52 protein-coding genes and 1 pseudogene (1 of these 53 only partly in view) are annotated in these 56,487 nt (G+C 59.1%); 20 read left to right on the top strand and 33 right to left on the bottom strand.

What is annotated here, in order from left to right; all coding sequences use genetic code 11:
* Positions 1–297 precede the first annotated feature (297 nt).
* Positions 298–1,359: a DNA polymerase IV gene (gene dinB / locus F8N12_RS15805; RefSeq protein WP_150581268.1), complete on the top strand. Its 1,062-nt coding sequence runs from the start codon at positions 298–300 to the stop codon at positions 1,357–1,359.
* Positions 1,360–1,453: 94 nt separating this feature from the next.
* Here dinB and F8N12_RS15810 read toward each other — a convergent pair whose 3' ends face one another.
* The 4 genes from F8N12_RS15810 to F8N12_RS15825 form a co-directional block, all read right to left on the bottom strand.
* Complete coding sequence (locus tag F8N12_RS15810) at positions 1,454–2,407, bottom strand: hypothetical protein (protein ID WP_150581269.1); 954 nt, start codon at positions 2,405–2,407, stop codon at positions 1,454–1,456.
* A 17-nt stretch (positions 2,408–2,424) separates the two neighbouring features.
* A complete protein-coding gene (locus tag F8N12_RS15815) occupies positions 2,425–4,140 on the bottom strand; it encodes a proline--tRNA ligase (RefSeq protein WP_150581270.1) in 1,716 nt (571 codons plus the stop codon).
* A gap of 139 nt (positions 4,141–4,279) precedes the next feature.
* Positions 4,280–5,839: an AmpG family muropeptide MFS transporter gene (locus F8N12_RS15820; protein ID WP_150581271.1), complete on the bottom strand. Its 1,560-nt coding sequence runs from the start codon at positions 5,837–5,839 to the stop codon at positions 4,280–4,282.
* Positions 5,840–5,882: 43 nt separating this feature from the next.
* On the bottom strand, positions 5,883–6,260 hold the full coding sequence (locus F8N12_RS15825; RefSeq protein WP_412072151.1) for an MGMT family protein: 378 nt from the start codon (positions 6,258–6,260) through the stop codon (positions 5,883–5,885).
* Positions 6,261–6,395: 135 nt separating this feature from the next.
* Between F8N12_RS15825 and F8N12_RS15830 the strand changes: the two genes are divergently transcribed.
* The gene (locus F8N12_RS15830) at positions 6,396–7,403 is read left to right on the top strand and encodes a DUF481 domain-containing protein (RefSeq protein ID WP_150581273.1); all 1,008 of its coding nucleotides are present in this window, start codon (positions 6,396–6,398) and stop codon (positions 7,401–7,403) included.
* 178 nt (positions 7,404–7,581) lie between these two features.
* Here the strand turns inward: F8N12_RS15830 and F8N12_RS15835 are convergent, their stop codons facing one another.
* A complete protein-coding gene (locus tag F8N12_RS15835; protein WP_002554837.1) occupies positions 7,582–7,791 on the bottom strand; it encodes a cold-shock protein in 210 nt (69 codons plus the stop codon).
* 354 nt (positions 7,792–8,145) lie between these two features.
* Here F8N12_RS15835 and dcd point away from each other — a divergent pair, with 354 nt between their 5' ends.
* Together dcd and F8N12_RS15845 are read left to right on the top strand one after the other, a co-directional pair.
* Entirely contained in the window at positions 8,146–8,712 is a 567-nt protein-coding gene (dcd, locus tag F8N12_RS15840) for a dCTP deaminase (RefSeq protein ID WP_028622498.1), read from the top strand.
* Between the two features lie 106 nt (positions 8,713–8,818).
* Positions 8,819–9,028: a hypothetical protein gene (locus F8N12_RS15845; RefSeq protein ID WP_150581274.1), complete on the top strand. Its 210-nt coding sequence runs from the start codon at positions 8,819–8,821 to the stop codon at positions 9,026–9,028.
* 141 nt (positions 9,029–9,169) lie between these two features.
* Here F8N12_RS15845 and pdeM read toward each other — a convergent pair whose 3' ends face one another.
* From pdeM to F8N12_RS27905, 12 genes are all read right to left on the bottom strand, one after another.
* Positions 9,170–9,826, bottom strand: a complete 657-nt coding sequence (gene pdeM, locus F8N12_RS15850) for a ligase-associated DNA damage response endonuclease PdeM (RefSeq protein ID WP_150581275.1) — start codon at positions 9,824–9,826, stop codon at positions 9,170–9,172.
* Entirely contained in the window at positions 9,826–12,312 is a 2,487-nt protein-coding gene (locus F8N12_RS15855) for a ligase-associated DNA damage response DEXH box helicase (RefSeq protein WP_150581276.1), read from the bottom strand. Before F8N12_RS15855 ends, pdeM begins: the two co-directional genes overlap by 1 nt.
* A 107-nt stretch (positions 12,313–12,419) precedes the next feature.
* Positions 12,420–13,184, bottom strand: a complete 765-nt coding sequence (locus tag F8N12_RS15860) for an ABC transporter ATP-binding protein (protein ID WP_150581277.1) — start codon at positions 13,182–13,184, stop codon at positions 12,420–12,422.
* Positions 13,185–13,197: 13 nt separating this feature from the next.
* Complete coding sequence (locus F8N12_RS15865; RefSeq protein WP_150581278.1) at positions 13,198–14,316, bottom strand: succinylglutamate desuccinylase/aspartoacylase family protein; 1,119 nt, start codon at positions 14,314–14,316, stop codon at positions 13,198–13,200.
* 24 nt (positions 14,317–14,340) lie between these two features.
* Positions 14,341–15,051, bottom strand: a complete 711-nt coding sequence (locus tag F8N12_RS15870) for an ABC transporter permease (RefSeq protein ID WP_150581279.1) — start codon at positions 15,049–15,051, stop codon at positions 14,341–14,343.
* Positions 15,048–15,776, bottom strand: a complete 729-nt coding sequence (locus F8N12_RS15875) for an ABC transporter permease (RefSeq protein ID WP_150581280.1) — start codon at positions 15,774–15,776, stop codon at positions 15,048–15,050. Before F8N12_RS15875 ends, F8N12_RS15870 begins: the two co-directional genes overlap by 4 nt.
* Before the next feature lie 57 nt (positions 15,777–15,833).
* Positions 15,834–16,616 (bottom strand): transporter substrate-binding domain-containing protein, encoded by a 783-nt coding sequence (locus tag F8N12_RS15880; RefSeq protein WP_150581281.1) that lies wholly within the window; start codon positions 16,614–16,616, stop codon positions 15,834–15,836.
* A gap of 702 nt (positions 16,617–17,318) precedes the next feature.
* Complete coding sequence (locus F8N12_RS15885) at positions 17,319–19,007, bottom strand: ATP-dependent DNA ligase (RefSeq protein ID WP_150581282.1); 1,689 nt, start codon at positions 19,005–19,007, stop codon at positions 17,319–17,321.
* The gene (locus F8N12_RS15890; RefSeq protein ID WP_150581283.1) at positions 19,004–20,032 is read right to left on the bottom strand and encodes a ligase-associated DNA damage response exonuclease; all 1,029 of its coding nucleotides are present in this window, start codon (positions 20,030–20,032) and stop codon (positions 19,004–19,006) included. Before F8N12_RS15890 ends, F8N12_RS15885 begins: the two co-directional genes overlap by 4 nt.
* Before the next feature lie 187 nt (positions 20,033–20,219).
* Entirely contained in the window at positions 20,220–22,670 is a 2,451-nt protein-coding gene (locus tag F8N12_RS15895; RefSeq protein WP_150581284.1) for a penicillin acylase family protein, read from the bottom strand.
* Between the two features lie 492 nt (positions 22,671–23,162).
* Positions 23,163–23,807, bottom strand: a complete 645-nt coding sequence (locus F8N12_RS15900) for a glutathione S-transferase N-terminal domain-containing protein (protein WP_150581285.1) — start codon at positions 23,805–23,807, stop codon at positions 23,163–23,165.
* 26 nt (positions 23,808–23,833) lie between these two features.
* Positions 23,834–24,097 (bottom strand): hypothetical protein, encoded by a 264-nt coding sequence (locus F8N12_RS27905; protein ID WP_224787712.1) that lies wholly within the window; start codon positions 24,095–24,097, stop codon positions 23,834–23,836.
* On the opposite strand from F8N12_RS27905, the gene F8N12_RS15905 reads away from it, so the two are divergent.
* Complete coding sequence (locus tag F8N12_RS15905; protein WP_263596519.1) at positions 23,996–24,511, top strand: cysteine hydrolase family protein; 516 nt, start codon at positions 23,996–23,998, stop codon at positions 24,509–24,511. The genes F8N12_RS27905 and F8N12_RS15905 overlap by 102 nt on opposite strands.
* 169 nt (positions 24,512–24,680) lie before the next feature.
* Here the strand turns inward: F8N12_RS15905 and F8N12_RS15910 are convergent, their stop codons facing one another.
* The 4 genes from F8N12_RS15910 to F8N12_RS15925 all read right to left on the bottom strand — a co-directional run bounded on the left by F8N12_RS15910 (position 24,681) and on the right by F8N12_RS15925 (position 26,491).
* Entirely contained in the window at positions 24,681–24,896 is a 216-nt protein-coding gene (locus tag F8N12_RS15910; RefSeq protein ID WP_150581287.1) for an SEC-C metal-binding domain-containing protein, read from the bottom strand.
* Positions 24,893–25,387 carry an LEA type 2 family protein gene (locus tag F8N12_RS15915; protein ID WP_150581288.1) on the bottom strand — a complete coding sequence of 165 codons (495 nt, stop codon included), beginning with the start codon at positions 25,385–25,387 and terminating at the stop codon, positions 24,893–24,895. The genes F8N12_RS15910 and F8N12_RS15915 overlap by 4 nt, the downstream gene beginning before the upstream one ends.
* Before the next feature lie 125 nt (positions 25,388–25,512).
* Positions 25,513–25,989 (bottom strand): YchJ family protein, encoded by a 477-nt coding sequence (locus F8N12_RS15920; RefSeq protein WP_150581289.1) that lies wholly within the window; start codon positions 25,987–25,989, stop codon positions 25,513–25,515.
* Between the two features lie 4 nt (positions 25,990–25,993).
* Positions 25,994–26,491, bottom strand: a complete 498-nt coding sequence (locus F8N12_RS15925) for a DUF6231 family protein (protein ID WP_150581290.1) — start codon at positions 26,489–26,491, stop codon at positions 25,994–25,996.
* A 189-nt stretch (positions 26,492–26,680) separates the two neighbouring features.
* Between F8N12_RS15925 and F8N12_RS15930 the strand changes: the two genes are divergently transcribed.
* The 4 genes from F8N12_RS15930 (at position 26,681) to F8N12_RS15945 (ending at position 29,366) form a co-directional block, all read left to right on the top strand.
* Positions 26,681–27,376, top strand: a complete 696-nt coding sequence (locus tag F8N12_RS15930; protein ID WP_150581291.1) for an OmpA family protein — start codon at positions 26,681–26,683, stop codon at positions 27,374–27,376.
* A gap of 90 nt (positions 27,377–27,466) precedes the next feature.
* Positions 27,467–28,189 (top strand): OmpA family protein, encoded by a 723-nt coding sequence (locus F8N12_RS15935; protein WP_150581292.1) that lies wholly within the window; start codon positions 27,467–27,469, stop codon positions 28,187–28,189.
* A gap of 147 nt (positions 28,190–28,336) precedes the next feature.
* Positions 28,337–28,615, top strand: a complete 279-nt coding sequence (locus tag F8N12_RS15940; RefSeq protein ID WP_150581293.1) for a DUF1145 domain-containing protein — start codon at positions 28,337–28,339, stop codon at positions 28,613–28,615.
* Positions 28,608–29,366: a collagen-like protein gene (locus F8N12_RS15945; protein WP_150581294.1), complete on the top strand. Its 759-nt coding sequence runs from the start codon at positions 28,608–28,610 to the stop codon at positions 29,364–29,366. Before F8N12_RS15940 ends, F8N12_RS15945 begins: the two co-directional genes overlap by 8 nt.
* A gap of 210 nt (positions 29,367–29,576) precedes the next feature.
* Here F8N12_RS15945 and F8N12_RS15950 read toward each other — a convergent pair whose 3' ends face one another.
* Positions 29,577–30,041: a CopD family protein gene (locus tag F8N12_RS15950; protein ID WP_150581295.1), complete on the bottom strand. Its 465-nt coding sequence runs from the start codon at positions 30,039–30,041 to the stop codon at positions 29,577–29,579.
* A 99-nt stretch (positions 30,042–30,140) separates the two neighbouring features.
* Here F8N12_RS15950 and dinG point away from each other — a divergent pair, with 99 nt between their 5' ends.
* The 5 genes from dinG to pdxH all read left to right on the top strand — a co-directional run bounded on the left by dinG (position 30,141) and on the right by pdxH (position 38,096).
* Positions 30,141–32,285, top strand: a complete 2,145-nt coding sequence (dinG, locus tag F8N12_RS15955; RefSeq protein ID WP_150581296.1) for an ATP-dependent DNA helicase DinG — start codon at positions 30,141–30,143, stop codon at positions 32,283–32,285.
* 96 nt (positions 32,286–32,381) lie between these two features.
* Positions 32,382–34,823: a beta-galactosidase gene (locus tag F8N12_RS15960; RefSeq protein WP_224787710.1), complete on the top strand. Its 2,442-nt coding sequence runs from the start codon at positions 32,382–32,384 to the stop codon at positions 34,821–34,823.
* A gap of 229 nt (positions 34,824–35,052) precedes the next feature.
* Positions 35,053–36,198, top strand: a complete 1,146-nt coding sequence (locus F8N12_RS15965) for a serine hydrolase domain-containing protein (RefSeq protein WP_150581297.1) — start codon at positions 35,053–35,055, stop codon at positions 36,196–36,198.
* A gap of 116 nt (positions 36,199–36,314) precedes the next feature.
* Complete coding sequence (locus tag F8N12_RS15970) at positions 36,315–37,424, top strand: OmpA family protein (protein ID WP_150581298.1); 1,110 nt, start codon at positions 36,315–36,317, stop codon at positions 37,422–37,424.
* Between the two features lie 24 nt (positions 37,425–37,448).
* On the top strand, positions 37,449–38,096 hold the full coding sequence (pdxH, locus tag F8N12_RS15975) for a pyridoxamine 5'-phosphate oxidase (protein ID WP_150581299.1): 648 nt from the start codon (positions 37,449–37,451) through the stop codon (positions 38,094–38,096).
* A gap of 5 nt (positions 38,097–38,101) precedes the next feature.
* Here pdxH and F8N12_RS15980 read toward each other — a convergent pair whose 3' ends face one another.
* The gene (locus F8N12_RS15980; RefSeq protein ID WP_150581300.1) at positions 38,102–38,338 is read right to left on the bottom strand and encodes a hypothetical protein; all 237 of its coding nucleotides are present in this window, start codon (positions 38,336–38,338) and stop codon (positions 38,102–38,104) included.
* A gap of 167 nt (positions 38,339–38,505) precedes the next feature.
* Between F8N12_RS15980 and F8N12_RS15985 the strand changes: the two genes are divergently transcribed.
* Positions 38,506–38,970 carry a glycine zipper 2TM domain-containing protein gene (locus F8N12_RS15985; RefSeq protein ID WP_150581301.1) on the top strand — a complete coding sequence of 155 codons (465 nt, stop codon included), beginning with the start codon at positions 38,506–38,508 and terminating at the stop codon, positions 38,968–38,970.
* 98 nt (positions 38,971–39,068) lie between these two features.
* Here the strand turns inward: F8N12_RS15985 and nhaA are convergent, their stop codons facing one another.
* A complete protein-coding gene (gene nhaA / locus F8N12_RS15990; RefSeq protein WP_150581302.1) occupies positions 39,069–40,256 on the bottom strand; it encodes a Na+/H+ antiporter NhaA in 1,188 nt (395 codons plus the stop codon).
* Positions 40,257–40,492: 236 nt separating this feature from the next.
* Here nhaA and F8N12_RS15995 point away from each other — a divergent pair, with 236 nt between their 5' ends.
* A complete protein-coding gene (locus F8N12_RS15995) occupies positions 40,493–41,587 on the top strand; it encodes a PLP-dependent cysteine synthase family protein (RefSeq protein WP_150581303.1) in 1,095 nt (364 codons plus the stop codon).
* A gap of 124 nt (positions 41,588–41,711) precedes the next feature.
* Here F8N12_RS15995 and F8N12_RS16000 read toward each other — a convergent pair whose 3' ends face one another.
* The 3 genes from F8N12_RS16000 to F8N12_RS16010 form a co-directional block, all read right to left on the bottom strand.
* Positions 41,712–43,325, bottom strand: a complete 1,614-nt coding sequence (locus F8N12_RS16000; RefSeq protein ID WP_150581304.1) for an NAD(P)/FAD-dependent oxidoreductase — start codon at positions 43,323–43,325, stop codon at positions 41,712–41,714.
* Positions 43,326–43,420: 95 nt separating this feature from the next.
* Complete coding sequence (locus F8N12_RS16005; protein ID WP_150581305.1) at positions 43,421–44,086, bottom strand: COG3650 family protein; 666 nt, start codon at positions 44,084–44,086, stop codon at positions 43,421–43,423.
* A gap of 183 nt (positions 44,087–44,269) precedes the next feature.
* Positions 44,270–44,869, bottom strand: coding sequence for a short chain dehydrogenase (locus F8N12_RS16010; RefSeq protein ID WP_150581306.1), 600 nt, complete (start codon positions 44,867–44,869; stop codon positions 44,270–44,272).
* 105 nt (positions 44,870–44,974) lie between these two features.
* On the opposite strand from F8N12_RS16010, the gene F8N12_RS16015 reads away from it, so the two are divergent.
* Positions 44,975–45,883: a LysR family transcriptional regulator gene (locus F8N12_RS16015; protein WP_150581307.1), complete on the top strand. Its 909-nt coding sequence runs from the start codon at positions 44,975–44,977 to the stop codon at positions 45,881–45,883.
* A gap of 193 nt (positions 45,884–46,076) precedes the next feature.
* Here F8N12_RS16015 and F8N12_RS16025 read toward each other — a convergent pair whose 3' ends face one another.
* The 5 genes from F8N12_RS16025 to F8N12_RS16045 form a co-directional block, all read right to left on the bottom strand.
* Positions 46,077–46,778, bottom strand: coding sequence for an ABC transporter ATP-binding protein (locus F8N12_RS16025; RefSeq protein WP_150581309.1), 702 nt, complete (start codon positions 46,776–46,778; stop codon positions 46,077–46,079).
* Positions 46,779–47,546 (bottom strand): high-affinity branched-chain amino acid ABC transporter ATP-binding protein LivG, encoded by a 768-nt coding sequence (gene livG / locus F8N12_RS16030; protein ID WP_150581310.1) that lies wholly within the window; start codon positions 47,544–47,546, stop codon positions 46,779–46,781.
* Complete coding sequence (locus F8N12_RS16035; RefSeq protein ID WP_150581311.1) at positions 47,543–48,799, bottom strand: high-affinity branched-chain amino acid ABC transporter permease LivM; 1,257 nt, start codon at positions 48,797–48,799, stop codon at positions 47,543–47,545. Before F8N12_RS16035 ends, livG begins: the two co-directional genes overlap by 4 nt.
* A complete protein-coding gene (gene livH / locus F8N12_RS16040) occupies positions 48,796–49,719 on the bottom strand; it encodes a high-affinity branched-chain amino acid ABC transporter permease LivH (protein WP_150581312.1) in 924 nt (307 codons plus the stop codon). The genes F8N12_RS16035 and livH overlap by 4 nt, the downstream gene beginning before the upstream one ends.
* 232 nt (positions 49,720–49,951) lie before the next feature.
* A complete protein-coding gene (locus F8N12_RS16045) occupies positions 49,952–51,079 on the bottom strand; it encodes a branched-chain amino acid ABC transporter substrate-binding protein (protein ID WP_150581313.1) in 1,128 nt (375 codons plus the stop codon).
* A 351-nt stretch (positions 51,080–51,430) separates the two neighbouring features.
* Between F8N12_RS16045 and F8N12_RS16050 the strand changes: the two genes are divergently transcribed.
* Both F8N12_RS16050 and F8N12_RS16055 read left to right on the top strand, forming a co-directional pair.
* A complete protein-coding gene (locus F8N12_RS16050; protein WP_150581314.1) occupies positions 51,431–51,736 on the top strand; it encodes a DUF2288 domain-containing protein in 306 nt (101 codons plus the stop codon).
* Positions 51,737–52,212: 476 nt separating this feature from the next.
* Positions 52,213–53,103 (top strand): annotated as a pseudogene (locus tag F8N12_RS16055) (NAD(P)-dependent oxidoreductase); the annotation flags it as partial.
* Here the strand turns inward: F8N12_RS16055 and F8N12_RS16060 are convergent.
* Positions 52,997–55,276, bottom strand: coding sequence for a putative bifunctional diguanylate cyclase/phosphodiesterase (locus tag F8N12_RS16060; RefSeq protein ID WP_191623174.1), 2,280 nt, complete (start codon positions 55,274–55,276; stop codon positions 52,997–52,999). The pseudogene F8N12_RS16055 and the gene F8N12_RS16060 sit on opposite strands and share 107 nt — an antisense overlap.
* A 288-nt stretch (positions 55,277–55,564) precedes the next feature.
* On the opposite strand from F8N12_RS16060, the gene F8N12_RS16065 reads away from it, so the two are divergent.
* On the top strand, positions 55,565–56,487 hold the 5' portion of the coding sequence (locus F8N12_RS16065) for a spinster family MFS transporter (RefSeq protein WP_150581316.1). It continues 427 nt past the right edge of the window; 923 of the gene's 1,350 nt are visible here — the first part of the coding sequence; the start codon lies at positions 55,565–55,567; its stop codon lies beyond the right edge, outside the window.

The following is a 56,487-nucleotide window of genomic DNA, read 5'->3' on the forward strand; positions in this document are numbered from 1 at the left end:
GTGTGTCGGCATTCTACAGAGGATCGCCAGCGTGTCAACCTTCGATACAGATAAAACTGTTCAGGTTCAATCGCTTAGCAGGACACAAGGCTCGGCGACCCGGCTGAAAGCCACGTATGGCAAGGGCTCCAGCTCTATTAGCCAGTGAGTGTCGATTGAGAAAATAAATTCATCGGTTACTCTTCCTACACAGTACAAAGAAGATTCGCGGTACTGGTGCTATATACAGTTGTCAGTGAGATACTGCGCGTCCTACGCACTTTGACTTCGTTTCTGCCTGATGAACGCCGCTTTTATATGACACAGCGAAAAATCATCCACGTCGACTGCGACTGCTTTTATGCGGCCATCGAAATGCGTGACGATCCTCAACTGGCCGGAAAACCGCTGGCGGTAGGTGGCTCGGCAGACCGCCGAGGGGTTATCGCTACCTGTAACTATGAAGCTCGGGCTTATGGCGTGCGCTCCGCGATGTCGTCGGGGCATGCCCTGAAGCTGTGCCCGGACCTGACCATCGTCAAGCCGCGCATGGACGCTTATAGAGAAGCGTCAAAGGAAATCCACACGATCTTCCGCGATTACACCGAGTTGATTGAGCCGCTCTCCCTCGATGAAGCATACCTCGATGTTTCCGACAGCGCGCATTTCGGCGGCAGCGCCACGCGCATCGCTCAGGAAATTCGAAGACGCGTGTCCAACCAGTTGCACATCACCGTTTCAGCCGGCGTCGCGCCGAACAAGTTTCTCGCCAAGATCGCCAGCGACTGGAAGAAGCCTAACGGCCTGTTCGTCATCACGCCCGATCAGGTCGAAGATTTCGTCAGCGCGCTGCCGGTCAGCAAGCTGCACGGCGTCGGCAAAGTCACAGCGGACAAATTGAACAGGCTCGGTATCGTCGACTGCTCGCATCTGCGTGATTGGAACAAGCTGGCGCTGGTGCGGGAATTCGGCAGTTTTGGCGAAAGACTGTGGAGCCTGGCCCGCGGGATTGATGACCGGCTGGTGCACAACGACAGTCGTCGGCAGTCGATCAGCGTCGAAAACACTTACGACGTCGATTTGCCGGATCTGGTCAGTTGCCTGGATAAATTGCCGGAGTTGCTGCAAACACTGGCGGGGCGCATGGCGCGTATTGACAGCAGCTACCGGCCGGGCAAGCCGTTCGTCAAAGTGAAGTTTCACGACTTTACCCAGACCACGCTGGAGCAGGCTGGGGCAGGGCGGGATTTAGGCAGTTACCAGTTGCTGTTGACTCAGGCGTTCAATCGCGGCGGGAAACCGGTGAGGTTGCTCGGGGTCGGGGTGAGGCTGGAGGATTTGCGCGGTGGGTTTGAGCAGATGGAGTTGTTTGAGCGGTGACAGCCAGAAACTAAAGATCGCAGCCTGCGGCAGCTCCTACGGGGAAACGCATTCCGATGTAGGAGCTGCCGCAGGCTGCGATCTTTTACAAATATTAATTCGGTCCCGGATCCGCGACCAGTCGTCCAGCATCCTTGGTTAGCGACTTCAGAAACTCGGTCTGCAACTCAGGATCATTGCGAGTCAGCTCGATCAGGCTCTGCTCCAGCTCACTGGCTTCTTCCTCCAGACCCAGCTCCGACAGGCGTTTGACCCGGTGCACCCACTGGCTCACTTCGTCATCTTCGAGGTCGTCGTAAATCAGCCCGTGCGCCTCCACCAACTTGCCACGCAGCGTGCTGCTCAGCGCCAGAGTCGAGTCGGAATGCACATCGTCTTGGCTGTCGGTAACGCTGATCTGCAGTTTGCCCAGATGGTTGAGATCATGTTCGGCAAACGGGCTGTCCAGCAGGTTGATTCGCAGAACACCATTCTTGTCCGTGGTCAGCTCGAACGTCTCTTTGCCGGCCTTGACTTCAACCGGACGCTCGCTCCACGGCAGGCTCGAGTATTCGGTGCGCTTTTCGAGCTGCATTTCGTCGATGCCGGCCAGGTTCTGTTGCGCGCGGCCGTTGGACTGCGCGTTCATGAACGGGTTGAGCCCGGCAAATCCGTAACTGAACCAATCGCGGGTCACGCTATCCGGAAGGTTGCCGAGTGCGAACACGTTGACCACGTTCGCGCCGACGCCGCCCACCACCGCCACTGCCCCCAGGGGGATCTCGTAGACTTCGCGCCAGGGCTGGTACGGGGTGTATCGATCGTAGTGGCGAGTGACTTCGAACTCGGTGACCTCGAACGTTTTCTGCTCGTGGATTTTGACCCGACGTTGCGGCAGCTCAAGCACCTTGGGCTCGCCGACATCAATCTGCAGGCTGTGGTCGAGCAGTTTGCGCTCGACGCGTGCCTCGTGCTCGCTGCGTTGCGACATCTGATTGGCGCAGCCGCTGACCAGCAGGGTGCCGCATAACGCGGCACCACCGAGGCCTAAGGTGTTTCGCTTGAACATGACGTCTCTATCTGGTGTCAGCGGCGGATACGGGCCTGGAGGAAGGACAGCACGTCGGCAACCGGTAGCGCTTGCGCTTCAGGTTCGGTACGGCTCTTGTATTCCAGGTTGCCTTCGGCGAGGCCGCGGTCACTGACGACTATCCGGTGAGGGATGCCGATCAGTTCCATGTCGGCAAACTTGATGCCCGGGCTGGTTTTCTTGTCGCGATCGTCCAGCAGCACTTCGAAGCCGGCGGCTGTCAGTTCTGCGTAAAGCTTGTCGGTGGCTTCGCGAACCTGTTCGGTTTCGTAGCGCAGCGGCACCAATGCGACCTGGAACGGCGCCAGGGTGTCGCTCCAGATGATCCCGTTGGCGTCGTTGTTCTGCTCGATGGCAGCGGCCACCACGCGGGAAACGCCGATGCCGTAGCAACCCATTTGCAGGGTGACCGGCTTGCCGTTCTCGCCCAGCACTTCGCATTTCATCGCTTTGCTGTACTTGTTGCCCAGCTGGAATACATGACCGACTTCGATGCCGCGTTTGATTTCCAGCGTGCCTTTGCCGTCCGGGCTCGGATCGCCGGCCACAACGTTACGCAGGTCGGCAACGGCAGGCACTGGCAGGTCGCGCTCCCAGTTGACGCCAAAGTAGTGCTTGTCGTCGATGTTGGCGCCGATGCCGAAGTCGCTCATCAGCTCGACCGAGCGGTCGATGATGATCGGCAGGGGCAGATTCAACGGGCCAAGGGAGCCGGCACCGGCGCCAATGGCGTCACGTAGTTCTGCTTCGGATGCCATGACCAGCGGGCTGGCGACGCCTGGCTGGTTGGCTGCCTTGATTTCGTTCAGCTCGTGGTCGCCACGAATGATCAGCGCAATCAGCTTGCCTGCTTCTTCAGCGTGAACCACAAGGGTCTTGATGGTTTTTTCGATCGGCAGGTTGAAGCCTTCAACCAGTTGCGCGATGGTCTTGGCGTTAGGCGTATCGACCAGGCGCAATTCCTCGCCAGGTGCAGCACGGGAAGTTTCACGGGGCACCGCTTCGGCTTTTTCGATGTTGGCGGCGTAGTCGGAACCGTTGCTGAAGACGATGTCGTCTTCACCAGATTCGGCCAGCACGTGAAACTCGTGGGAGCCAGCGCCGCCGATCGAACCATTGTCGGCTTCAACCGGGCGGAAATTCAGGCCCAGTCGCGTGAAAATATTGCAGTACGCCTGGTGCATGCGGTCGTAGGTGATCTGCAGGCAAGCCTGGTCCGCGTGGAACGAGTAGGCGTCCTTCATGATGAATTCACGGCCGCGCATCAAGCCGAAGCGTGGACGGATTTCGTCACGGAATTTGGTCTGGATCTGATACAGGTTGATCGGCAGCTGTTTATAGCTGCTCAACTCGTTGCGCATCAGGTCGGTGATCACTTCTTCGTGGGTCGGGCCGGCGCAGAAGTCGCGCCCGTGACGATCCTTGAAGCGCAGCAACTCAGGGCCGTACTCTTCCCAGCGACCGGATTCCTGCCACAGCTCAGCTGGCTGGGTGCTCGGCATCAACACTTCGAGAGAACCGGCAGCGTTCATTTCTTCGCGAACGATGGCTTCGACCTTGCGCATGACTCGCAAGCCCATCGGCAGCCAGGTGTACAGGCCCGAGGCGAGTTTGCGGATCATGCCGGCGCGCAGCATCAACTGATGGCTGATGACGACCGCGTCGGAAGGCGTTTCTTTCTGTGTGGCGAGCAAAAATTGACTGGTGCGCATGATAGGCCGTTGTCGGTTGCTGATGACGAGAAATGACGGAGCATTGTACGGGCGAGATCTGCTGGCGTACAGGCGCGGTCGACGGTGTGGCGGCAGGGCGGGAATTTCCGCGCCCTTGAAAACCTTGCAGATTAAACGCCTAGGATTCTTCGGCCACCTGAGTCGGGGTCGCCTCTGGCTTGGGCGTCAGGCGCTCGCGGCGATTCTCCTGATACCAGTGCAATGCGATCAGCACCAGTGTCGGAACCCCCAGCAGCGCAGTGATCAGGAAAAAATTGTGGTAACCGTATTTTTCCACCATGACCCCTGAATAGCCGCCGATCAAACGGGGCAGCAGAAGCATGATCGAACTGAGCAAGGCGTATTGCGTCGCGGAGAACTTCAGGTTGGTCAGGCTCGAAAGGTAGGCGACGAACGCCGAGGTTGCCAGGCCGGAACTGAAGTTGTCGAGCGAAATGGTGCCGATCAGCATGTTCAGGTTGGCGCCCATGTCGGCGAGCATCAGGAATAGCAAATTGGTGCCGGCCGATGTGACACCGCCGATGAACAGGATAGGCAGAATGCCGAAGCGCACGATCAGCAAGCCGCCCATGCCGGCGCCCACCAGCGTCATGATCAGGCCGAAAATTTTGCTGACACTGGCGATCTGATCCTTGGTGAAGCCCTGATCGATGTAAAACACGTTGGCCATCACGCCCATGACGGTGTCCGACATCCGGTAGGTTGCGATCAGCCCGAGCAGTAGCAGCGCTTGCCAGCGATAACGCAGGATGAAGTCGTTGATCGGCGTCAGCACAGGTGCCAGGCCCCGACGGCCGACCGCTGACAGGCACAGGGCCGTCAGCGTGATGTAGAGAATCGCCCGCAGAAATGCGCGGTCCTCGAGCAGCAGATCGAGCAGGCTCATGTCGCCGAACAACACGCTGGCGAAGTCGGTGTTGTAGAGCTGGGTAAACATGGCCGGCACGGAGACCAGTAACACGATCAGGACGAACACCGAGGCCAGTTGATGAACGAAGCTGTAGCGGCCGGCTTGCAGTTGTGTGCGTAGTGGAACCGGTGGTTCGCGCATGAAAAATGAGGTGAGCAGCGCCGGAATCATCAACGCGCCGAACAGGATATAAGTGCCAGCCCATGCCGAATGCTTATAGTTGAAACCGGTAGAACCGAAGCCTTCAGCGAAGAATAGCGCGCCAGCGGTCGCCAGCAGTGCGGCGATTCGGTAACCGGACATATAGCTGGCGGCGAGTGCGGCTTGTCGACTGTCGTCGGCGATTTCCAGGCGATAGGCATCGACCGCAATGTCCTGCGTTGCTGATGCAAAGGCGACAACCACGGCGATTGCGATCAGCCAGGACAGGTGTTTTTGCGGATCGCAGAAACCCATCCCGATCAAGCCGAGGATGACCAGCGCCTGTGACAGCACCAGCCAGGAACGACGGCGACCGAGCTTGCCGAGCAATGGCAGGCGCCATTGGTCGAGCAAGGGTGACCAGACCCATTTAAAGGCGTAGGCCAGACCGATCAGGCTCGCGTAGCCGATGGTTTCGCGGGCGACGCCGGCTTCTCGCAGCCAGACCGAAAGTGTCGAGAACACCAGCATGTAGGGCAGGCCGGCAGCGAAACCGAGCAACAACAGCACAAGTGTCGAAGGGCTGGCATAGGCGGCGAGCGCGGCGCGCCAGGTTTTACGGGGCATGGGCTGAAGTCTGCCTCAAGGTTACGGAAACAAAGCGCGCACTCTAACCGCTGTGCTCTACCGGACGCCAGCCATGACGCTGAATATCAACACGATTATTCAGGATACTGACGCCTTCGGAGCGCAATCTTGCGCGTTGTTCATCGCCTGAAGGGCTGCCCAACGGCAGACTGATCCGACCGCCGGCCCCGAGCACCCGGTGCCAGGGCAGCTTGCTGTCGCCGGGAAGTTGACTAAGCGTGCGGCCGACCCAGCGAGCGGCGCGGCCCAATCCGGCAAGTTCGGCGAGTTGTCCATAACTGACGACCTTGCCTTCGGGCACCTGGGCCAAAGTAAGGTAAAGCGTCGCGCGTCGGATTTGAGCGGGGCTTTCATTTTCAGCAGCGGGATCGTTCACGGGCAGGCCTTGGGCTGTTCGCATTACCGTTTGTAGAGTAATCCCCAAATACGGGGATGAGAAAGGAACTCAATAGAATTAGTTGAGTCAGTGCATGCTAGGGTCTTATTCCTCCGGATAATTCCGACTTTTTTCGCAATCTTGAGCCTGTATTTGCTTATGGTGTCCAGAACTCTGCTGTGCCTCGCTGTCCTCAGTGCTTCCACTCCTTTGCTCGCTGACACCGTATGGTTGAAGAACGGTGACAAGTTGAGCGGCAAGATCACCTTGTTTGATGGTGGCAAACTCCTGATCCAGACCGAATACGCCGGTGCCGTGCCGATTGACTGGAAGCAGGTCAAAACGCTGGAGAGTGATCAGGAGTTGCTGGTCAAGCAGGATGCCTACACCGGCGAGAAGGCCAAGTCACTGCATGCGGCTGACGATGGCAAGGTGACGCTGGAAAACGGCGAAGCACCCAAGACTGTCGAGTTGGCCAGCATCCAGCAGATGCTGAAACCCAAGCCAGTGGTCGAAGACCTGGTGTGGAAGGGTAATGTCGATATGGCGCTGGATTATCAGCGAGCCGAGAAAGACACCGATGATTACGACATTGACTTCAAAACCTCTGCGCGTCACGGCAAATGGCGCCACACCGCGGAAGGTGAGTACAACCGCGAGTTCCAGGATGATGTGGTCACCACCGACAACTGGCGTGGCGAGTACTCACTCGACCGCTTCCTGACCGATAAATGGTTCTGGCAAGGTCGCGGCGTCTACAAGCGCGACAAGGTTGAAGACCTGGCACGCCAACGTACTGTCGGTACCGGCCCGGGTTACCAGTTCTGGGACGACGAGCTTGGCGCGTTCTCCCTGGGCTCGCTGCTTAACCGTACGGATTACGAGTACGCGGACGGCGGCAAAGAGAACTTCTATTCTCTGGCCATGAAGTGGGACTACAACCGCTACCTGATAGGCAAGCAGGTTGAATTCTTCACCAATGGTGAGGTGGGCAAGCCACTATCCGGCGTGGCGGATTACGCGCTGGATGCCGAGGTGGGTCTGCGCTACAAGGTCACCGAGTGGGCATCGCTTAACCTGAAGGCCGAGCGAGACGTCATCAGCGGCACCAACGATGCCGATCTTGAGAAGACCCGTTACACCGCAGGCTTTGGTGTGGCCTGGTAAGCAGGTAGAGCTTTATAGCTGTAGATCAAAAGATCTCAGCCTGCGGCAGCTGCTACAGGATGAATATGCCTTGTAGAAGCTGCTGAAGGTTGCGATCTTTTTTATGCCTGACAAAAATCTACAGGCACAAAAAAGCCCCGCTTTTGAGGGCGGGGCCTTTTACTAAAGCAAGTACAAGTTAGATAACTTGTACTTCTTCAGCTTGCATGCCTTTCTGACCGCGGGTAGCGATGAAAGAAACCTGTTGGCCTTCTTTCAGGCTTTTGAAGCCGTCGGATTGGATAGCTTTGAAGTGAACGAACAGGTCGTCACCGGATTGTGGAGTGATGAAGCCGAAGCCTTTTTCATCGTTGAACCACTTAACGGTACCGGTTTGGCGATTAGACATGGTGTAACTCCTTGAACAAAGATAACTGCGACGCAGGAAGAACCCTGGCCGAGACTGAGTGCAAAGAGCAGGAAAAATTCTTGTAGATGGTTGGATCGAAATTCAACATATCGTGTAGAGATTCTCAGTGACACAAGCAGCACAGTGGCGCCACCTTAACCCTTTTTGCCGAACGTGCCAATGCTTCTTGCGAAGGTTTCTCTAAAATCATGACTGACGGTGCGGGGTATTGGCGTCAAGGCCCGGAATTTACGGGGGATCGACGAGAATGCAGCGGCGGAACTTTGAACCGGCCGCGCACCCCGGTAAGATGCCGGACAGATTTTTTCCACCTCGCTATTCAGGACACCCGCCATGAGCATCAAATCGGACAAGTGGATTCGCCGCATGGCGCAAGAGCACGGCATGATCGAACCTTTCGTCGAGCGTCAGGTGCGTGGCGAAGGCGCCGAGCGAGTGATTTCCTACGGTGTGTCGAGCTATGGCTACGATGTGCGCTGCGCTGACGAATTCAAAGTGTTCACCAACATCAACTCGGCCACCGTCGACCCGAAGAACTTCGACGAGAAAAGCTTCGTCGACGTTAAGAGTGACGTCTGTATCATCCCGCCTAATTCGTTCGCTCTGGCTCGCACCGTGGAGTTTTTCCGCATCCCGCGCAACGTGCTGACCATCTGCCTGGGTAAAAGCACCTACGCGCGTTGCGGCATTATCGTCAACGTGACGCCGCTTGAGCCGGAGTGGGAAGGCCACGTGACTCTGGAATTCTCCAACACCACCACATTGCCGGCGAAAATCTACGCCAATGAAGGCGTCGCACAGATGCTTTTCTTCGAATCCGACGAAGAGTGTGAAGTCTCCTACAAGGACCGTGGCGGCAAGTATCAAGGGCAACGCGGCGTCACTTTGCCACGCACTTGATCGATCCTTCTGCCAGGTCTTGGGAATTCTTCTGCACAGAAACACTCTATTGAGTGTACTGCCCGGTTAGCGCACAGCAAACCGGGCCATTGCTCAGGAGTGCTCTATGAAGATCGATCCGCGAATAAGTGCCGAACTGGCAAGGCTTGAGCCCAATCAGGTTGGCGTCATGGCCTGGTCCTTGTTGGCACATCCACCACTCAGCATGGCAGGGGGCATTCCCGGCCAGCCTGATCCTGATACCCCGAATGAACAACCGACCGAACCGGGCGTGCCCACTCTGCCGGATGAGCCGCCACCGGCGCCGGTTGCCTGACAGATTTGCCTTATCGCCGGTCGCATGACCGGCGATTTCTGTAGGAGCAAGCTTGCTCGCGATACCGTTGTACCAGTCACCAGGTTACTGACTGATTAACCGCCTTCGCGAGCAAGCTTCGCTCCTCCAGGATGCTAAACCTCAACTGACCGGCCAGATCTCGTTATCGCCGATCACGAATATCCTGCAGCTCTCATCCCGCTCAACCTGATACCCACCTGTAAATGCCCCAAAGGCAGGCAGCAGGCTAATCTCCCCGCCGAATTTGAAACATGCCAATCGCAGGCTCTGGCGGCCGCGTCCATGTAGTCGGTAGACGGGGTGCACATGGCCAGCCAAAACGTGACGACTCGGGTGAGGGTCAGGCTCGTGCTGAAGCGCGAACGGTCCCAACAGCAAGGGCTCCGGCACCACGCGAATGTTCAGGGAGGCGGGCGGGTCGCCGGCGCGCTTGTCGTGGTTGCCGCGGATCAGCGTCATCGGCAGATCACGGTGCTGCTCCCGCCACCGGGCCAGCGCTTCCAGCGTAGCTTTTGCGTGGGAGCCGGGACCGTGCAAAAAGTCCCCGAGAAAAATCAGCTGCCGGCAGGGCAATGCCTCGAGAAGAGCGTTCAACACCGAGATATTGCTCGAAGTCGTGCCTTGAGGCACCGGTTGGCCGAGACTTCGATAAGCGGCGGCTTTGCCAAAGTGCACATCGGCGATCAGCAACGCCTCCTGTGCCGGCCAGTAGATGGCTTTCTCCGGCAGTAGCCAGAGCTCTTCGCCCGCCAGTTTTATAGGATAAGGCGTGCTCATCAGTCCTTCCCTGTTTCGGCAGTTTTCTCGAGATCGCTGACCATGCGTCTGATGCGGTCGGCGAGTTTTTCCGAACTCATGCTTTCGCGCATGCGCTCGACCAGCAGCGGAAATCCTAAAGGCGTAGGACGTTTGATGAGGTGCAAGTCCATTCTTAACGTGTTGAGCCGCGCCAATGTCTGCTCCAGGCGATGAATATCCAGTTCTTCGCGCAGGACTTCTTCCCCGGCCTGCGCCAGCAAAAGATTATCTGCGTCGTATTGCTTGAACACCTGAAAAAACAACCCGCTCGACGCCTGAACCTGGCGCGTACTTTTCGGCGCACCCGGGTAGCCGGCGAACACCAGCCCGGCGATACGGGCAATTTCGCGAAAACGTCGCAAGGCAAGCTCACCGGCGTTCAAGCTGGCGAGGACGTCCTTCAACAGAAATTCCGGACTCAACAACTCGGCATTCAAATGTTCGGACCAATCGATGTACGTGGCGCTGAGCAACTCCAAACCGTAATCGTTGACCGCAATGGAAAACGTCACCGCCACGCGTTGACTCACCCGCCAAGCCAACAAACTCGCCAGGCCTAAATGCACCTGACGGCCGGCGAATGGGTAGAGAAACAAATGCCAGCCTTCGCGAGACTTCAGCGCCTCGGCCAGCAGGCTGTCTTCGGTCGGCAATCCTGACCACTGCTGTTGCACTTCAAGCAGTGGCCGCAACGCACGCATTTCCGGGCCCATGAATTCACCCCGGGCGGCTGCGCCAAAGCGCACGACCACCGCATGGGCCAGCTCATTGGATAGGGGCATGCGTCCACCATTCCAGCGCGGCACGGCAGCTTTTTTCGCGGTGCTGCGTTTGACGTACGCCGTCATGTTTTCCACTCGCACCAACTCGAGCACGCGACCGGCAAACAGAAATCCGTCCCCAGGTTTCAGACGCGCGATGAACCCTTCCTCGACGCTGCCCAATTGCTTGCCGCCGCCGCCCTTGCTCCAGAATTTCAAATTGATACTGGCGTCGCTGACGATGGTGCCGACGCTCATGCGATGACGTCGGGCCAGCCGCGCATCGGGTACGCGCCAGACGCCGTGCTCATCCGGCTCGACGCGGCGATAATCCGGATACGCTGTCAGCGAAAGACCACCGTGGCGTACGAATGCCAGGGCCCAGACCCAGTCTTCAGGCGTGAGATCACGGTAAGCCCAGGCACCACGTACCTCTTCGTACAAATCATCGGGCAAAAACCCACCGCCCAGGGCCATGCTGACCAAATGCTGCACCAGCACATCCAGTGGTTTGTGCGGTGAGGCACGGGGCTCGATCTGTCGTTGCGCCACGGCGTCTTGTGCGGCGATCGCTTCGATCAATTCCAGGCTGTGGGTCGGCACCAATGTGACTCGCGACACTCGCCCCGGTGCGTGACCGGAGCGACCGGCCCGTTGCATCAGCCGCGCCACACCTTTAGCCGAGCCAATTTGCAGCACGCGTTCCACCGGCAGGAAATCCACACCGAGGTCCAGGCTCGAGGTGCACACGACGGCCTTGAGCTGGCCGTCCTTGAGGGCGCGTTCGACCCAGTCGCGGGTCTCGCGCGATAGCGATCCATGGTGCAAGGCGATGATGCCCGCCCAGTCCGGGCGAGCGTCCAGCAAGGCCTGATACCAGATCTCCGATTGTGCACGAGTGTTGGTGAAAACCAGGCAACTGGGGCTGGAGTCCACCTCGGCGACCACCTGCGGCAGCATCTTCAAACCGATATGTCCCGCCCAGGGAAACCGCTCGGTAGCCGGCGGCAATAGGGTGTCGACGCGAAGGTCCTTGCTCGACTTTCCCTGCACGCTGATCCCGCCACCCTGTGGGATCAACACCTGTTCGGCGTGAGCCTGATTACCCAGGGTCGCCGAAACACCCCAGACGATCAGTTCCGGGTTCCACCGACGCAAGCGCGCCAGCGCCAGTTGCAGTTGCACGCCACGTTTGTTGCCAAGCAATTCATGCCATTCATCCACGACCACCATTCGCAGGGTCGACAGTGCGGTGTGTGCGTCGGCGCGGGCGAGCATCAGAGTCAGGCTTTCGGGGGTGGTGATCAGTGTGGTGGGCGCGCGGCGGCTTTGCCGGGCGCGCTCGCTGCTGCTGGTGTCGCCCGTGCGAACGCCGACAGACCACGGGATCTGCAAATCGAGCAGCGGCGCTTCGAGTGCGCGTGCGGTATCCGCGGCGAGGGCGCGCATCGGGGTTATCCACAGCACCGTCAGCGGTTCGGCGACCGGTTTGCGTTTGCGCGGTTTTTCAACCGGAGGAGTCAGGCGCGCGAAGCGATTGAGCGCTGCAAACCACACTGCATAGGTTTTACCGGCGCCGGTGCTGGCGTGCAATAAACCGGAGTGGCCGTTTTTGACCGCTGACCACACCTGTTTCTGAAAGGCGAAAGGCTGCCAGCCGCGAGCGGTAAACCATTGTTGAGCAAAGTTGGGGGATTTTCCCATGCCGGCCGTGTGCGCTCTGAAAGTGTTCTTTCAGTGACCACGGCGGCATGGGACAAGTTTAATCGGCTCGCGCCCGGACCAACCTCGGCGCCTGCAAGGCGCGGGCGTTACTTGAGATTGCCGCTGAGGAATTGCTGCAGGCGTTCACTCTTCGGGTTGCCCAGCACATCTTCCGGTGCGCCTTCTTCCTCGACCAGCCCCTGGTGCAGAAACAGCACCTGACTCGACACCTTGCGCGCAAAGCTCATTTCGTGGGTGACCATGATCATCGTCCGGCCTTCTTCGGCCAGGCCCTGAATCACCTTCAGCACTTCGCCGACCAGCTCCGGATCAAGCGCCGAGGTCGGTTCGTCGAACAGCATGACTTCCGGCTCCATCGCCAGCGCACGGGCAATCGCCACGCGCTGCTGCTGACCGCCCGACAGAAACGCCGGGTACTGATCCGCCACGCGAGCTGCCAGGCCGACCTTGTCGAGATAGCGTCGGGCGCGGTCTTCAGCTTCCTTTTTGTCACAGCCCAATACGCGGCGCGGGGCCATGGTGATGTTTTCCAGTACCGTCATGTGGCTCCACAGGTTGAAATGCTGGAACACCATCGCCAGACGTGTGCGGATCCGCTGCAACTCGTCGGCATCAGCCACATGGATGCCGTGGCGATCCTTGACCATGCGGATGTCCTTGCCATCCAGGCTCATGGTGCCTTCGTTGGGTTGTTCGAGAAAGTTGATGCAGCGCAGGAAGGTGCTCTTGCCCGAACCGCTGGCGCCGATCAGGCTGATCACGTCACCGGTGTTGGCCTTGAGCGAAACGCCTTTGAGCACATGGTGGTCGCCGTAGCTCTTGTGCAGGCCTTCGATGGTCAGTTTGTACATGGGACATGCATCCTCAAGGCGAAAGTAGGTAGCCGCTGCGATAGGCTTCGGTGCCCGCGACGTGGGCGATCACCATGCCGGCAGTGGCCATGCGCCGCCGCGAGCGGGCGTACATCAACCCGGCGGCGGTGCAATGAATGGGGGTGACGTGGTTCAGGATCGGGTCAATGATTTCCGCGATCAATTGCCCGGCCTGCAGGTATTCGCCCGGCAGTGCGGTGAACACCAGCAAGCCGCCGACGGGCGTGGCGACGGGTTCGACGGCGGCGAGCGGAGTCGCCGGGTAGGGCAGCTCCGGCAGCGGCCGCGACTCGCCGGCGATGGCGCCAAAATGGATCAGGTAGTCGATCAGTGCCTGGCAGTCGAGGCTGGCCAACGGGTGATTGACGTCCCCTTGCCCGCGCAATTCGACCGTCACCGAAAAGCTGCCCATGGGGATCTTGAACTGCTCGCCAAAACGTTCGTTCAATTGCCACCACAGCAGCGTAAAGCACTCATCGAACGACTGACCGCCGGAATCGGTCGCCAGCAGGCTGGCCTCGGCGCCGATGTAGCGGGCCAGCGGTTCCACTTGGGGCCAGGCTTGCGGCGTAGTGTAAAGGTGCGCGACGGCTTCGAAATCGCAGTGCAGATCGAGCACGATATCGGCATCACAGGCCAGACGTTGCAGGATCAGGCGTTGGGATTGCAACTGAGTGCTGGCGGTCTGCCGCGCCAGCGCATGGCGCAGGCTGGTGCGGATCAGTTCAAGGTTGCGCCGCGGATCGTCACTGAGCTGGCCTTCGATCTCATTGCCGACCTCTTCACTGAGGTCGACGAACCAGCGATTGAAGTTTTGTCCGCTCTCCAGATCATAGCGACCCAGCGGCACGTCCATCAGCACTTGCTCGAGACCGACCGGGTTGGCGACCGGCACCAGCACGATTTCACTGCGCAGGCGGCCGGCAGCTTCCAGTTCCGCCAGGCGCTGTTTGAGGTGCCAGGCCACCAACATGCCGGGCATTTCATCGGCGTGCAGGGAAGCCTGAATATAGATCTTGCCTTGGGCCGAGGTCGGGCCGAAGTGGAAGCTGTGGATCTGTCGAGCGGTCCCCGGCAGCGGGGCCAGCAAGTCATGAATCTGGTGGCGCATGTCTCTTTATTCCTGAAGCGGGTCTCAGTGGGTCGGCCCGAGAAAAGCCAGCCATCGGCGTTCGGCGAGGCGAAACAGGCCGACCAGCGCAAAGGTAATGGTCAGGTAGATCAGTGCGGCAATGCCGAACGACTGAAAAGTCAGGAAGGTCGCCGAGTTGGCGTCCCGCGCGACTTTGAGAATGTCCGGAATGGTTGCCGTGAATGCCACGGTGGTCGAGTGCAGCATCAGGATCACTTCGTTGCTGTAATAAGGCAGCGAACGACGCAGGGCGGACGGCATGATCACGTAGGCATATAGCTTCCAGCCGGTAAGACCGTAAGCTTTGGCGGCCTCGACTTCACCGTGGTTCATGTTGCGAATCGCGCCGGCGAAAATTTCCGTGGTGTAGGCGCAGGTGTTGAGGGCGAAGGCGAGGATCGTGCAGTTCATCGCATCACGAAAGAACGCATCGAGTATCGGCTGCTCACGCACGGCCGCCAGGCTGTAGATGCCGGTGTAGCAGATCAGCAACTGGATATACAACGGCGTGCCGCGAAACAGGTACGTGTAGAACTGCACCGGCCAGCGGACGTAGAAATGAGGCGATACCCGCGCGATGGACAGCGGTATCGACACCACAAAGCCTATCAGGATCGAGATGCTGAGCAGCCACATCGTCATGGCCAGGCCAGTAATGTTGTAACCGTCGGTATAGAGGAAGGGTTTCCAGTATTCCTGCAGGAGTTCGATCATCGTACGGCCTCCCGGGAACCGGCGGCGTACCGGCGTTCGAGCCAGCGCAGAATCAAGTTGGATGCACTGGTGATGAGCAGGTAGATCAACGCTGCCAGCACCAGGAAGTAAAACAGTTGATAGGTGCTTTTACCGGCGTCCTGAGCGGCTTTCACCAGGTCGGCGAGGCCGATGATCGACACCAGCGCGGTGGCCTTGAGCATCACCATCCAGTTGTTACCGATGCCAGGCAGGGCAAATCGCATCATCTGCGGAAACACAATGATCCAGAAGCGCTGGCCGCGCTTGAGGCCGTAAGCCGTGGCCGCTTCGACCTGACCGCGGGGAACCGCAAGGATCGCGCCGCGGAAGGTTTCGGTGAAATACGCGCCATAGATGAAACCCAAGGTCAGCACGCCGGCACTGAACGGGTTGATCTCGATGTATTCCCATTCCATGAAATCGGTGAAGGTGGTCAACCAGGTTTGCAGGCTGTAGAAAATCAGCAGCATCAGCACCAGGTCCGGGACCCCGCGAATCAGCGTGGTGTAGAGCTGTGCCGGCAAACGCACGAGTTTTACTTTGGACAATTTGGCACTGGCGCCCAGCAGGCCGAGCAACACGGCCACCAGCAGCGACAACGCCGACAATTTGATGGTCATCCAGGTGCCTTGCATCAGCAACGGGCCGAAACCCTGGAGGCTGAAGGCGGAGAGCCCCAGATTTTCTAAGAGGTTTTCGAACATGGAAACAGCAACCTGATCAGGTGAAAAAAGCGCCCATCAGACGATGGGCGCCGGGCATCATTTGCCGCTGTAGAGATTCAGATCGCCGAAGTGTTTTTTCTGAATGGTGGCGTAGGTGCCATCATCATGTAACGCTTTGATACCTTTATCCAAAAGCGCTTTCAGCTCGGTGTTACCTTTACGGATGCCGATCGCGGTTTTCGACGGCAACAATTCGCTGTCGACCGGTTGGCTGACTTCGTAGCCTTCACCTTTTGGCGACTTCAAAAAGCCCAGTTCTGCTTGCAGCATGTCCTGAATGGCGGCGTCGAGACGGCCCGAAGTCAGGTCCGAATACACCTGGTCCTGGTTCTGATAGGCCTGGGTTTTGACCCCGGCCTTGTCCAGTACAGCTTTGGCGTAGGCTTCCTGAATGGTGCCTTGCTCGTAGCCAACGGTTTTGCCTTTGAGCGAAGCGGCGTCCGCGCTCAGGCCGGAACCCTTCTTGAATACGTAGGCGGTAGGACCGGAGAACAACTCGTTAGAGAAGTCGATGACTTTCTCACGGGCCGGGGTGACGGTCATTGAGGAGATCACGCCGTCGAATTTATTGGCTTTGAGGCCAGGAATCATGCCGTCGAAATCGCTTTCAACCCATTTGCATTTGACCTTCAGCTCGGCGCAGATCGCGTTCCCCAGATCAATGTCGAAACCTACCAGGTTGCCATCAGCCGCTTTCGACTCGAATGGCGCGTAGGAGGGGTCAACACCAAAACGCAATTCCTTGTATTCCTTGGCCAGCGCGGAGCCAGCGGCCACGCACAATGCCAGTGCAGAAAGGGTCAGCAATGCTTTTTTCATTATTCAATCCCTAAGAACCAATATGAGCGCTTGTGGCGCAGAATTATTGTTACTGCAAAGCGTAAGACCGGGTGAAGGTAGCAATTTCCGAACCAGAGTCCCGAACAAGTGTTTTAAAAGGTGAATCAAGAAGTGGCAAGAAGAAAATGGTGCGCGTGAATGATCGAGGTGAAATTGCTGCACCAAATCAGTTCAGGACCACTGAGATACCTGTAGGAGTGAGCCTGCTCGCGAAAGCTGTTCGTCCTTTACATTTAATTGACTGGCACGCCGCTATCGCGAGCAGGCTCGCTCCCGCAGGGGTATGCAGCCGACGCAGGATTTGTGTCTGGTGATTTATTTGTAGGAGTGAGCCTGCTCGCGAAAGCTGTTCGTCCGTTACATCTTGATTGACTGGCACGCCGCCATTGCGAGCAGGCTCACTCCCAAAGGGGCTATGCAGCCGACGCAAGATCGGTGTCTGGTGATCTAATGGTAGGAGTGAGCCTGCTCGCGAAAGCTATTTGTCCGTTACATCTTAATTGACTGGCACGCCGCTATCGCGAGCAGGCTCGCTCCCACAGGGGTATGCAGCCGACGCAGGATTTGTGTCTGGTGATTTATTTGTAGGAGTGAGCCTGCTCGCGAAAGCTGTTCGTCCGTTACATCTTGATTGACTGGCACGCCGCTATCGCGAGCAGGCTCACTCCTACAGGGTTTCGGTCAGCCCAACAGGTCTTGCAGCGTCGCCAGGTTGTCGGCCTCTTCGACAGTCTTGTCCTGCCGCCAGCGCAGCATTCGCGGGAAGCGCACGGCGATCCCGCTCTTGTGCCGCTTGGACAGGGCTATTCCTTCAAAGCCCAATTCAAACACCAGGCTCGGTTTGACGCTGCTAACCGGCCCGAATTTCTCCACCGTGGTTTTGCGCACAATGCTGTCGACCTGGCGCATCTCGGCATCGGTCAGGCCGGAGTAAGCCTTGGCGAACGGCACCAGCGTGCGCTCGCTGGATTCCGGTGGGCCATCCCACACAGCGAAGGTGTAATCGCTATAAAGACTGGCGCGTCGACCGTGGCCACGTTGCGCATAAATCAAGACGGCATCGACGCTGAACGGGTCGACCTTCCATTTCCACCACACGCCCATGTCTTTGGTGCGGCCCACGCCATACAGAGAGTCGCGCGCTTTCAGCATCATGCCTTCAACGCCCAGGCTGCGTGACGCTTCGCGCTGGCGGGCGAGGTCTAACCAGTCGTCGCCGGCAAGCACGGGCGAGGGCAGCAGCACCGGGCTGGCGCAGTCGGCGATCACCTGATCCAATTGCGCACGGCGCTTGGCCTGAGGCTGATTGCGCCAGTCTTCACCCTGCCATTCCAGCAAGTCGTAACCGAGCACAACGACTGGCACATCTTCGAGGATCTTCTTGCCGAGTGTCTTGCGGCCGATGCGCTGTTGCAGCAACGCGAATGGCTGCACGGCAGGCGCAGTCGGCGCCTGCGGATCAAAAGCGTCTTGGGTATCCGGAGTCGGGGCTTTCCAGACGACGATTTCCCCGTCGATCACGGTACCGTCCGGCAGGCAGTGGGCCAGACTGTCGAGCTCCGGAAAACGCTCGGTCACCAGCTCTTCGCCACGCGACCAGACCCACAGCCGGCCATCGCGCTTGACCACCTGCGCGCGAATGCCGTCCCACTTCCACTCCACTTGCCAATCGCTGGCCGGGCCCAGCAGCGATTCAAACTGTTCGACCGGTTGCGACAGCGCGTGAGCGAGAAAAAACGGATACGGCTGGCCGCCACGCTGGGCATGCTCGTCGGACGATTCCGCCGCGATCAATTTGAGATAGCTGGCCGCATTCGGCCGATTGGACAGATCCGTGTAACCCACCAGCCGCTGAGCTACCCGTTTGCTGTCGAGATGAGCCATGGAGGCTAGCGCGCGGGTCACCAGCAGTTTGGAAACGCCGACGCGAAAGCTGCCGGTGATCAATTTGATGCACAGCATCAGGCTGTGACGGTCCAGCTGCGCCCACAATTGCGGCAATCTCTCACCCAATACTTCGGGGGACTCGCCGCGCAAGGGCAGCAGTTTTTCTTCAATCCACGTTGCCAGGCCATCGGTGGAACTGTGCAGTGCCTCGGGCAGTACCAGGGATATGGTCTCTGCCAGATCGCCGACCGCTTGATAGCTTTCTTCGAACAGCCAGGTCGAGAGCCCGGAATATTCCACGGCCAATTCGCGCAGAATTTTGGCCGGTACTAATTGACGCGGACGGCCGCCGGATAAAAAGTACACAGCCCATGCCGCATCTTCGGGCTCGGCCTGGGCGAAGTAGCGCTGCATCGCTGCCAGTTTGGCGTTGCTGGAAGTGGTGGCGTCGAGGTCGGCGTACAGCTCGGCGAAGGCTTTCATGCCTGCACCTCGGCGCTTTCGGCCACTGCGTTTTCTTCCTCATCATCACAGTATTCGGTGTTGAAACCCTGCGCATCGAGACCTTTTTCGCGCAGGTGCCGCACCAGCACGCCGATCGAGCCGTGGGTGACCATGACGCGTTCGGCACCGGTCTGCTCGATGGCCCACAGCAGGCCCGGCCAGTCAGCGTGATCGGACAGCACGAAACCACGGTCGACGCCACGCCGGCGCCGGGTGCCGCGCAAGCGCATCCAGCCGCTGGCGAAGGCGTCGCTGTAGTCACCGAAGCGCCGCATCCAGGTACTGCCGCCAGCGGAGGGCGGGGCAATGACCAACGCTTTGCGCATCATCGGATCGGTTTTTTTGACTTCGCCGGCATAAATCGTGGGCGGGATATGAATGCCGCCCTCGCGATAAACCCGGTTCAGCGGCTCGACCGCACCGTGAGACAGAATCGGCCCGATACTGGCATCGATGCCGTGAAGAATCCGCTGGGCCTTGCCGAACGAATAGCAGAACAGCACGCTGGCCTTGTCGACCGCCGCATTGGCTTGCCACCACTGATTGATTTCGTCGAACACTTGCGCCTGGGGTTGCCACCGATAGATCGGCAGGCCGAAGGTCGATTCGGTGATGAAGGTGTGGCAGCGCACCGGTTCGAACGGTGCGCAGGTGCCGTCCGGCTCAATCTTGTAATCGCCCGAGGCGACCCAGACTTCACCGCCGTATTCCAGGCGCACCTGGGCCGAACCGAGGACATGGCCGGCGGGATGGAAACTCAGGGTGACGCCGTGGTGCAGCAACCGTTCGCCGTAGCGCAGGGTCTGCAAATTGATGTCCTGACCGAGTCGCGAGCGCAGGATCCCTTCACCGGATGCGGCGGCCAGATAATGCTGATTACCGCCCCGGGCGTGATCGCCGTGGGCATGGGTAATCACCGAACGCTCGACCGGGCGCCACGGGTCGATATAAAAATCTCCGGCGGGGCAGTACAAACCTTCGGGACGAGCGATAACAAGATCCATGGGCTGACCAAATGGATGGATTTGTTAGGTATGAGGCGGGGGCGAGGGGAGAAGTTCTATCGAGATATCTGCAGCGTGGCGCAGTCCCTGTGGGAGCCAGCCTGCTGGCGATGGCGGCGTGTCATTCACCAAAAAAGTGTCAGACAGTTCCTCATCGCTAGCAGGCTAGCTCCCACAGTAGGGTGGATTATTTGCCGGGAGTCAGGGTCAAGCGCTTGTTGCCATAGGCCTTGTCGAAGTTCTGCGGCTGCATCGGCAAGCTCATGTACCGGCCCTTGAGCCACGGATCAACGCTATCGAGGTAATTGGGGCTGGCAGGATTACCCGATTGCCCCGTGCCGTTCTGCCCCATCAGCGGCTCGGCCTGGCCGAAGTCGACGATCAAACGCATGCCCGGTGCCAAGGTGGTGTTGAAGTCCTTGCCCCAGGCAAACGCCGCACTGTTGAGCGTGGTGTGATCACCGCCTGCCATGAGCGGGCCGCGCACCGTCTGGCCACTGCTGTTTTTCCATTCGTAGCGGTGCAGTTTGCCCCATTGCCAGGCCTTATGATCACCGCCCAGCTGGTTGTCGCCAGCGGTTATCGCGGCCGCGAGGGCGCGTGCGACGATGGCAGGTTTGTCCTCTTTTTGCGCAGTGCGCAGGTCATCCCAAAACGGACTGTCCTCGCGACCGAGCAAGTGATCGGCCTGCGCCGAATAGGACAATTGCCCGTTAGCGATAAAGGCTTTCCACGCCGGGCCGTCTTCGGCACCCAGTTCGTCGAGGAACGTCTGCCGTGCGCTTTCCTGCAGGAACAACTCATAAATTGCCGCGTCGGCGGACGTCGCAGCGAGTTTGCCGTCGAACGCCATCAAGCGAGCCAGGGCCTCGCGAGCCTTTGGCTGATCCGTCGCAGGCAACGCTCCAATTGCCTGTTTGAGCGGCTGCGCCATGCCCGGCGCGGCAAACATTTTCTTCAGTTTGGCGGCGAACGTGGTGGTCTGATCGTATTGCATGGCGATCACGCTGCGCGTGTCGTGCTTGCCCGCCCCGGCCATCTCCGCCAAGCGTTCGCCACGTTCCGGCGCCGACCACGAATTGGACAGCTGCATACCGTAGCCATCAGGAATGACCCGCTGGTTGGCGGTGCCCAACCAGCCCTGTGCCGGATCCTGATCGTAGGGGTGCAGCATCGGATCGGCATAACCGTCCCAATCATAACGACCTTCCCAGCCCGGCGATGGCAGCAAGCCTTCGCCTTCTCGACGATTCGGATAGCGACCGGTCACTTGCCAGCCAATGTTGCTGGCGTCGGCGAACACCAGGTTCAGGGTCATGGCGCGAATTTCGCGGCTCGCATCTGACGCTTTTTCGACGTTCTGCGCCCGGGACAGGTCGAAGAAGGCGTCGAGCGATTTGTCATCGGTGAAGTTCGGCGTTTGCAGGGCCAGGCCGAGGCTGTTGCCGAGCGCGGTGCCTTGGGTGCTGTTAAGCAGCGGGCCGTGGCGGGTTTCGTACACGGCTTCGCGGATCGGGCGCTGACCTTTGACGAAGTAGGTTTCGTTGCGCACGATCACCGGCTGCCATTTACCGTTCACCTCGTAAGACAAACCATTGCCCTGGCGCCTGATTTTTTCCAGGAACAGGTCCTGGTTGTCGCCCATGACCGAGGTCATGCTCCAGGCGACTTTGCCGTTGAAACCACCCAGCACCATGGGCAGCCCGGCGATGGTGACGCCGGATGCCTGATATTTCGGCGCACGGATTTGCACATGACTGAACAACGACGGCACGCCCAAGGGTCCATGGCTGTCGCTGGCCAGCAGGCTCTTGCCACTGCGGCTGCGCTGCGGCGAGATCGCCCAATTGTTTGATGAGGTAGCGCCGAGCAGATTCAGATCGGCCAGTTGCCGGGTGGCTTTACTGATTTCTGCAAGACCGGCAATCGCGCCGTTGAGCTTAACGCCCTGAAGTTTCTCGACTTCTCCAACCGGCAGCTTTTCATCGGGTGCGGACGGCGCCAGCCAGGCAAGTTTGTCGGTGGCGACCGTCTGTGCAAGCACCAGGGAGGAAATCTCTTCCGGCAGGTTCGCTGACTGGCTGAAATTGAGCAGGCAGAAGATCAGCGCCGAATCTTCCGGCTTCCAGTATTCGGGCTTGTAGCCAGTGGCTGCGAGGTCGGCCGGGAGTTTGTCGCCGAAGCGGAACAGATAGGCATTGACCCCGCGCGCGTAGACTTCGAAGAAGCGTTTCAGGCGCGGCGAAGCAGCCTTGTAGAGCTCGGCGGCGTTCTTCTTCAGATTGACTGCACGCATGTAGCGATCGGCATCAAGCAGGTCGGCGCCATACATCTCCGACAAACGGCCCTGCGCCAACAGGCGCAGGGTAGCCATTTGCGTCATGCGGTCGGTGGCGTGCACGTAACCGAGAGCGAACAGCGCGTCGTGGAAATTGCTGCTTTCGATCAACGGCATGCCCATGGGATTGCGGCGCACCGAAACGTTTTGCGCCAGACCTTTGAGCGGCTGCACGCCAATGGTCGGCTGGAGCGTGCCCTGAGTATTCCAGGTCTGACAACCGGCCAGGCTCAGAGCACCGGCCACTGTTGCGGCAACGCCGAACCGGGGAAGAAAATGTAAGAGGGCTGGCGAAGCCATGGCGAAGCTCCTGCGGGGGTAGAGGCGCAATAAAGCCGCTACGTTAGAGAGCAGGAGGTGGCCGCGCAAGCGGGGTTTCGGGTTATTTCAGAATTTGTCCGCCGAACCGCATCAGTGTGGACGATGCATGACCCGTGGTGAGGGGGCTTGCCCGTGGTGAAGGGGGCATGCCTGTGGTGAAAGGGGCATGCCTGTGGTGAAGTGGCTTGCCTGTGGTGAAGTGGCTTGCCTGTGGTGAAGTGGCTTGCCTGTGGCGAGGGGGCTTGCCCCCGTTGAAGTGCGCAGCACTTCCCCTCCACCCTCCGCATTAACTCACGAATCCGGTGCCGGGATGACGACTGCGTTGCAGTCGAACGGGGGCAAGCCCCCTCGCCACAGCAAGCCCCCTCGCCACAGATAGTGCTCGCCGCCATAGATATTGCTCCCCACAGATAGCACTCGCCACAGACAGCGCTCCCCATTGCAACTCCCCTCGCCCAGGTTGGTATCGGCTCAGGATTTTGGCGGATTCACCTTGTTCACCAGCTCATACGCCTTCACCGTCGCCGGACGGTTCTGGATATGATTGAACCAGCGCAGAACATTCGGAAAATCCTCAAGTTTCTGGCTTTGCCACTTGTGGGAAACGATCCATGGATAGATCGCCATGTCGGCGATGCTGTATTCACCGCCAGCGACAAACTTATTGCCTGCCAGCTGCTTGTCGAGCACGCCATAAAGCCTGGCCGTCTCGTCGATATAGCGCTTGATCGCGTAAGGAATTTTCTCCGGCGCGAACTGACTGAAGTGATGATTCTGCCCGGCCATCGGCCCCAGTCCGCCCATCTGCCAGAACAACCATTGCAGCGCCTGCTGACGGCCACGCAGATCGTTGGGCAGGAACTGGCCGGTTTTTTCCGCCAGGTACAGAAGGATTGCACCCGACTCGAACAGCGCCAGCGGTTCACCGCCATCAACCGGCTGATGATCTACGATCGCCGGGATTTTGTTGTTCGGTGAGATCTTCAAAAATTCGGGTTTGAATTGGTCGTTCTTGCTGATGTTGATCGGGTGGACGTTGTAAGGCAGGCCGGCTTCTTCCAGGAAGATCGAGACTTTGTGGCCGTTGGGGGTGGTCCAGTAATACAGGTCGATCATGAAATTCTCCAAATCAAGAGACGTCGTTACTTGCGCACAGCAAATGTCGGCATCAGGTCGTCCTGTTTGCCTTGCCTGTAAGAGGAGGTGATGCTGAAGTGTGGAAAATTCAATGACCCTGGTTGAGAAAAGTCGGCATGGAGCTTCAGAAAAGTGCGGCCCTGATCATTATCGATCAGCAAAAAGGCATCCTTCATCCCCGACTGGGTCGCCGAAACAATCCTCAAGCCGAAGAGCGAATCGTACAGTTGCTGGCCTTTTGGCGGCTGACCGGGCGACCGGTGATTCATGTTCAGCACCTGTCCCGTTCGCCGGATTCGGTGTTTTGGCCCGAGCAATCGGGGGTGGAATTTCAAGAGCGATTTTTGCCGCTGGCCGGTGAGCAGTTGATTCAGAAACAGGTGCCAGATGCGTTTTGCACGACGAGGCTGGAAACACATTTGCGCCAGACGGGGACCGAGCAGCTGGTGATCGTCGGCGTCGCGACCCACAACTCGGTGGAGTCGACCGCGCGCACGGCCGGCAACCTCGGGTTTGCAACGTGGGTGGTGGAGGATGCGTGTTTCACCTTCGACAAGGCGGATTATTTTGGCAACCTGCACTCAGCTGAAGTGGTGCACGCCATGTCGCTGGGGAATATGCACGGGGAATACGCCACGGTCATCGCCTGCGCAGATCTTCTGAAGGCGGCGGAGACCCTGTAGGCGCCGAGCGGGCTCGCAAAAGCGTTGTCATTGAAAAGTCGATGGTGAACAGGCTGACGCTATCGCGAGCAGGCTCGCTCCCACATCTGATCCATGTTGCGGCGTAGAACCTGTGCGAACCTTCCCGGTCAAGCAATTCAGCGGGCGGAGACAACCTCCGCCCGAAGCATCAAGCGCCGTGGCACTTCTTGAATTTCTTGCCGTTGCCGCATGGGCAAGGATCATTGCGGCCAACGTCTTTCAAAGCGTTGCGCACCGGTTCCTGCTGAGCGTGGCCGCAGTTCGGGCCGTGTACGTGGCCATGGTCATGATCATGATGGTGGACTTCGTGATGGTCATGGTCGTGGTTGCAATCAGGGCCATGAACGTGAGGTTGCTGGGTCATCGGTTTTGCTCCGGAATAAAATCGGCGGGGATTATCACGCCATTACGCTTCAGGTGCACGTAGTGCGCGATGAATAGGCCGGTTTCCATCTCGCCCTCCAGACGATAGGGAATGGGCTGGTCGGATTTTTTCAGCATTTTCACCAGCTCCCGCACTTTGGGCCACAGGTTGGTACGGATCGGCACCTTGAAATACGCGCTGCGCTTTGGCCCCACTGTAAACCAATGTTCGTGTTCGCCTTCGGTCAGCAGAATAGTGCCCAGATGAATGCGGTATTCCAGGCCTCGCACGGTCAGGTCGCTGTCGTCGGGGTTGTCGACGCGAAAATGCAGCAGGAAACGTTGCTGCATCAGTTTGGCTTGAACGACTTCGACCCTGACCAGATGCACCTGCGGCTCTGGCCGGTCGTCGCTAAACCATGACGCGCAGCCGCTGAGCCCGAGAATCAGGAATAGGATCGATAAATAGAGTGCGAGTCGCCGGGTGATCATGGTTGTGTCTCCCTTGAGCCCCCAGTTTAGCCCTGAAAGATCGCAGCCTTCGGCAGCTGCTACAAAGATCGCAGCCTTCGGCAGCTGCTACGAAGATCGCAGCCTTCGGAAGCTGCTACAGGGCGCTAGCTGCCGAAATATCCCGCGCAGCACTTCTTGAATTTCTGCCCGCTGGCGCAAGGGCATGCATCGTTACGCCCGGCCTTGAGTTGCACGGTCGGGTCGATGAAGTACCAGCGTCCGCTGTTCTGCACAAACGAAGAGCGTTCGCGGTGGCTGTGCTCGCCGCTGCCGTCGTGCCAGCGCGCGGTGAAGGTCACGAAGGCATGTTCCGGCTGACCGCCCAACACTTCGCAACCCTCCACCTCAAGGCCCAACCAGGTGCTGCGGGCACTCCAGTCGCTCATCGACTGACGGTCCAGCCCGGTCTGTTGCGCCGGCAGGGTGGTCGCCACCAGATAGTCGACCAGTCCCAAAACATAAGCGCAATAGCGCGAGCGCATTAACGCCTCGGCGCAGGGTGCGGGATGGCCGGCATGGTAATGGCCGCAGCAGGCGTCCAGCGGGGTGCCGCTGCCGCAGGGGCAAATGGATGTACTCATTGCGTTACCACCAATATTTCCCAAAGTTTTCCGGATTGGCCCAGAAGCGTGAATTGAGCCAGTCGGGTACCTGTTTGTAATCAAGCAAATCATAGGTGAACAGGGTCAGCACCTGATCGTCGCGCTGGAAGCGTTCGCTGGCTTGCAGCGCCAGGGAAAAAAAATCAGTCTCTTGCCAGCCACTCGCAGCAAGATCCGCCAACACCGCGATGCGACTCGCGTTGAGATTACGGATCCCGCCTAATAGATTCAGGCCATCGCGCTTGGGCAAATGTTCCAGGCAATCGACCGCCAGCGCCAGGTCAAACCTGCGTGCGGCCAATGCGGCGGGCAGCGGGCCAGGAGCGGCATGCGCAACACAGGTGTCCGGGTGCGCAAGCTTGAACGCCTCCAGGGCGGGAAATTCGCTGGCGCCGATCAGCAACAATTGCGCCGGGGCGTAACGATCGAGCAAAGCGGCCACCGCCTGCTGTGGTGTGCGCGGAGAAATACCTGCGGTCATCGAAGATCCTCAATCAGAATCTCAAGACTAGCCTGCCCGAGGGTTCAGACATAGAGCCATCTCGCGGCAAGAGAGCCGATCAACTGCGAACGCGGGGCGAATCTGCAGTGGCCTAGTGCTGGCGGAGATTAAAACTGGGGTCTTTACTCCCTGAATCGGTTTCAAGCCGATCCTTCAGGAGAAAACTAGATGAGCATAGTTCGGACAGCATTACCCTTGGTTCTGCTAACCAGTGTGTTGACTGGTTGCGCAGGTTTGCAGAAAACCGACTGGCCGACCTGTGCGGCGGTCGGCGGTGTCGTCGGTGCGGGCCTGGGCGCCACCCAAAGTTCGTCGTGGGCCGGTTACGGCGCCTTGGTAGTGGGTGGTACGGCAGCAGCTTATTGCTGGGTTCACGGCGACGCGGATGAAGACGGCGATGGTGTGCCTGACAGCCGCGACAAGTGCCCGGGTACGCCTAAAGGCGTGCAGGTCGATGCCGATGGTTGCCCTCCGCCTGTCCCTGCACCCGTGGTCGAAGAGGTGGTCGTGGTTGACGAAGAGACCATTGTCATCCGCGATGTTCACTTCCAGTTCGATAAAGCCACCCTCACACCTTCTGATAAAGAAGTCCTCAACACCATCGCTACCCGCCTTAAACAGGAGACTGCCAGCGCCCAACTGACCGTGGTCGGTCATACCGACAGCGTAGGCAGCGACGCCTATAACCAGCGCCTGTCAGACAAACGTGCGCACTCGGTGGTCGACTACCTCGTTCAGAGCGGGGTGCCGCGTGCCAGTTTCGTGTCTGTGGCCGGTGCCGGTGAAAGCCAGCCGGTGGCTGATAACAAAACTGCTGACGGCCGCGCGATGAACCGCCGCACGGAAATCAAGATCAAGCGTTGAGCCCCCTCGCACTTCGCGCTTGTGCAGTCGCGGATGCGGGTCTTTACTCCTGTGTAACCGGCATCGGCCGGTAACACAGGAGCTTTCACCATGAGCGTTCTTACGAAGACCGTCTTGCCGGTTCTGCTGTTTGGCAGCTTGTTGACCGGTTGCGCTACTCACAGCGATGGCACTGCCCCCCTCAATCAACGGACCTGGCCGGTCTGCAGCGTGCTCGGCGGCCTGGTGGGTGGAGGCTTGGGTGCCTTGCAAAGTGGGGGCTGGGCGGCCGGCGGAGCAGCGCTTGGGATCGTCACCGGCGGCTTGATCTGTTTTGCTCAGGATGGCGATGAAGACGACGACGGCGTTTTTGACCGGCGCGACCGCTGCCCTGATACACCTGCTAATACTCCCGTCGAACACCACGGTTGTCCGCTGCCGCAATACCCTGCCAGCGTGAAACCCGAACCCGTTCCTGCGCCCACCGAAGTCGTGACCTTAAGCGATGCGAACGATGTTCTGTTCGCCTTCAATAAATCCGAGTTGACGCCTTCAGCCCGCAGCGAGCTCGATTCCCTGATGGCGAAATTGCAGAATGTCGATGTGGTGAGCATCAAGGTGGTGGGCCATACCGATAGCGTCGGCAGCGATGCTTACAATCAGGGGCTCTCCGAACGCCGCGCCAGCAGTGTGGCCGGCTATCTGTTGAGTCAGGGCCTGGCGCCGAACAAACTCACCAGCGAAGGACGCGGTGAAAGTGAGCCGGTGGCCGAAAACGACACCGACGAAGGTCGCGCGAAAAACCGCCGGGTGGAGTTGCACATCAATCGCTGAGCCTCGTGATAGAGCCGTCGCGCAGCGATGATTGCTGCTGCGCCGGCCATTCGGCGGCCTTCATGAAGAATTTTCGTTGCCCTCTGGCTTATCTTGCGTGGAAGCCGTTACTGTGCGCGCAAAGAATAATTCTCCACGGAGGAGCATATGAAGGTCTTTTGGGGATTGGGGAAGCTGTTGACCCTGCTTTTCTGGTTGGTGGTACTGGTCAACCTGCTGTTGCCTTTCGTGCATCCATTAAATTTGCTGGTCAATGCGGCGGGCGCGGTGCTGGCCGTCCTTCATCTGCTGGAAGCGGTTTTTTGTTTGCGCAGCCTCCGTGGTCGTCCCCATCCGTGGCGTGACCGTCTGAAAATTCTCTTTTTTGGTGTTTTTCACCTGCAAACCCTCCCGGTCCCGACCGCATCGAAGGCTACCCATGCGTAAACTCTGTCTACTCGCTGCACTCATCAGCCCGTTGGCTTGCGCCCAAGTGGTCAGTGTCGAAACCAACTCCCTGATGCGCCTTCCCAACACCACCAGCACCTTGCAGCTCGAACGCCTGCACGTGGCCGATTACGGCACGCTGCTGATTCCATCGAACGTGACCGAGGTGTCCGTGGATGAATTACAGCTGGGTAAGGATGCGCGGATTGCCATCGTGCCCGGCGAACAGGCACTGGCGTTAACGGTCAGTCGTGCGCAATTGTCCGAAGGCAGCCAGATTACCGCTCGCGGTGCACCTGGCACTTACCTGAAGGCCGCACGTGCGGGGCGGAATCTGAACCTGCAGATCAAGGCGCTGGACGCACCGCAGTTGTCGATCGATGCGCGCGGCGGTGCCGGTGCGCCGGGCTTTGTGGGTCTCGACGGTGCGAACGGCCAGGCGCCGGGTTGCACATGGGGTCAGGCGGGGCGCGGTGCCAATGGCAGCGACGGCAGCGATGGCCAGCCAGGGGCGCCAGGCGGACTGGTTCGTCTGGAAGTGCCGCGTGACTACCCGATCGAACAGATAAAGGTTCAAGTCGCGGGCGGGGCAGGTGGTCTGGCGGGGCCGGGCGGTAAACCGGGGGCAGGCGGCAAGGCCAAGGGTTGCTTCGTGTACAAGGCGGATGGCGGCAAGAGTGGGCGTCCGGGGCTGGACGGGCAGCCAGGGCCTGCTGGCGCCGAAGGGGCGGTAACCCTCCAGAGGTTGTAAACATAACCCTTGTGGCGAGGAGACTTGTCCCCGTTGTGCTGCGAAGCGGCACTCAGGCGTCATCGGCTGTGGCGAGCGGACTTGTCCCCGTTGTGCTGCGAAGCGGCACTCAGGCGGCATCGGCGGGCGCTTGGATTGCGCCTGCTGCGCAGTCGAACGGGGCGGTGCGACGTTTCGACAAGTCCCCTCGCAACGGGGCCGTACCCGGCCTCAAAACATCGGTCGGGCCGCAGCAATCGCGACCAACACCAACCCGACAACCAGGTTAACCCCCACCAATCTGCGAATCCGCCCCAGCACCGCCGCGCCCGTCGGCCAGTCCTTAGCTGAAACCGCGGTGCGCAACTCCGGCAACATCAGCGCCTGAATGCGGATAAACAGCGCCGTCATCACCACATAAAGTCCCATCATTATCTGCACGTAACGCGGAGCGGCCTCAAAGCCGGCGTATTGCAGATGGATCATGCCCACTCCGCTGATCGGCAAAAGCACCACCGCCACCCAGACCCAGCGAAAAAATCCCTGAAACACTTCCACCCATAACGTTAACCGGGCAGGACCTTCCAGCGCCTTCATCGCCGCAGGCCGCAAGACCATCCAGGCGAAAAACATGCCGCCGACCCACACCAGTGCGGACAGGACATGCAGGGTATAAACGATGCCAAAAGGTGTCATTGAGTTACTCCGTTCTGCGCGGGATTAATTAGCGCGGTATGATACCGTCCGATTCAAACCACTGAAAATTTATCCAGCGTTTTTTACGCCCGACCATTCATGATCAGCACCGAACTCAAAACCACGATCCAGGGCGCCTATACGCGTTTTCTCGAAGCCAAGAGCTTGAAACCGCGCTACGGTCAACGCCTGATGATTGCCGAAATTGCCAAAGTCCTCGGTGCCATCGACACCGATGACGAAGGCCGGCGCAGCGGCGACCCCGCAATTGTCGCGGTGGAAGCCGGCACCGGTACCGGTAAAACGGTCGCCTACAGCATGGCGGCGATTCCTGCGGCCAAGGCTGCGGGCAAGCGTCTGGTGATCGCGACCGCCACCGTCGCCCTGCAGGAGCAGATCGTCTACAAGGATTTGCCCGACCTGATGCGCAACAGCGGGCTGAGCTTCACCTTCGCCTTGGCCAAGGGGCGCGGTCGCTACATGTGTCTGTCGAAGCTCGACATGTTGCTGCAGGAAGGCCACGCGCAAACGGCCACCGCTCAATTGTTCGAAGAAGAAGGCTTCAGGATCGAGGTCGATGAGGCCAGTCAGAAGCTGTTCACCAGCATGATCGAGAAGCTGGCCGGCAACAAATGGGACGGCGACCGCGACAGCTGGTCTACGGCCCTCGAAGACGCCGATTGGGCGCGCCTGACCACCGATCACAGCCAGTGCACCAATCGTCATTGCCCCAACTTCGGCCAGTGCGCCTTTTACAAGGCCCGCGAAGGCATGGGCAAAGTCGACGTGATCGTCACCAACCACGACATGGTGCTGGCTGACCTGGCGCTTGGCGGCGGGGCAGTCTTGCCCGATCCGCGCGACACCATTTATGTGTTCGACGAAGGTCATCATCTGCCGGACAAGGCCATCGGTCACTTCGCCCACTACACGCGCCTGCGTTCCACCGCCGACTGGCTGGAAACCACCGCGAAAAACCTCACTAAACTGTTGGCCCAGCACCCGCTGCCTGGCGATCTGGGCAAGTTGATCGAACAGGTGCCGGAGCTGGCCCGCGAGATCAAGACCCAGCAGCAATTCATGTTCACCGCTTGTGAACAGGTCGCTGATTTCAAGCCCGGCGAAGACGTCGAAGGTCGCGAGCGGCCACGCCATCGCTTCGTAGGCGGGGTCATTCCCGAGCACATGCGCGAGATGGGTATCGAGCTGAAGAAAGCCTTTGCCCGTCTTACCGACCTGTTCACCCGACTCACCGAGCTGCTCAAGGAAGGCATGGACGGTGAGGTCAACATCGGGATTGCGAGTAATCAGGCCGAAGAGTGGTATCCGCTGTTTGGCAGTTTGTTATCGCGATCCTCCGGCAACTGGGAATTGTGGACGGCCTTCACCGTCGAAGACCCGGAAGACAATCCGCCCATGGCGCGTTGGCTAACCCTTGCCGAGAGCGGTTCACTGTTCGATATCGAGGTCAATGCCAGCCCGATCCTCGCGGCGGAAATGCTCCGTCGAAATTTGTGGAATGTGGCTTACGGTGCGCTGGTGACCTCGGCGACCCTCACTGCATTGGGTACGTTCGACCGTTTCCGTATGCGTGCCGGCCTGCCGAAAAAAGCCGTGACTGCTGTGGTGCCGAGTCCATTCCACCACGCCGACGCCGGTGTGCTGCGGGTCCCGGACCTCAAAGCCGACCCGCGTGATGCACCCGCGCACACTGCTGCGATCATCCGCGATCTGCCGCAACTGGTCGAAGGTTCGCGCGGCACCCTGGTGCTGTTCTCTTCGCGCAAGCAGATGCAGGACGTGTTTGACGGGCTCGACCGCGACTGGCGCAAGCAAGTGTTCATTCAAGGCAACCTGTCGAAACAGGAAACCCTGAACAAGCACAAGGCGCGGGTCGATGGCGGCGATTCCAGCGTGCTGTTCGGTCTGGCCAGTTTCGCCGAAGGGGTCGACTTGCCCGGTGCCTACTGCGAACACGTGGTCATCGCCAAGATTCCCTTTTCGGTACCGGATGATCCGGTCGAAGCGGCGCTGGCCGAGTGGATCGAGGCTCGGGGTGGCAATCCATTCATGGAAATCTCCGTGCCGGATGCCTCGCTGAAACTGGTCCAGGCCTGTGGCCGCTTGCTGCGCACCGAAGAGGATCGCGGCACGATCACATTGCTCGACCGTCGTCTTGTCACCCAGCGTTACGGCAAGGCGATTCTCAATGCACTGCCGCCGTTTCGGCGCGAAATTTCCTGATACAGCGGTGGGCCATTTCGCCCGCTGTGTTGTCTATCCTTCTATCATCGCATTTCCACTGGCCCATTGAAGGTCGTTAGGGAGAACTTCGTTCTTATGATCCGCCGTTCGTTGCCCGCTGTTTTCGCTCTGATGTTTGCAGCCCCTGTGCTGGCCGCGCCTGCCGGTCAGCAAACGCTGTTCAACTTTGTGCGCCCCGCCGATGTCGTGCAGGTAGCGACGCAGGACGCCAGCTTGCCGCAGTCCAACGCGGAGCAAACGGCCGACGGCGAAGTGCTGCGCAGGGTGACCTTCAACCCGGTGGCCGAACCGACCCTGCGCCTGACCCCGCAAACCGGAGCCTGGGACTGGTCACAGTCCGGGGTGATGAGTTTGCGCATCCAGAGCGCAATGAATTGGGCCGTGACGCTGTACGTGAAAATCCAGAGCAATGACGGCAAGACCCTGATCAGTCGGGTCGACTTGCCAGCGGGTCCCGCACAAACCTTGCTGGTGCCGTTGCAACCGAGTTCGCCGCTGGGCATGGGCATGAAAGCTGGTCCGCCGATGCCGATGACCTTTGATGGCCAGCGCGTGCTGCTCGCCAGCAGCGCCGGCGAACTGGATCGCAGCCAGGTGGTGTCGGTGACCCTCTCGATGGACCAGCCGAAAGTGGCACAAAGCATTTTGCTGGAGCGCTTCGGTGTGCAAAACGCCGAGGCGGTCACTCAAGCCGCTTATGGCGGACTGGTCGACGCGTACGGGCAATCGACCCGTACCAAATGGCCAGAAAAGGTCAGCAGTGACGAGCAACTGAAAAGCGCCGCCGCCAAGGAACAGCAACAGCTGAAAACCTGGCTGGCAGAACGTCACAAAGGCTCCCTCGACAAGTTTGGCGGCTGGACACAAGGCCCGACGTTCAAGGCCAGCGGTTTTTTTCGCAGCGAAAAACGTGATGGCCGTTGGTACCTGGTGACGCCGGAAGGACATCCGTTCTATTCGCTTGGGGTTAACACCGTTTCGCCGAACGTCAACCAAACCTACGTCGCCGGGCGCGAGTGGATGTTTGAATCGTTGCCGAAACCCGACGACGCATTGGCCACTCATTATGGTGAAGGCGATAACCGCGGCGGCAATGGCGCCGACAAGGGGCGTGGTTATGGCAGCGGACGCTGGTACGATTTTTATGGCGCCAATTTGCAGCGTTTGTATGGCGATCCCTGCTCCTTGGGCAGCGATACCAAGGCTGGGGTAGCGGAAGCGGCCAAGGCGGATGCGGTAGAAGCCACAGTTGAAAAGGCCACTGAGCAACCCCTCGCTCCTCCGTCAGAGGCGAAGGCCGGTGTCGCTGAAGCGGCGAAGATTGACGCAGCCGATGCAACCGTTGAGAAAGCGGCCGCGCAAACGAGCCCGGACACCTGCAAAACCGTGGTTGATGAGAAGAAGTGGGCTCATCACACCCTTGATCGCCTTCAGGCATGGGGTTTCAACACCATTGGCAACTGGAGCGCCCCCGTGTTCGACAACCTGGACAGGGTGCCGTACACCTTGCCGTTGTCGATCGTCGGCGACTACGCCAGCATCAGCACGGGCACCGACTGGTGGGGTGGCATGCCTGATCCATTTGACCCGCGTTTCGCCATGGCCACCGAGCGCGCCGTGGCCATCGCCGCCCGCGACCATCGCGACGATCCTTGGCTAATCGGTTACTACGCCGACAATGAGCTGGCCTGGGCCGGCCCCGGCGGCGATCCGAAAGCTCGCTACGCCCTTGCGTACGGCACCTTGAAAATGACCACCGACGTGCCGGCCAAGCGCGCGTTTCTCAAACAGTTGCGCGACAAATATCGCAACCAGGCTGGACTTTCCAAGGCCTGGGGCATTGACTTGCCCGCCTGGGAATTAATGGAAGACCCGGGGTTTGTACCACCACTGCCAAGCGCGGAATACCCGGAAATTGAAGCCGACTTCAAATACTTTCAGAAGGTGTTCGCCGACACTTACTTCAAGACCATCTCTGATTCCCTTAAATGGCACGCGCCAAACCAACTGTTGCTGGGTGGCCGTTTTGCCGTGAGCACGCCTGAGGCCGTCAATTCTTGTGCTCAATACTGCGACGTGTTGAGTTTCAACATGTACACGTTGCAGCCGCAGGACGGCTATGACTTTGCAACATTGCGCAATCTGGACAAGCCAGTGCTGATCACGGAATTCAACTTCGGCTCGGCTGATCGCGGCCCGTTCTGGGGGGGCGTGACGCAACTGGCCAAGGAAGAGGATCGCGGTGCGGCTTATGCCAATTTCCTCAAGCAGGCCATCAGCGAGCCATCGATTGTCGGCGTGCACTGGTTCCAATACCTCGATCAACCGGTGACCGGGCGTTTGCTGGACGGTGAAAATGGCCACTTCGGGCTGGTGGGCGTTACCGATCTGCCGTTCCAGGGGTTCGTGGAGGCTGTGCGAAAAAGCAACTTGCAGGCGGTTGATCAGTTGATCAAAGCGTCGGAGAAAACCAGAGCTGATGCGGATAAAGCCGGTCAGAATACCGACGCTCGCTGAGTCCCGCTACAGCGCGTGTGTTTCGCGAGAAGGCCCGCTCCTGCATAAGATCTTTTCATACACAGATCCATGTGGGAGCGAGCCTGCTCGCGATGGCGTCCGGCAAAGCACCCACATTCAAACCCATCAAAAGGGTAAGTAACCGCCCGGCCTGACCCTGTTCCCAAAACCGTCAATGGCTGGAACAATGCAGGCCACAACGTAGAGCGTTCAACCGATGGAGTTGCGGGTGCAGATTCAGGGTCATTACGAGCTTAAGTTCGAAGCGGTACGTGAGGCTTTTGCGGCGTTATTCGACGATCCCCAGGAACGCGGCGCAGCGTTGTGCATTCAGATTGGCGGGGAAACTGTGGTCGATCTCTGGTCCGGTACCGCTGACAAGGACGGCAGCGAAGCCTGGCACAGCGATACCATCGCCAACCTGTTCTCCTGCACCAAAACGTTCACCGCGGTCACTGCGCTGCAACTGGTTGCCGAAGGCAAGTTGCAGCTGGATGCACCCGTTGCTCGCTATTGGCCGGAATTCGCGGCGGCTGGCAAGGAAGCGATCACGTTGCGTCAGTTGCTCTGCCATCAGGCAGGGTTGCCGGCACTGCGCGAATTGCTCGCGCCCGAAGCGCTTTACGACTGGCAGACCATGGTAAATGCTCTGGCCGCCGAGTCGCCTTGGTGGACGCCGGGTCAGGGCCACGGCTATGCCGCCATCACTTATGGCTGGCTGGTTGGCGAATTGTTGCGGCGCGTCGATGGCCGCGGCCCGGGTGAATCCATTGTGGCCCGCGTGGCCAAGCCGCTGGGGCTGGATTTTCATGTCGGTTTGGCCGATGAAGAGTTTCACCGCGTCGCGCACATCGCTCGGGGCAAGGGTAACGCTGGCGACGCGGCTGCCCAGCGTTTGCTTCAAGTCACAATGCGCGAACCCACCGCCATGACTACACGGGCATTCACCAATCCGCCTTCGGTACTGACCAGCACCAACAAACCTGAGTGGCGGCGCATGCAACAGCCAGCCGCCAACGGTCATGGCAATGCGCGCAGCCTCGCGGGTTTTTATGCTGGCCTGCTGGACGGCAGCCTGCTTGAAAGCGAGATGCTTGATGAGTTGACCCGCGAACACAGCATTGGCGAAGACAAGACATTATTGACCCGGACCCGTTTCGGTCTGGGTTGCATGCTCGATCAACCAGATGTACCAAACGCAACCTTTGGCCTGGGCCCGCGCGCGTTTGGCCATCCCGGTGCTGGCGGCTCTATCGGTTTTGCCGACCCGGAGCACGATGTAGCGTTCGGCTTCGTTACCAATACGCTGGGTCCTTACATTTTGATGGATCCGCGTGCGCAAAAGCTGGTGCGCGTAATGGCCACTTGTCTGTAAAACGGGCTGATGGGTTCCAGGGCCGGAACCCAAATGCCTTAATGGTTTCAAATTGCCTGTTTATCCGGTTCATGCCGGCCTGATTTTTTTTATGACTTCATCTTTGTGGATATCCAATGTCATCTAACAAAACTTTCGCTTTGGCCCTGTGTTTCGCTATTACCGGTTGCGCACAGACTCCACAAAATGATGCAGACGGCAGCAGCTGGTGGCCGTTTGGATCGTCTGACAAGGTCGCGGCAAAAGAACCTGCCTCGGCTCCGGCCCCGCTGAAACCTGCTGCCTCTGCCCCGGTCGCCAAAGCTGAGAGCGCCAATCCATGGTACTGGCCGTTCGGTTCGGAAGAAGTGCTCGACAAGAAGCCGGAGATCAAACCTGAAGCCAAGCCGGTCGAAGTGGCCAAGGCTGAAGCCGCAGAGAATGGCAAATGGTGGTGGCCATTCGGTGGGAAAGATCAACCGACCGTCAAGGCAGTCCCGCTGCCTGATCCGAAAGTGACCCAAGCCTGGCTCGACGACTACGAACCGCGCCTGCGTACCGCGATCAAGGACAGCAACCTGCAACTTGAGCGTCGTGAAAACGTATTGGTGGTCACCGCGCCGGTAGAAGGTTCGTTCAACCCTGACCGCCCTTCGATGCTGCTGCCGGTCACACTGGGCCCTTTTACCCGTGTCGCGAAAATGCTTGAAGTCGATCCGAAGACTGCAGTGTTGGTCCTCGGCCACAGTGATACGTCTGGCGCTGATCCGGCCAACGTCAAACTTAGCCAGGAACGCGCACAGGCCGTAGCGGCAATTTTCCGTCTGAGCGGTTTGCAGCGTGATCGTCTGATGTTGCGCGGCATGGGCAGCGAAGCACCGCGCGCTGCCAACGACAGCGTTGAAGGCCGAGCCTTGAACCGTCGCGTGGAACTGCTGGTGACGCCGCAAAACACCATGGTTGCACTGCTGAGCAAGTACAACATGCCGGCACCGGCGCCAATTCGTATGGTCGCCGCGCAGGATGTCAAACCAGCCGTGGCGCCGGTTGCCCCAGCGCCTGCCGCGAAGAAAGTCGCCCCTGCGCCGGCCGCGAAGAAAGCTCCGGCGAAGAAAGCGGCTGCCAAGGCTCCAGCGAAAAAGGCGCCAGCCAAAGCGGCGACTCCGGCGAAGAAAACGGCGCCGGCCAAAGCCAAAGCAACAACCACCGACAAGAAAGTCGCCGCTGCTGATGCTGCAAAGAAGTGATTCGTTAACTACAAGGAATGCGCCATGACCCAGGGCCTGGCTGATATGCGTCGCGACTATACCCGCGATGGCCTGACCGAGGCGCAAGCCCCGGCCGAGCCTTTCGCGCTGTTCCACCAATGGTTCGCCGACGCGGTGAAAACCGAGCAGGCGCCGGTGGAAGCCAATGCCATGACCCTGGCTACCGTCGATCGGGAGGGTCGGCCACATTGCCGCATTCTGCTGCTCAAAGGCCTCGACCAGCAGGGTTTCACATTTTTCACCAATTATGACAGCGCCAAAGGTGAGCAGCTTGCCGCTAACCCTTGCGCGGCAATGACGTTCTTCTGGCCAGCGTTGGAGCGCCAGGTGCGCATTGAAGGTCGAGTAGTGAAAGTCACGCCTGCTGAATCCGACGCCTATTATCAGGTACGTCCGCTGGGCAGCCGTCTTGGGGCCTGGGCTTCACCGCAAAGCCGGGTGATTGCCGATCGTGCCGAACTGGAAGAGTTACTGAGGAACACCGAACAACGATTCAGTGAAACCCAGCCGCACTGCCCCGAGCACTGGGGTGGCTATCGTCTGCTGCCGGAGCGCATTGAATTCTGGCAGGGTCGCTCGAGCCGTCTGCACGACCGCCTCAATTATCGTCTACAGGAAGCCGGTTGGATTCTTGAACGTCTGGCACCTTGAGCAGTCTACCGACCGGGATAGCTTGCTGAGGCGGCCTCCAGCCATGTCGGCAAGTCCCGGCGCTTGATCTTTTGCGCTTGCGCATTTGCCAGTTGCTGGAGCATGAACGCTTTCTTCTGCTCATCGCCTCCCGCCAGCGCCAGTGCCAGATCGCGGTCCATCCAGCGTTTGATCCGCACGTACAGCCACCAATGGAAATACAGGCCGGCGACAGTGGTGACGATAATGATGAAGTAATCCATGGCAATCCTTTGAGTCCGCGGCGCAGAAAACGCCATGCCTCTATTGTGTGGTGAGTTCGCGACACGTCTGTACCGGAACTGAATGAAACCAATTTTATCCGGGCGATACCGTGACAGGCGTCAAGCTGCGGAGTTTAATGAATACCTGTCTTTTTGGAGTTGATGCTATGCGTAAGTCTGTTCTGTTGGTTGCTTCCTTTACCACGATGGCAATGTTGCTCACTGGCTGCCAATCGAACCTGACCGGTGACTCCTATTCCCGTGACGAAGCGCGTCGTGTGCAGACGATTCGCATGGGCACCATCGAAGCGCTGCGACCGGTAAAAATCGAAGGCACCAAAACCCCGATCGGTGGCGCAGCAGGTGCCGTTGTGGGCGGTGTAGGCGGTAGCGCCATCGGCGGTGGTCGCGGCAGTATCGTTGCAGCAGTCATCGGCGCGGTCGCCGGCGGCCTGCTGGGCTCGGCCACCGAAGAAGGCCTGACTCGCACCCAGGGTGTCGAAATCACCGTTCGCGAAGACGACGGCAGCATGCGCGCCTATGTGCAGCAGGTTCAGGAAAACGAAGTGTTTCGTGTTGGAGAGCGTGTGCGTATAGCCACGGTAGATGGCACAAGCCGCGTTTCGCACTAAGCACGAACGAGCGGTAAAGGAAAACCCCGATCAGCTGACTGGTCGGGGTTTTTTATGTTCGCTGCTGTCACCGACAGATTCCGGCTGGTTCCGGGATATCAGGACTGCAGGGCGGCGGGTTTGCGGCTGGCGGCGGCGGTTACCCCATAACCAATCAACGCTGCCAATATCGAACCGGTGAGAATGCCCATCCTGTCCATCCCGGCGTATTCACTCACGCCCGGCACGAATGCCAGCGAACCGACAAAAAGGCTCATGGTGAAACCGATCCCGCAGAGGATTGCCACACCCAATACCTGGCCCCAATTCGCGCCTTGGGGCAGGGTAGCGATGCCGATTTTCACCGCGAGCCAGGTCAGGCCGAAAACGCCCACCATTTTGCCCAGCAACAGACCGACTGCGATGCCCATCGGGACATGATGGGTGAAGCTTTCGATGGTCACACCACTCAAGGACAGGCCGGCGTTGGCGAAGGCGAAGAGCGGCAGAATACCGTAAGCCACCCAGGGATGCAGGGCGTGTTCAAGGGTCAGCAGCGGCGAAGGCTCGGCATTTTTCGTGCGCAGCGGAATACAGAAGGCAAGGGTGACGCCGGCCAGCGTGGCGTGCACACCACTTTTCAGTACGCAGACCCACAGTATCAAACCGATGATCATGTACGGCCCGAGTTTCACCACGCCGAGCCGGTTCATCCCGATCAATGCGGCGATGCAGGCCGCGGCCAATGCCAGCGAGAGGGTCGAGAGCGCTCCGGAGTAAAAGATCGCGATGATAATGATCGCGCCGAGGTCGTCGATGATCGCCAGCGTCATCAGGAACAGCTTCAGTGAAACTGGAACTCGCTTGCCCAGCAGCGCCAGGACACCGAGTGCGAAAGCAATATCGGTCGCGGTAGGAATCGCCCAGCCGTCCAGTGCAGACGGGTTGTCTCGATTAAGAAACCAGTAGATCAGCGCCGGCACGACCATGCCGCCAATCGCCGCAGCGCCGGGCAGCACGATCTGCGAGGGCTTCGACAACTGACCGTCGAGCACTTCACGCTTCACTTCCAGCCCGATCAGGAGGAAAAACATGGCCATCAGGCCATCGTTGATCCATAGCAGCAATGGCTTGGCGATTTTGAGCGCGCCGATCTGGGCCACCACCGGGGTGTCCAGCAGGCCGTTGTAGAGCCATGACAGCGCCGAGTTGTTGATGACTAGGGCCAGAACGGCTGCAGCAATCAACAACAGACCGCTGGCCGCTTCCAACTGAAAGAAACGCGTGAATGTGCTACGCAGAGGCAAGGTCGCTCTCCATCGATGAATTCAAAAGGTGGGACACCCTAACCCGTACCGTTAGTTGTTAAAACAAAAGTTATATTCTTTTTTGTTATATGCCTTTACAGAGCTCAGTCTTCGGAAAATTAAGCCTAGCAGTTACGAGACTTAATTAGACTCAGCTGTATCTGTGTGTCTTGTAGGATTTTTCCTAAGCTGACGGACTGAGCCTTGCCATAAGGCCCACTCAACGAGAAAAGTATATGAGCGACAACCGACAGTGGGCCCGCGAAGCGATCCGGATCATTGAGGCCGACTTCCAGCGCAGCGCCGATACGCACCTGATTCCCTTGCCGCTACCTGGATTGCCAGGCATCGAATTGTATTTCAAGGACGAGTCGAGCCATCCCACCGGCAGCCTCAAGCACCGTTTGGCGCGGTCTTTGTTTTTATACGCCTTGTGTAACGGCTGGCTCAAACCCGGTGCGCCTGTGATCGAGGCCTCGAGCGGTTCGACGGCGATTTCCGAGGCTTACTTCGCCCGTTTGCTGGGTGTCCCGTTTATTGCGGTGATGCCAGCTACCACGTCCAGAGAGAAAATCGCACAGATCGAGTTCTACGGCGGCAAGAGCCACTTGGTGGAGGATCCGACCCAGATCTACGCCGAATCCGAGCGGCTGGCGCTTGAGCACGATGGTCACTTTATCGACCAGTTCACCTACGCTGAACGCGCTACTGACTGGCGGGCGAACAACAATATCGCCGAATCGATTTTCCAGCAGATGCGTTTCGAGTTGCACCCCGAGCCAAGCTGGCTCATCTCCAGCCCGGGCACCGGCGGGACCACCGCGACACTGGGCCGTTACGTGCGTTATCGCCAGCATTGCACCCGCGTGCTGTGTGCCGACGCCGAGCGTTCGGTGTTCTTCGATTATTACCTGACCGGCGATGCCAGCCTGACGCTGGATCATGGTTCGCGCATCGAAGGCATTGGCAGGCCGCGGGTCGAGGCGTCGTTCCTGCCCAAGGTGATTGATGCGATGGTCAAGGTGCCGGACGCGTTGTCACTGGCGGCCATGCATTATCTCGCGCAGCGCTTGGGGCGCAGGGTCGGCGGATCGAGCGGGACCAATCTGATCGGCGCCTTGATGGCGGCGCAGCAGATGACAGCAGCGGGGCAGTCGGGGTCGATCGTGGCGATTTTGTGCGACGGCGGTGAGCGTTATGAGACGAGTTATTACAATCAGGACTGGCTCAAGGCGCAGGGATATGAACTGAATGAGTTGATGGGAATTGTCGCGGCCTGCGTCGAGCGCGGTGAGGCGCTGCCGGCCAGCGTGTTGCGCGCCAATATCTAAAATTTTTCAGACACTGACACTTCTGTGGGAGCGAGCCTGCTCGCGAAAGCGATTAAGCATTCAACAAAGATGCTGACTGACCTACCGCTCTCGCGAGCAGGCTCGCTCCCACAGGGAATTTGTATCAGGCCTCGAGGCCGAGAATATCTCGCGCCACCGCCTCGGCAATCCTAATCCCGTCGACGCCCGCCGACAGAATCCCACCCGCATAACCTGCGCCTTCACCAGCCGGGAACAGTCCCTTTACATTCAGACTCTGCATCGACTCGTTGCGGGTGATCCGCAGCGGCGATGAGGTGCGGGTCTCGATCCCGGTCAACACCGCGTCATGCAGGGAATAGCCGCGAATCTGCTTCTCGAAAGCCGGCAATGCTTCGCGAATCGCTTCGATAGCAAAGGCCGGCAAGGCCAGGGCCAGATCGCCCAGAGCAACGCCGGGCTTGTAGGACGGTTCAACACTGCCCAATTCGGTCGACGGCTTGCCAGCAATAAAATCTCCCACCAGTTGCGCCGGCGCCTCGTAGTTGCTGCCGCCCAGCACAAACGCGAGGGATTCCAGACGCTCCTGCAATTCGATACCCGCCAACGGACCGCCCGGGTAATCGACCTCAGGCGTGATCCCGACGACGATCCCCGAGTTGGCGTTACGCTCGTTGCGCGAATACTGGCTCATGCCGTTGGTGACCACACGATTCGGCTCGGACGTCGCGGCGACCACCGTGCCACCCGGGCACATGCAAAAGCTGTACACCGAACGGCCATTCCTGGCGTGGTGCACCAATTTGTAATCGGCGGCCCCGAGCTTAGGGTGCCCGGCGTATTTGCCGAGACGCGCGCGGTCGATCAGCGACTGCGGGTGCTCGATGCGAAAACCCACCGAGAACGGCTTCGCTTCCATGAACACGCCCCTGCCATGGAGCATGCGGAAGGTGTCCCGGGCGCTGTGGCCGAGGGCGAGAATCACGTGTTTCGAGTGGATCTGTTCGCCGCCATCGAGCTCGACGCCGAACAGTTGGCCATCTTCGATCAGTACGTCGGTGACGCGCTGCTGGAAGCGCACTTCGCCGCCCAATGCGCGAATCTGCTCACGCATGTTTTCCACTACACCGGTCAGACGGAACGTACCAATGTGCGGTTTGCTCACGTAGAGAATTTCGTCCGGCGCGCCGGCCTTGACGAACTCGTGCAGGACTTTGCGGCCGATGAACTTCGGATCCTTGATCTGGCTATAAAGCTTGCCGTCGGAAAATGTCCCGGCACCGCCTTCTCCGAACTGCACGTTGGACTCGGGATTGAGCACGCTTTTGCGCCACAGGCCCCACGTGTCCTTGGTGCGCTGACGCACTTCGGTGCCGCGTTCGAGGATGATCGGCTTGAAACCCATCTGCGCCAGCAGCAACCCGGCGAAAATCCCGCATGGCCCAAACCCTACGACTACCGGGCGTTGTTCCAGGTCGGCAGGCGCCTGGCCGACCGGTTTGTAGCTGACATCCGGCGCTACGTTGACGTTGCGGTCGTCGGCGAACCTAAGCAACAGCGCCGCTTCGTCGCGAACGTTGAGATCAATGGTGTAAATGAAGCACAGCTCGGAGGACTTTTTGCGCGCATCGTAGCTGCGTTTGAACAAGGTGAAGTCGAGCAGATCATCGCTGGCGATGCCCAGGCGCTGCACGATGGCAGGGCGCAGGTCTTCTTCGGGATGGTCGATCGGCAGCTTGAGTTCGGTGATTCGTAACATGACGGGATCCGGTTCGCGGGGCGCACAACTGCGCCAAGGCGTTTGAAGGCGGCGATTATAAGCCGCAACCGCCGAATCCCGTGAGGCTAAAACGATCAGTCGTCGCGCGAGCCGCCGAAATACCCGCAGCCGCGCTGCACTTGGCCATCCACGCGCAATTCGGCGCTCATGTGCTTAACGCTGCCGGTGCTGCTGTCGACGCAACGCTGCGGCGCGACCCACAGTTCGATGTGCTGGTTATTGATTTCGGTGCTCAGGTTGAAGCGGCCATCGCCCAGTTGTTCCTCGACGTAAGGCACGGCCAAGGGTGGCTGGCCGGCGCGGTCGATGATCATGCCTTTGCCGCTGACTTTGACGTTCCACTCCGGGCCATGGCCGGCAGCCCGCAGGATCAGTTGTTTGAAATTGGGATCGTCACACGCAGCGCCTGAACGTTCGACGCGGTAGAGTTGCGCCAGATCGATACTGCTTTCATTGCCGTTCGTGACCACACGCCCGCGCACATCGGCGAACAGCTTGCCTTGAGCATCGGCCAGGGTCGCGGCCTCTTGCAGAACGCTGGTGCCACCGGTGTCGTTGACCACATAGCTGCGCTGTTCGCTGCATGGCTGGAACAGCAATTTTCCGTCGGCGGCGGTCAACTGACCCTGCAGGCGGGTCTGGCCCACATGCGAGGCGCTTTCACGCTGGCCATCAAACAGCTGACAGGCAGCGAACAGCGGCAGCAGGGTAACAAGGACTAAGGGACGGGCAACGCGCATCTTTGGCTCTCCTGACAAGTGCCGCCACGTTACTGAGCCTGGCCGTTCATCACAACCCCGACGATTGTTGTCGATCACCCGTAGGATCTGCCGAAGGCTGCGATCTTGTGATCTGGATCTTTTCAATGCCACCGGAAATCAACAGATCGCAGCCTGCGGCAGCTCCTACGGACCACGGCGTTCTCAACCTACGTGATAGGTCTGACCCGTCTGCAGGCCTTCCACACTTTTCGCGTAGGCCAACGCCACATCGGCGGCCGGAACCGGTTTGTAACCACGGAAGTACGGCGCGTACTTGCCCATGGCTTCGAGCAATACCGTCGGGCTCACCGAATTAATGCGAAGGCCGCGCGGCAGCTCAGTGGCCGCAGCACGCACGAAGCTGTCGATGGCGCCGTTGACCAGCGCTGCCGAGGCGCCACTGCGGATCGGATCATGACTGAGCACACCGGTGGTGAAGGTGAACGAGCCGCCATCGTTGGCGAATTCGCGCCCCATCAGCAGCAAATTGACCTGGCCCATCAGCTTGTCTTTCAGCCCCAGTGAAAAGCTATGTTCGGTCATGTCCGCCAATGGCGCAAAGGTCACGTTGCCTGCCGCGCAGACCAGTGCATCGAAGTTGCCGGTCTGTTCGAACAGCTTGCGAATCGAAGCGCTGTCGCTGATATCCACCCGATAGTCGCCGCTGTTACGGCCAACGCGAATGATCTCATGACGTTCGCTAAGCTCTTTGTCGATGGCTGAGCCGAGGGTGCCTGTCGCGCCGATCAAAAGAATCTTCATGCTGCTGTTCCTCAAAGGAGTTGAACGAGTAGCCAGTCTAGGGTGATTTTTTAGGCGGATAAGCGCACTAATAGGCAACCTTTGGTTTTCATATGGAAACAATCCATGAGCGAGATGGATGATCTGGCGGCGTTCGCTGTGCTGGTCGACGCCGGCAGCTTCACCCTGGCGGCGCAGCAGTTGGGCTGCAGCAAGGGACAGCTGTCAAAACGCATCAGCCTGTTGGAAGCACGGTTCTCTGTGGTTTTGCTGCAACGAACCACCCGCCGACTCAGCCTCACCGCAGCGGGCGCGGCTTTGTTGCCGCAAGCCCAGGAGCTTGTGGTCCAAGTGGAAAGGGCGCGTCAGGCATTGGCACGCTTGAAGGACGACATGGCCGGGCCGGTGCGTATGACAGTTCCGGTGTCGCTGGGTGAAACCTTCTTCGACGGTTTGTTGCTGGAGTTTTCCCAGCAATACCCGGATGTGCAGATCGAACTCGACCTTGCCAACGCCTATCGCGACCTGTCCCGCGACGGCTTCGATCTCGCGGTGCGCTCGGAGGTTGGCAATGACGAGCGCCTGGTGGCCAAGCCGCTGCTGGCCTGGCACGAGATGACTTGCGCGAGCCCCGCGTATCTTGAGCAGTACGGCGAACCATCCACCCCGCACGAACTGGCTGAGCACCGCTGCCTGCTGAACAGCCACTACAGCGGGCGTGAAGAATGGCTTTACCACCAGCAACACGAACTGATGCGGGTGCGAGTCTCAGGGCCATTTGCCAGCAATCATTACAGTCTGTTGAAAAAAGCGGCATTGGCCGGTGCCGGGATAGCGCGATTGCCTTCATACCTGCTGCAAACGGAACTGGCTGACGGCCGATTGCGCTGGCTCATGCGTGATTATCAGACGCGGACGATGCCGATGTACCTGGTACACCCGTATCAAGGCGGGTTGCCGAAACGCACGCAAGTATTGGCAGATTATCTGATCGGGTGGTTCAAACGCAGTGGCGAGGCGCTGGACCGGCTCTAAGCGATAGGTGTGGCACGCCGCTGAACCTTGTGGGAGCGAGCCTGCTCGCGGTTACGCAGGGGCAGTCGAAATAAATGTCAGCTGTCACAGCGCTATCGCGAGCAGGCGCGCTCCCACAGGGGGTGTCCTGTCATTCATTTTGTGGCACGCATAAAAAACGGCCCGAAGGCCGTTTTCTCTTTACCGCAAAGACTCAACCACCAAGATACGCTTCGCGCACTTTTGGATCAGTCAGCAGCGACTCACCCGTGCCTTGCATGACCACGCGGCCGTTTTCGAGGACGTACGCGCGGTCCGCGATTTTCAGCGCCTGATTGGCATTCTGCTCGACCAGAAACACAGTCACTCCGTCTCTACGCAGCTGTTCGATGATGTCGAAAATCTGCTGGATGATGATCGGTGCCAAGCCCAGCGATGGCTCGTCGAGCAACAGCAGTTTCGGCTTGCTCATCAGCGCGCGGCCGATGGCGAGCATTTGCTGTTCGCCGCCGGACATGGTGCCGCCGCGTTGGGCAAAGCGCTCTTTCAGGCGTGGGAAAAGTTCGAGAACCTTGTCCATCTGTTCCTGATAGTCGCCCTTGTCAGTGAAAAATCCGCCCATGGCGAGGTTTTCTTCAACGGTCAGGCGGGCAAACACCCGGCGACCTTCCGGCACGACCGCAATGCTTTTGCGCATGATCTGCGACGAGTCCAGGCCAACAAGCTCTTCACCCATGTAACGGATGCTGCCGCTGTGGGCTTGCGGTGAACCGCAAAGCGTCATCAGCAAGGTCGACTTGCCGGCGCCGTTGGCGCCAATCAGCGTGACGATTTCGCCCTGACGAACTTCGACGTTGACGTCGTGCAGCGCCTGGATCTTGCCGTAGAAGGTGGAAACGTTTTCGAATTGCAGCATTTACGCTTCCCCCAGGTAGGCTTTGATCACTTCAGGATTGTCGCGGATCTGTTCCGGCGTGCCGTCTGCCAAAGGTGTGCCCTGGTTGATCACGACAATGTGGTCGGAAATGCTCATGACCAGCTTCATGTCGTGTTCGATCAGCAGCACGGTAACGTTATGCTCTTCACGCAACATGCTGATCAGTGCTTTGAGGTCCTCGGTTTCCTTCGGGTTCAGGCCGGCGGCCGGTTCGTCGAGCATGAGGATCCGCGGGCGGGTCATCATGCAGCGAGCGATTTCCAGACGACGTTGCTGACCGTAGGCCAGCGTGCCGGCCGGACGGTTGGCGAACGCCGTGAGGTTGACCTTGTCGAGCCAGAACTCGGCAAATTCCATCGCCTCGCGCTCACTCTTGCGGAAACCCGGCGTCTTGAACAGACCGGACAGGAAGTTGGTGTTCAAGTGGCGGTGCTGTGCGATCAACAGGTTCTCGACCGCGGTCATGTCCTTGAACAGCCGCACGTTCTGGAACGTGCGCACCACGCCTTTGAGGGCAATCTTGTGGCCGGGCAGACCCTGGATCGGCTCACCGTCCAGCAGGATGCTGCCACCGCTCGGCTTGTAGAAACCGGTCAGGCAGTTGAACACGGTGGTCTTGCCGGCACCGTTAGGGCCGATCAGGGCAACAACCTGTTTTTCCTTGACGGTCAGGGCGACGCCGTTGACCGCCAGCAAGCCGCCGAAGCGCATGCTCAGATTTTCGACTTTAAGGATCTCGCGACTCATTTACGCAGCTCCATGTGAGGACGTTGCATAGGCAGCAGGCCTTGAGGACGCCAGATCATCATCAGCACCATCAAGGCGCCGAACATCAACATGCGGTACTCACTGAACTCACGCATCATTTCAGGCAACAGGATCATCACCACAGCCGCCAGAATCACGCCCAGTTGCGAGCCCATGCCACCCAGTACGACGATGGCGAGAATGATCGCCGACTCGATGAAGGTGAAGGACTCCGGTGTTACCAGACCCTGACGTGCGGCGAAGAAGCTGCCGGCGAAACCGGCGAAGGCGGCGCCCAGGGTGAAGGCCGAGAGCTTGATCACTGTAGGATTGAGGCCCAGCGCACGGCAGGCGATCTCGTCTTCACGCAATGCTTCCCACGCCCGGCCAATCGGCATGCGCAGCAAACGGTTGATCACGAACAGTGCCGCCAGGGCCAGCAACAGGGCAACCAGGTAGAGGAACATCACCTTGTTGATCGAGTTGTAGGCCAGGCCAAAGTATTCATGGAACGTTTGCATGCCTTCTGCCGCTTTGCGCTCGAAGGTGAGCCCGAAGAACGTCGGCTTCTCGATGTTGCTGATACCGTTCGGGCCGCCAGTGATATCGGTGAGGTTACGCAGGAACAGGCGGATGATTTCACCGAAGCCAAGGGTCACGATCGCCAGGTAGTCGCCACGCAGACGCAGTACCGGGAAACCGAGCAGGAAGCCGAAAGTGGCCGCCATCAGGCCAGCGATCGGCAGACAGATCCAGAAGCCCAGGCCTAGATAGTGCGACAGCAACGCATAGCTGTAAGCCCCGACGGCATAGAAACCGACGTACCCCAGATCGAGCAGACCGGCGAGGCCGACCACGATATTCAGGCCGAGGCCGAGCATCACGTAGATCAGCACCAGCGTGGCGATATCGACCGCTCCGCGAGAACCGAAGAACGGCCACACCAGCGCGCCGGCAACCAGCGCAATGATGATCCAGCGCTGAGTGTTTGGCAGGGTCAGGAAGTTGCTGGCCTTGGCCGGGATCAACGGCATGTTGGGCGAGGAACGCCAGGCCGAGCTGATTTGCTGGTCAAACAGCACCCGCAGGAACATCAACACGGAGCACACCGCGATGGTGATCAGTGTGGCACTGCTAGTGCCGTGCACTTCAAGGTGAATGCCGACGATGGTCAGTTTCAGACCCAGTACCGGATAGGCCACGGCCCATACCAGCAAGGCACTGAACAGTGCCTGTTTAAGATTCCTAGTCATACTTTTTCAACCTCCGGACGGCCAAGGATGCCGGTCGGCCGGAACAACAGAACCAGAACCAACAAGCCGAAAGCCACGACGTCCTTGTATTGGTCGCCGAAGATATCGGCACCAAAGGCTTCCGCCACCCCTAATACCAGCCCGCCGAGCATGGCGCCGGGGATACTGCCGATACCGCCCAGTACTGCTGCGGTGAACGCCTTGAGGCCAACCAGGAAACCGGCGTTCGGGTTGATCACACCGTATTGCATGCTCAACAGGACGGCCGCGATGGCTGCCAGTGCGGCACCGATGACGAAGGTCAGGGCGATGATATTGTTGGTATTGATACCCAACAGGTTGGCCATCTTGATGTCTTCGGCACAGGCGCGGCAGGCACGTCCGAGGCGAGAGCGGGAGATGAACAGTGTCAAGCCGAGCATGGCGACGAAGGTCACCACGAATACCACGATTTGCATGTAGGAAATCAGCACTTCATGTGCACCACCTGGCCCGAAGGTAAAGTTGCCCGGGATCAGGTTGGCGATGGATTTGTCCTTGGAGTCTTGCGCCAGCAGAACCGTGTTCTGCAGGAAGATCGACATGCCGATGGCGGAAATCAGCGGGATCAGACGGTTGCTGCCGCGCAAGGGGCGGTAAGCGACGCGTTCGATGCTGTAACCGTAGGCACTGGTCACGACGATGGTCGCGATGAAAGCAGCGGTGATCAACAGCGGCACGCTGTCCAGTCCCAGCATGGCCAGCCCGGCGATGGCGATGAAGGCCACGTAAGAACCGATCATGTACACCTCGCCGTGGGCGAAGTTGATCATTCCAATGATGCCGTAAACCATCGTATAGCCGATGGCAATCAGGGCATACGTGCTGCCAATGGTCAGACCATTAACCAGCTGTTGGAGGAAGTGATAGATGTCAGGCATTACAGCGCTCCTAAAAACCTGATACGCATTTCACTGGTGGAGTCATTTTCCTGCTCGAGCCCCGTGGATCTGCACCCACTTCGAACGCGAGGTTTGCCAGCGAACCGCTGATGACGGTTTTGAGATTTTCAGGTGGGGAGACTGGCGGATCACGCCAGCACGGCCCAATACGTTCGTAAAACAAAGCCCACGGCACGCCGTGGGCTTTATTGGCAGTCAGTCAGGCAAGGCCTTACTGAGGCGAAGCTTCAGTTTTTGGTTTACCGAAGTGCCACTCGTAAACCACAAATTTGAAGTCTTTCAGGTCACCCTTGGCGTCGAAGCTCAAGTCGCCAGTCGGGGTCTTGAAGGTACCGGCGTGAATGGCTTCAGCCACTTTCGCAGCGTCTTCGCTTTTCGCTGCCTTGATGCCTTCTGCAATCACGGTTACCGCCGAGTAGGACGGGAACACGAACGGACCGCTTGGATCTTCTTTCTTGGCTTTGAACGCGTCAGCCAGAGCAATGTTGGCCGGATCCTGGTCGAAGGATTTCGGCAGGGTCACCAGCAAACCTTCGGAGGCCTTCTGAGCGATCTGCGAGATCGAGTCGTTACCCACGCCTTCAGGACCCATGAACTTGGCTTTCAGGCCTTTTTCATCAGCCTGGCGCAGGATCAGACCCAGCTCAGGGTGGTAGCCGCCGTAGTAGACGAAGTCGACGTTGGCCTGCTTGAGTTTCTGGATGATCGAGGAGAAATCCTTGTCGCCGGCGTTGATGCCTTCGAACACGGCAACCTTGGTGCCTTTCTTCTCGAGGGTTTGTTTAACGGCGGTGGCGATACCTTCGCCGTATTGCTGTTTGTCGTGCAGAACAGCAACGATTTTCGGTTTGACGTGATCGGCAATGTAGTTACCGGCGGCAGGGCCCTGGGCGCTGTCCAGACCGATGGTGCGGAAGACCATTTTGTAACCACGGGAAGTGATGTCCGGGCTGGTGGCCGCCGGGGTGATCATGATCACGCCTTCGTCTTCGTAAATGTCCGAAGCCGGCTGAGTGGAGCTGGAGCACAGGTGACCGACCACGAACTTCACGCCGTCGTTGACGACTTTGTTCGCAACGGCCACGGCTTGTTTCGGATCGCAGGCATCGTCGTATTCTACGGCTTCGAGTTTTTTGCCGTCGACGCCGCCCTTGGCGTTGATTTGCTCAATAGCCATTTTTGCGCCACTGAACTGCATGTCGCCGTATTGGGCTACAGGACCGGTCTTAGGGCCCGCGATGCCGATCTTGATGGTGTCAGCTGCGAACGAATGGCTGGCAACCCCTGCCAGAACCATAGCGGCAAACAGTTTGGAAATCTGCTTAGTAGCCTTAGTCATAGTGCTCCACTCTTACTGTTGTAGTTTTTATAGTCCTGGCGCCGTAGCAGCAGAACCGGGTCAGATATCTTGGATATCCTCCGGAAAATGCCCCTGGCAACTGTACCGGTACAGTGTAGAGCGCCGATTGTCAGCCTGGGAAGCTGGCGCTTGGGGGCAAAACCAGAGGGTGTCGCTTTTTTGAAAGAAAATTACAGAATTGCGGATGGATGTTAGCTGCCTAATTGCTTGATTCGGCTGCATTCCCTGGCATTCCTGCTCTTTTCATTCGGTGAAGCAAATTGCATCCGGGTTTTTCTGCCAGAGCACCAACGTTATCATTCGCGCCGATTTCTTTTCCGGACAGGACCCATGACTCAAGAACCTAGCACCCTCTATGCCAAGCTGCTTGGTGAGACCGCATCAATTACCTGGAAAGAGCTCGAACCGTTCTTCGCCAAGGGTGCCCTGTTATGGGTCGATCCTGCGCTGGATTTGATTGCAGCCGCCGAGGCAGTGGCCACGGACGATGGCCAGAAAGTCGCTGCCTGGCTGGCTGCCGACGAAGTTGCCAAGCTGTCTGAAACGCGGGCGCTGGATCTCTTTGAACGTGATCCGCACTTGTGGGCCGTGGTGGTTTCGCCGTGGATCCTGATCCAGGAAAGGGCGACAAAATGATCGTTGCACCGAATTGGTGCGCTGATTGTCAGAGGAAAGTGTGTAGCCGAGTAGCGTGATGGCAGGTTGCCGTAGAGAAAGGCTACAGGCCTGATTGGCATAACGGTGACGTAAACGTAACGGGCACAGTTTTTCAAGCAGCCAAGCGGTTGCTTAATTGTTTCTGGATATTAAGTTTTCGTTGTATGCATTGCCCATCGCGAGCAAGTTCACTCCCACTGTGGAGCGCGTCCTTTCTAAAGCAATGCGATCGTTGTGGGAGCGACCCTGCTCGCGATTGAGGCAACACTGTTTCAGTGCGAAAACCCTCGACTGGTCGGTCAACGTCACGGATAGGAACTCGCTTCCTGGCGGAGTCGCGTATTGAGCCTCTCGGCCACCGGCGTTCGGCCTGAACGTCGCGCGGGGGAATCCTTTCCTTGGTCCCGATGAATCGGCCACTATTCGGTGTTCTTTAAGCAAAAGGAGGCGAAAAGATGTCAACCGTATCTTCGTTGGGCTTTGCCGGGATCGGCCTGATGGGCCTGCCGATGTGCAAGCGTTTATTGGCTGCTGGCTATCCGCTGACGGTGTGGAACCGCAACCCGGAAAAATGCGCTCCCCTGGTTGAAGCGGGCGCGCGCCAGGTCGCCACACCGGCTGAACTGTGCCAGCACGCCGACGTGGTGATGTTGTGTCTGTCCGACACGTTGGTGGTGCGCGAGGTAGTGTTCGGTCCGGGTGGGGTCGCCGAGGGTGCGAACAAGGGTCAGTTACTGGTGGATTTTTCCAGCCTGGAGCCGACCGCCACACGGGAAATGTCCGCGCAGCTCGCCAGTCAAACCGGCATGAGCTGGCTTGATGCGCCTGTGTCTGGCGGCGTAGTCGGCGCGGAGGCTGGCAGTCTGGCGATCATGGTCGGTGGCGAAGCGGCTAACCTTGAACGCGTAAGGCCGGTGTTGCTGGCGCTCGGTCAGCAGGTCACACACATGGGTGGCGTCGGTGCCGGCCAGGTCACCAAAGCCTGTAATCAGATGATCGTTGCCTGCAATGCGCTGGTCATCGCTGAAGTGGTGGCGCTGGCGGAACGTGCCGGGGTTGAGGCGGGCCTGATCGCCGAAGCGCTGGCCGGTGGCTTTGCCGACTCCAGACCCTTGCAGATCCTTGCGCCACAAATGGCCCGCAGCCAGTTCGAGCCGGTGAAGTGGCACGTGCGCACGCTGCTCAAGGACCTCGATACCGCGGTCAAATTTTCCCGCGAACTAGGTTCGGCGACGCCGCTCAGCGGATTGGCCGCACAATTGATGCGCCTGCATGGGAGCCAGGGTTTTTCGCAAAAGGATCCATCAACGCTGGTACAGATGTACCGCCAGCCAGGCTCAGCGGACTCACCTGACGCAGACAAGCGCGCTGATTGAGTTCAACCAGTACCGCAGCTGTTTGCGCCAGTGGCACCGGGTGACTGAGCAGGTGGCCCTGGACGAAGTCACAGCCGTTACGTTCGAGCAGCCGGTATTGCTCCAGCGTTTCGACGCCTTCGCAAACGACGTGCACATGCAGGGTGTGCGCCATGGCAATAATCGCCTGGACGATGTCCATGTCCGGCATGGCGTCCGGAAGATCCTGAATGAATGAGCGGTCGATTTTCAAGGTGTCAAGTGGCAAGCGTCTGAGGTAGGCCAAGGATGAATAGCCACTGCCGAAATCGTCGATCGACAGTGAAACGCCGAGCGCGCGGATCTGCCGCAGCAACGCCAGGCGCCGGTCGATGTTGTCCATCAGTGCATGTTCCGAGACTTCCAGCTCCAGGCGTTGGGGCGCCAATCCGCCGCCGCGCAGCGCCTGCTCGATGTCCTCGATCAGCTCTTCACGAGCCAGGCTCAGGGCTGAGCAATTCACCGACATCACCAGGTCGCTGAAGCCCTGGCGCGACAACTGGGCGAGCTCTGCACAGGCTTTGCGCAGCACCCAGTTATCCAGCTGGGGCATCAGGCCGTTGGCTTCGGCAATTGCAATAAAACGATCCGGCGCGAGCAAACCCTGGGTCGGGTGTTGCCAGCGGACCAGCGCTTCGAGCTTGCTGACTCGTGCTGTTTTCAGGTCGTAAATTGGTTGATAAACCAGCGTCAGCTCGCGGTCTTTGAGCAGCGCGTGGCGCAGTTCCTCTTCCAGTTGCAGCTCCCGTACAGCGCGGTTTTTCAGCTTTGAATCGAAAAAATTCAGGCTGTCTCGGCCATTGTCCTTGGATTGATACAGCGCCAGATCGGCATGTTTGAGCAGTTCTTCGCAGGTGGTGCCGTCCTGCGGAAACAGACTGATACCGATGCTGGTGGTCATGACCATGCGCCGCCCGGCCAGCTCGATCGGCTCCTTCATTCTCGCCAGAATGCGCTGGCCCAGGTTGTGCGCGTCTTCACGTTCGTTCAAACCGACGAGGATGCAGAATTCGTCGCCGCCAAAACGTGCCACGACATCCTCATCGCAGCGCACCGAGCCCTTGATATGGCTGGCAAGCACCTTGAGCAGCTCATCGCCGGCGTCATGCCCGAGGCTGTCGTTGATCCGTTTGAAGTGGTCGATATCGAGGAACATCACCGCCAGCATGCCGCCGTCGTTGCGGGTTTCGAGGAGTTTCTCGGCGAACACCTGGTTGAAGCCGCGTCGGTTGACCAGGTTGGTCAGCGCATCGTAATGCGCCACGTCCTGCAGGGCCTGGCGCGCCTGGTCGAGTTGATTGAGCAGTGCATTGACGCGTTGCAGGTCGCGCTCCTTGTGCTGCAGTTTTTTGTCCGCCAGCGCCGCGCTGACGCTGCTGCCGATGATCAGCAGCGTGATCAACGCGACCGTCAGCCCCAGTTGCAGGTGATTGTTGTCGCCGGGCAAGGTTTGCAGATTGCCGGTGGGCAGCACCAGATTGAGCGCGGCCATGCCAGTGAAATGCATGCTGACGATGCCCGCGCCGAGGACCAGGCTGGCGCTGTATTTCCACACTTGATGATAGAGGCCGCCGCCATTACGCAAATGGCTCGAGAGCAACAGCGCTGCGAGGCTGGCACCGATGGCGATCGCGATGGAGAGTGCAAACAAATCCGGTCGGTAATAAGCCACGGCACTGGAGCGCATGGCGGCCATGCCGACGTAATGCATGGTAGCAATGCCCAGCCCGATGCAGGTGGCGGCCTGAATGTATTGGCGCAGACTTAGATGGGCATGGCTGAGGGTGCGCATGGCCAGCCAGGAAGCGAGCAGGGCGATCAACAGCGAGATAAGGGTGATCGGCAGTTCGTAGTGGATCTCGATCGGCGCCTGAAACGCCAGCATGCCGATGAAGTGCATGGCCCAGATTCCGCCAGCGAGGCACGCGGCGCCAACCCAGCGCCAACGCCATTGCGACGCCGGTTTGTCGGAGTGGCGCAGCCGTTCGGCGATGCCCAGCGTGGCGAAGCCGCCCGCGCACGCCACGAGATACGCCAGGAAGACGAGAAACGAGTCATGCGTGCAATTGAGGATGACCTGCCCGCCCACGGGCCCGGTAAGAAAATGCAAGCCCAGCCAATCCATAGCGTGCCCCATCTGCGGCGTGGTCAACGCCCTGAACTGGCGATTGCATTGGAGTATAGAAGGCGTGCAAAGAGTTCCAGCGAATGCTGCTTTTTGGTGATAATTTTTTTGGAATCGGCCTTAGTCCGATCCGAAATAAAATGTTGCGTGGGCTGCCGGATACGCCATGGTCCGGTATCAGCTTAACGAATAATTACAGACAGCTTCGGCGGGCCTGACTAGATTGCATGTTCCGGGCTCGGATGCGTTGGCAGTGAAGCCCTCATAACAATAAGACGAGACGGACCCATGCAGAACTCGACCCAAGCGGCGAATGCCTGGCGCATTCTGTTCCTGCTGTTCCTGGCCAACCTGTTCAACTTTTTCGACCGCACCATTCCGGCCATCATCATCGAACCGATTCGTATGGAATGGTCCCTCAGCGACTTTCAGCTGGGAATCATCGGCACGGCATTCACTATCGTTTACGCCATCGCCGGCCTGCCACTTGGGCGTATGGCCGATACCGGCTCACGCGCCAAACTGATGGGCTGGGGCCTGGCGGCATGGAGCGGGCTGACGGCGGTCAACGGTTTGGTCGGCAGTTTCTGGACGTTCCTGCTCGTGCGCATGGGCATCGGCATCGGCGAAGCGAGCTACGCACCGGCCGCCAACTCGCTGATCGGCGATCTGTTTCCGGCTCACCGCCGCGCGCGGGCGATGGGCATCTTCATGCTCGGTCTGCCGTTGGGCCTGTTGCTGGCTTTTTTCACCATCGGCTGGATGGTCAAGGTGTTCGACAGCTGGCGCGCGCCCTTCTTTATCGCCGCTGTGCCAGGGCTGATCCTGGCAGTCTTCATGTTCTTCATCAAAGAACCCAAGCGCGGCGCTGCAGAAGCCGTGCAGGTGTCGCAAGAGCGCGTCGACCGGCCGATCCGCCGTGTGCTGGCAGTGCCGACGTTCCTTTGGCTGGTGATGGCGGGGTTGTGCTTCAACTTCGCCACCTACGCTTGCAACTCGTTTCTGGTGCCGATGTTGCAACGCTACTTTCTGATGCCTTTGCATGAAGCGGCGGTAGCGACCGGCATCATCGTCGGCGTGACCGGGCTATTCGGCCTGACATTGGGTGGCTGGGTCGCGGACAAGATTCATCAGCGGGTTGCCAACGGCCGGCTGCTGTTCGCCGCGTTCAGTCTGATCATCTCGACGGTCTGCACCGGTTGGGCGCTGCA

The organism is Pseudomonas fluorescens, from assembly GCF_902497625.1.
GTDB lineage: Bacteria > Pseudomonadota > Gammaproteobacteria > Pseudomonadales > Pseudomonadaceae > Aquipseudomonas > Aquipseudomonas fluorescens_BQ.

Bases quoted from the DNA above. Each gene is read 5' to 3' on its own strand.
- dinB (WP_150581268.1), top strand. From the start codon at position 298: ATGACACAGCGAAAAATCATCCACGTCGACTGCGACTGCTTTTATGCG.
- F8N12_RS15810 (WP_150581269.1), bottom strand. From the start codon at position 2,407: ATGTTCAAGCGAAACACCTTAGGCCTCGGTGGTGCCGCGTTATGCGGC.
- F8N12_RS15815 (WP_150581270.1), bottom strand. From the start codon at position 4,140: ATGCGCACCAGTCAATTTTTGCTCGCCACACAGAAAGAAACGCCTTCC.
- F8N12_RS15820 (WP_150581271.1), bottom strand. From the start codon at position 5,839: ATGCCCCGTAAAACCTGGCGCGCCGCGCTCGCCGCCTATGCCAGCCCT.
- F8N12_RS15825 (WP_412072151.1), bottom strand. From the start codon at position 6,260: ATGCGAACAGCCCAAGGCCTGCCCGTGAACGATCCCGCTGCTGAAAAT.
- F8N12_RS15830 (WP_150581273.1), top strand. From the start codon at position 6,396: ATGGTGTCCAGAACTCTGCTGTGCCTCGCTGTCCTCAGTGCTTCCACT.
- F8N12_RS15835 (WP_002554837.1), bottom strand. From the start codon at position 7,791: ATGTCTAATCGCCAAACCGGTACCGTTAAGTGGTTCAACGATGAAAAA.
- dcd (WP_028622498.1), top strand. From the start codon at position 8,146: ATGAGCATCAAATCGGACAAGTGGATTCGCCGCATGGCGCAAGAGCAC.
- F8N12_RS15845 (WP_150581274.1), top strand. From the start codon at position 8,819: ATGAAGATCGATCCGCGAATAAGTGCCGAACTGGCAAGGCTTGAGCCC.
- pdeM (WP_150581275.1), bottom strand. From the start codon at position 9,826: ATGAGCACGCCTTATCCTATAAAACTGGCGGGCGAAGAGCTCTGGCTA.
- F8N12_RS15855 (WP_150581276.1), bottom strand. From the start codon at position 12,312: ATGGGAAAATCCCCCAACTTTGCTCAACAATGGTTTACCGCTCGCGGC.
- F8N12_RS15860 (WP_150581277.1), bottom strand. From the start codon at position 13,184: ATGTACAAACTGACCATCGAAGGCCTGCACAAGAGCTACGGCGACCAC.
- F8N12_RS15865 (WP_150581278.1), bottom strand. From the start codon at position 14,316: ATGCGCCACCAGATTCATGACTTGCTGGCCCCGCTGCCGGGGACCGCT.
- F8N12_RS15870 (WP_150581279.1), bottom strand. From the start codon at position 15,051: ATGATCGAACTCCTGCAGGAATACTGGAAACCCTTCCTCTATACCGAC.
- F8N12_RS15875 (WP_150581280.1), bottom strand. From the start codon at position 15,776: ATGTTCGAAAACCTCTTAGAAAATCTGGGGCTCTCCGCCTTCAGCCTC.
- F8N12_RS15880 (WP_150581281.1), bottom strand. From the start codon at position 16,616: ATGAAAAAAGCATTGCTGACCCTTTCTGCACTGGCATTGTGCGTGGCC.
- F8N12_RS15885 (WP_150581282.1), bottom strand. From the start codon at position 19,007: ATGAAAGCCTTCGCCGAGCTGTACGCCGACCTCGACGCCACCACTTCC.
- F8N12_RS15890 (WP_150581283.1), bottom strand. From the start codon at position 20,032: ATGGATCTTGTTATCGCTCGTCCCGAAGGTTTGTACTGCCCCGCCGGA.
- F8N12_RS15895 (WP_150581284.1), bottom strand. From the start codon at position 22,670: ATGGCTTCGCCAGCCCTCTTACATTTTCTTCCCCGGTTCGGCGTTGCC.
- F8N12_RS15900 (WP_150581285.1), bottom strand. From the start codon at position 23,807: ATGATCGACCTGTATTACTGGACCACCCCCAACGGCCACAAAGTCTCG.
- F8N12_RS27905 (WP_224787712.1), bottom strand. From the start codon at position 24,097: ATGAATCACCGGTCGCCCGGTCAGCCGCCAAAAGGCCAGCAACTGTAC.
- F8N12_RS15910 (WP_150581287.1), bottom strand. From the start codon at position 24,896: ATGACCCAGCAACCTCACGTTCATGGCCCTGATTGCAACCACGACCAT.
- F8N12_RS15915 (WP_150581288.1), bottom strand. From the start codon at position 25,387: ATGATCACCCGGCGACTCGCACTCTATTTATCGATCCTATTCCTGATT.
- F8N12_RS15920 (WP_150581289.1), bottom strand. From the start codon at position 25,989: ATGAGTACATCCATTTGCCCCTGCGGCAGCGGCACCCCGCTGGACGCC.
- F8N12_RS15925 (WP_150581290.1), bottom strand. From the start codon at position 26,491: ATGACCGCAGGTATTTCTCCGCGCACACCACAGCAGGCGGTGGCCGCT.
- F8N12_RS15930 (WP_150581291.1), top strand. From the start codon at position 26,681: ATGAGCATAGTTCGGACAGCATTACCCTTGGTTCTGCTAACCAGTGTG.
- F8N12_RS15935 (WP_150581292.1), top strand. From the start codon at position 27,467: ATGAGCGTTCTTACGAAGACCGTCTTGCCGGTTCTGCTGTTTGGCAGC.
- F8N12_RS15940 (WP_150581293.1), top strand. From the start codon at position 28,337: ATGAAGGTCTTTTGGGGATTGGGGAAGCTGTTGACCCTGCTTTTCTGG.
- F8N12_RS15945 (WP_150581294.1), top strand. From the start codon at position 28,608: ATGCGTAAACTCTGTCTACTCGCTGCACTCATCAGCCCGTTGGCTTGC.
- F8N12_RS15950 (WP_150581295.1), bottom strand. From the start codon at position 30,041: ATGACACCTTTTGGCATCGTTTATACCCTGCATGTCCTGTCCGCACTG.
- dinG (WP_150581296.1), top strand. From the start codon at position 30,141: ATGATCAGCACCGAACTCAAAACCACGATCCAGGGCGCCTATACGCGT.
- F8N12_RS15960 (WP_224787710.1), top strand. From the start codon at position 32,382: ATGATCCGCCGTTCGTTGCCCGCTGTTTTCGCTCTGATGTTTGCAGCC.
- F8N12_RS15970 (WP_150581298.1), top strand. From the start codon at position 36,315: ATGTCATCTAACAAAACTTTCGCTTTGGCCCTGTGTTTCGCTATTACC.
- pdxH (WP_150581299.1), top strand. From the start codon at position 37,449: ATGACCCAGGGCCTGGCTGATATGCGTCGCGACTATACCCGCGATGGC.
- F8N12_RS15980 (WP_150581300.1), bottom strand. From the start codon at position 38,338: ATGGATTACTTCATCATTATCGTCACCACTGTCGCCGGCCTGTATTTC.
- F8N12_RS15985 (WP_150581301.1), top strand. From the start codon at position 38,506: ATGCGTAAGTCTGTTCTGTTGGTTGCTTCCTTTACCACGATGGCAATG.
- F8N12_RS15995 (WP_150581303.1), top strand. From the start codon at position 40,493: ATGAGCGACAACCGACAGTGGGCCCGCGAAGCGATCCGGATCATTGAG.
- F8N12_RS16000 (WP_150581304.1), bottom strand. From the start codon at position 43,325: ATGTTACGAATCACCGAACTCAAGCTGCCGATCGACCATCCCGAAGAA.
- F8N12_RS16005 (WP_150581305.1), bottom strand. From the start codon at position 44,086: ATGCGCGTTGCCCGTCCCTTAGTCCTTGTTACCCTGCTGCCGCTGTTC.
- F8N12_RS16010 (WP_150581306.1), bottom strand. From the start codon at position 44,869: ATGAAGATTCTTTTGATCGGCGCGACAGGCACCCTCGGCTCAGCCATC.
- F8N12_RS16015 (WP_150581307.1), top strand. From the start codon at position 44,975: ATGAGCGAGATGGATGATCTGGCGGCGTTCGCTGTGCTGGTCGACGCC.
- F8N12_RS16025 (WP_150581309.1), bottom strand. From the start codon at position 46,778: ATGCTGCAATTCGAAAACGTTTCCACCTTCTACGGCAAGATCCAGGCG.
- livG (WP_150581310.1), bottom strand. From the start codon at position 47,546: ATGAGTCGCGAGATCCTTAAAGTCGAAAATCTGAGCATGCGCTTCGGC.
- F8N12_RS16035 (WP_150581311.1), bottom strand. From the start codon at position 48,799: ATGACTAGGAATCTTAAACAGGCACTGTTCAGTGCCTTGCTGGTATGG.
- livH (WP_150581312.1), bottom strand. From the start codon at position 49,719: ATGCCTGACATCTATCACTTCCTCCAACAGCTGGTTAATGGTCTGACC.
- F8N12_RS16045 (WP_150581313.1), bottom strand. From the start codon at position 51,079: ATGACTAAGGCTACTAAGCAGATTTCCAAACTGTTTGCCGCTATGGTT.
- F8N12_RS16050 (WP_150581314.1), top strand. From the start codon at position 51,431: ATGACTCAAGAACCTAGCACCCTCTATGCCAAGCTGCTTGGTGAGACC.
- F8N12_RS16060 (WP_191623174.1), bottom strand. From the start codon at position 55,276: ATGGATTGGCTGGGCTTGCATTTTCTTACCGGGCCCGTGGGCGGGCAG.